63 protein-coding genes (1 of these 63 only partly in view) are annotated in these 55,221 nt (G+C 61.3%); 58 read left to right on the forward strand and 5 right to left on the reverse strand.

Annotated elements, in window-relative coordinates:
• Positions 1-459: 459 nt before the first annotated feature.
• From CVM52_RS06030 to CVM52_RS06060, 7 genes are all read left to right on the forward strand, one after another.
• Positions 460-1,422 (forward strand): ArdC family protein, encoded by a 963-nt coding sequence (locus CVM52_RS06030; protein ID WP_100161609.1) that lies wholly within the window; start codon positions 460-462, stop codon positions 1,420-1,422.
• A complete protein-coding gene (locus tag CVM52_RS06035; RefSeq protein WP_100161610.1) occupies positions 1,419-1,814 on the forward strand; it encodes a DUF2958 domain-containing protein in 396 nt (131 codons plus the stop codon). The genes CVM52_RS06030 and CVM52_RS06035 overlap by 4 nt, the downstream gene beginning before the upstream one ends.
• A 126-nt stretch (positions 1,815-1,940) precedes the next feature.
• Positions 1,941-4,067 (forward strand): ParB/RepB/Spo0J family partition protein, encoded by a 2,127-nt coding sequence (locus CVM52_RS06040; protein ID WP_100161611.1) that lies wholly within the window; start codon positions 1,941-1,943, stop codon positions 4,065-4,067.
• A gap of 96 nt (positions 4,068-4,163) precedes the next feature.
• Complete coding sequence (locus CVM52_RS27430) at positions 4,164-4,517, forward strand: hypothetical protein (RefSeq protein WP_240620875.1); 354 nt, start codon at positions 4,164-4,166, stop codon at positions 4,515-4,517.
• On the forward strand, positions 4,514-4,807 hold the full coding sequence (locus tag CVM52_RS27435) for a hypothetical protein (RefSeq protein ID WP_240620880.1): 294 nt from the start codon (positions 4,514-4,516) through the stop codon (positions 4,805-4,807). The genes CVM52_RS27430 and CVM52_RS27435 overlap by 4 nt, the downstream gene beginning before the upstream one ends.
• Positions 4,807-5,844, forward strand: coding sequence for a DUF7146 domain-containing protein (locus CVM52_RS06055; protein WP_100161612.1), 1,038 nt, complete (start codon positions 4,807-4,809; stop codon positions 5,842-5,844). Before CVM52_RS27435 ends, CVM52_RS06055 begins: the two co-directional genes overlap by 1 nt.
• 317 nt (positions 5,845-6,161) lie before the next feature.
• The gene (locus CVM52_RS06060) at positions 6,162-7,097 is read left to right on the forward strand and encodes a DUF2493 domain-containing protein (protein ID WP_100161613.1); all 936 of its coding nucleotides are present in this window, start codon (positions 6,162-6,164) and stop codon (positions 7,095-7,097) included.
• A gap of 156 nt (positions 7,098-7,253) precedes the next feature.
• Here CVM52_RS06060 and CVM52_RS06065 read toward each other — a convergent pair whose 3' ends face one another.
• A complete protein-coding gene (locus tag CVM52_RS06065; RefSeq protein WP_100161672.1) occupies positions 7,254-8,642 on the reverse strand; it encodes a transposase in 1,389 nt (462 codons plus the stop codon).
• 103 nt (positions 8,643-8,745) lie between these two features.
• Positions 8,746-8,997, reverse strand: coding sequence for a hypothetical protein (locus CVM52_RS06070; RefSeq protein WP_100161614.1), 252 nt, complete (start codon positions 8,995-8,997; stop codon positions 8,746-8,748).
• A 325-nt stretch (positions 8,998-9,322) separates the two neighbouring features.
• On the opposite strand from CVM52_RS06070, the gene CVM52_RS06075 reads away from it, so the two are divergent.
• From CVM52_RS06075 to CVM52_RS06245, 35 genes are all read left to right on the forward strand, one after another.
• Entirely contained in the window at positions 9,323-9,742 is a 420-nt protein-coding gene (locus CVM52_RS06075) for a hypothetical protein (RefSeq protein WP_100161673.1), read from the forward strand.
• Positions 9,743-10,403: 661 nt separating this feature from the next.
• Positions 10,404-10,805, forward strand: a complete 402-nt coding sequence (locus CVM52_RS06080) for a single-stranded DNA-binding protein (protein ID WP_100161615.1) — start codon at positions 10,404-10,406, stop codon at positions 10,803-10,805.
• 232 nt (positions 10,806-11,037) lie between these two features.
• On the forward strand, positions 11,038-11,316 hold the full coding sequence (locus CVM52_RS06085) for a helix-turn-helix domain-containing protein (protein ID WP_100161616.1): 279 nt from the start codon (positions 11,038-11,040) through the stop codon (positions 11,314-11,316).
• A gap of 60 nt (positions 11,317-11,376) precedes the next feature.
• Positions 11,377-11,649, forward strand: a complete 273-nt coding sequence (locus tag CVM52_RS06090; protein WP_100161617.1) for a DNA -binding domain-containing protein — start codon at positions 11,377-11,379, stop codon at positions 11,647-11,649.
• Between the two features lie 112 nt (positions 11,650-11,761).
• Positions 11,762-12,016 (forward strand): transcriptional regulator domain-containing protein, encoded by a 255-nt coding sequence (locus CVM52_RS28080; RefSeq protein WP_100161618.1) that lies wholly within the window; start codon positions 11,762-11,764, stop codon positions 12,014-12,016.
• 103 nt (positions 12,017-12,119) lie between these two features.
• Complete coding sequence (locus CVM52_RS06100) at positions 12,120-12,536, forward strand: DUF2285 domain-containing protein (protein WP_205964898.1); 417 nt, start codon at positions 12,120-12,122, stop codon at positions 12,534-12,536.
• Positions 12,537-12,822: 286 nt separating this feature from the next.
• On the forward strand, positions 12,823-13,695 hold the full coding sequence (locus CVM52_RS06105) for a hypothetical protein (RefSeq protein WP_100161620.1): 873 nt from the start codon (positions 12,823-12,825) through the stop codon (positions 13,693-13,695).
• A gap of 276 nt (positions 13,696-13,971) precedes the next feature.
• Positions 13,972-14,256 carry a helix-turn-helix transcriptional regulator gene (locus CVM52_RS06110; RefSeq protein ID WP_100161674.1) on the forward strand — a complete coding sequence of 95 codons (285 nt, stop codon included), beginning with the start codon at positions 13,972-13,974 and terminating at the stop codon, positions 14,254-14,256.
• Positions 14,257-14,370: 114 nt separating this feature from the next.
• Positions 14,371-15,411, forward strand: coding sequence for a replication initiator protein A (locus CVM52_RS06115; RefSeq protein ID WP_240620876.1), 1,041 nt, complete (start codon positions 14,371-14,373; stop codon positions 15,409-15,411).
• The gene (gene parA / locus CVM52_RS06120; protein WP_100161622.1) at positions 15,408-16,061 is read left to right on the forward strand and encodes a ParA family partition ATPase; all 654 of its coding nucleotides are present in this window, start codon (positions 15,408-15,410) and stop codon (positions 16,059-16,061) included. The genes CVM52_RS06115 and parA overlap by 4 nt, the downstream gene beginning before the upstream one ends.
• The gene (locus CVM52_RS06125) at positions 16,058-16,309 is read left to right on the forward strand and encodes a hypothetical protein (protein ID WP_100161623.1); all 252 of its coding nucleotides are present in this window, start codon (positions 16,058-16,060) and stop codon (positions 16,307-16,309) included. The genes parA and CVM52_RS06125 overlap by 4 nt, the downstream gene beginning before the upstream one ends.
• Complete coding sequence (locus CVM52_RS06130) at positions 16,306-16,824, forward strand: DUF2840 domain-containing protein (protein WP_100161624.1); 519 nt, start codon at positions 16,306-16,308, stop codon at positions 16,822-16,824. Before CVM52_RS06125 ends, CVM52_RS06130 begins: the two co-directional genes overlap by 4 nt.
• Positions 16,821-17,432: a S26 family signal peptidase gene (locus CVM52_RS06135; RefSeq protein WP_100161625.1), complete on the forward strand. Its 612-nt coding sequence runs from the start codon at positions 16,821-16,823 to the stop codon at positions 17,430-17,432. The genes CVM52_RS06130 and CVM52_RS06135 overlap by 4 nt, the downstream gene beginning before the upstream one ends.
• Positions 17,416-17,754, forward strand: a complete 339-nt coding sequence (locus CVM52_RS06140; RefSeq protein ID WP_100161626.1) for a DUF736 domain-containing protein — start codon at positions 17,416-17,418, stop codon at positions 17,752-17,754. Before CVM52_RS06135 ends, CVM52_RS06140 begins: the two co-directional genes overlap by 17 nt.
• A gap of 3 nt (positions 17,755-17,757) precedes the next feature.
• Positions 17,758-18,495 carry a lytic transglycosylase domain-containing protein gene (locus CVM52_RS06145; protein WP_100161627.1) on the forward strand — a complete coding sequence of 246 codons (738 nt, stop codon included), beginning with the start codon at positions 17,758-17,760 and terminating at the stop codon, positions 18,493-18,495.
• Between the two features lie 247 nt (positions 18,496-18,742).
• Complete coding sequence (locus CVM52_RS06150; RefSeq protein WP_100161628.1) at positions 18,743-20,512, forward strand: relaxase/mobilization nuclease domain-containing protein; 1,770 nt, start codon at positions 18,743-18,745, stop codon at positions 20,510-20,512.
• Between the two features lie 506 nt (positions 20,513-21,018).
• A complete protein-coding gene (locus tag CVM52_RS06155; protein WP_100161629.1) occupies positions 21,019-22,503 on the forward strand; it encodes an aromatic/alkene/methane monooxygenase hydroxylase/oxygenase subunit alpha in 1,485 nt (494 codons plus the stop codon).
• Positions 22,504-22,593: 90 nt separating this feature from the next.
• Positions 22,594-22,842, forward strand: coding sequence for a toluene-4-monooxygenase system B family protein (locus CVM52_RS06160; RefSeq protein WP_100161630.1), 249 nt, complete (start codon positions 22,594-22,596; stop codon positions 22,840-22,842).
• Entirely contained in the window at positions 22,832-23,203 is a 372-nt protein-coding gene (locus CVM52_RS06165) for a monooxygenase system ferredoxin subunit (protein ID WP_100161631.1), read from the forward strand. The genes CVM52_RS06160 and CVM52_RS06165 overlap by 11 nt, the downstream gene beginning before the upstream one ends.
• Positions 23,204-23,214: 11 nt before the next feature.
• Positions 23,215-23,511 carry an MmoB/DmpM family protein gene (locus CVM52_RS06170; protein WP_100161632.1) on the forward strand — a complete coding sequence of 99 codons (297 nt, stop codon included), beginning with the start codon at positions 23,215-23,217 and terminating at the stop codon, positions 23,509-23,511.
• A 34-nt stretch (positions 23,512-23,545) separates the two neighbouring features.
• Entirely contained in the window at positions 23,546-24,568 is a 1,023-nt protein-coding gene (locus tag CVM52_RS06175; protein ID WP_100161633.1) for a ferritin family protein, read from the forward strand.
• A gap of 50 nt (positions 24,569-24,618) precedes the next feature.
• Positions 24,619-25,608 carry a 2Fe-2S iron-sulfur cluster binding domain-containing protein gene (locus CVM52_RS06180; RefSeq protein WP_100161634.1) on the forward strand — a complete coding sequence of 330 codons (990 nt, stop codon included), beginning with the start codon at positions 24,619-24,621 and terminating at the stop codon, positions 25,606-25,608.
• Positions 25,609-25,717: 109 nt separating this feature from the next.
• Positions 25,718-26,143, forward strand: coding sequence for a luciferase domain-containing protein (locus tag CVM52_RS06185; protein ID WP_205964894.1), 426 nt, complete (start codon positions 25,718-25,720; stop codon positions 26,141-26,143).
• Positions 26,140-26,613 carry a 2Fe-2S iron-sulfur cluster binding domain-containing protein gene (locus CVM52_RS06190; protein WP_205964895.1) on the forward strand — a complete coding sequence of 158 codons (474 nt, stop codon included), beginning with the start codon at positions 26,140-26,142 and terminating at the stop codon, positions 26,611-26,613. Before CVM52_RS06185 ends, CVM52_RS06190 begins: the two co-directional genes overlap by 4 nt.
• Positions 26,603-27,253 (forward strand): OmpW/AlkL family protein, encoded by a 651-nt coding sequence (locus CVM52_RS06195; protein WP_172720923.1) that lies wholly within the window; start codon positions 26,603-26,605, stop codon positions 27,251-27,253. The genes CVM52_RS06190 and CVM52_RS06195 overlap by 11 nt, the downstream gene beginning before the upstream one ends.
• A 95-nt stretch (positions 27,254-27,348) precedes the next feature.
• Positions 27,349-28,842 carry an AfsR/SARP family transcriptional regulator gene (locus CVM52_RS06200; RefSeq protein WP_100161638.1) on the forward strand — a complete coding sequence of 498 codons (1,494 nt, stop codon included), beginning with the start codon at positions 27,349-27,351 and terminating at the stop codon, positions 28,840-28,842.
• Between the two features lie 429 nt (positions 28,843-29,271).
• A complete protein-coding gene (locus CVM52_RS06205; RefSeq protein WP_100161639.1) occupies positions 29,272-30,504 on the forward strand; it encodes a cytochrome P450 in 1,233 nt (410 codons plus the stop codon).
• A gap of 2 nt (positions 30,505-30,506) precedes the next feature.
• A complete protein-coding gene (locus CVM52_RS06210; protein ID WP_205964896.1) occupies positions 30,507-31,574 on the forward strand; it encodes a PEP/pyruvate-binding domain-containing protein in 1,068 nt (355 codons plus the stop codon).
• Positions 31,575-31,634: 60 nt separating this feature from the next.
• A complete protein-coding gene (locus tag CVM52_RS06215) occupies positions 31,635-33,446 on the forward strand; it encodes a PEP-utilizing enzyme (protein WP_100161641.1) in 1,812 nt (603 codons plus the stop codon).
• Between the two features lie 69 nt (positions 33,447-33,515).
• Positions 33,516-34,121 carry an HD domain-containing protein gene (locus tag CVM52_RS06220; RefSeq protein ID WP_100161642.1) on the forward strand — a complete coding sequence of 202 codons (606 nt, stop codon included), beginning with the start codon at positions 33,516-33,518 and terminating at the stop codon, positions 34,119-34,121.
• 9 nt (positions 34,122-34,130) lie between these two features.
• Positions 34,131-35,570 (forward strand): aldehyde dehydrogenase family protein, encoded by a 1,440-nt coding sequence (locus CVM52_RS06225; RefSeq protein WP_100161643.1) that lies wholly within the window; start codon positions 34,131-34,133, stop codon positions 35,568-35,570.
• Positions 35,567-36,187, forward strand: a complete 621-nt coding sequence (locus CVM52_RS06230) for an HD domain-containing protein (RefSeq protein ID WP_100161644.1) — start codon at positions 35,567-35,569, stop codon at positions 36,185-36,187. The genes CVM52_RS06225 and CVM52_RS06230 overlap by 4 nt, the downstream gene beginning before the upstream one ends.
• Positions 36,180-36,941, forward strand: coding sequence for an SDR family NAD(P)-dependent oxidoreductase (locus CVM52_RS06235; protein WP_100161645.1), 762 nt, complete (start codon positions 36,180-36,182; stop codon positions 36,939-36,941). The genes CVM52_RS06230 and CVM52_RS06235 overlap by 8 nt, the downstream gene beginning before the upstream one ends.
• A gap of 9 nt (positions 36,942-36,950) precedes the next feature.
• Positions 36,951-37,265 carry a 2Fe-2S iron-sulfur cluster-binding protein gene (locus tag CVM52_RS06240; protein ID WP_100161646.1) on the forward strand — a complete coding sequence of 105 codons (315 nt, stop codon included), beginning with the start codon at positions 36,951-36,953 and terminating at the stop codon, positions 37,263-37,265.
• A gap of 3 nt (positions 37,266-37,268) precedes the next feature.
• Complete coding sequence (locus CVM52_RS06245) at positions 37,269-38,489, forward strand: NAD(P)/FAD-dependent oxidoreductase (protein ID WP_100161647.1); 1,221 nt, start codon at positions 37,269-37,271, stop codon at positions 38,487-38,489.
• 10 nt (positions 38,490-38,499) lie between these two features.
• Here CVM52_RS06245 and CVM52_RS06250 read toward each other — a convergent pair whose 3' ends face one another.
• Positions 38,500-39,258, reverse strand: coding sequence for an IclR family transcriptional regulator domain-containing protein (locus tag CVM52_RS06250; protein ID WP_100161648.1), 759 nt, complete (start codon positions 39,256-39,258; stop codon positions 38,500-38,502).
• 105 nt (positions 39,259-39,363) lie between these two features.
• Here CVM52_RS06250 and CVM52_RS06255 point away from each other — a divergent pair, with 105 nt between their 5' ends.
• From CVM52_RS06255 to pcaF, 3 genes are read left to right on the forward strand one after another with little or no spacing between them, the layout of a single operon-like run.
• Entirely contained in the window at positions 39,364-40,083 is a 720-nt protein-coding gene (locus tag CVM52_RS06255) for a 3-oxoacid CoA-transferase subunit A (protein WP_100161649.1), read from the forward strand.
• Between the two features lie 17 nt (positions 40,084-40,100).
• Positions 40,101-40,775, forward strand: a complete 675-nt coding sequence (locus tag CVM52_RS06260) for a 3-oxoacid CoA-transferase subunit B (protein WP_370741383.1) — start codon at positions 40,101-40,103, stop codon at positions 40,773-40,775.
• Complete coding sequence (gene pcaF, locus CVM52_RS06265) at positions 40,775-41,974, forward strand: 3-oxoadipyl-CoA thiolase (RefSeq protein ID WP_100161651.1); 1,200 nt, start codon at positions 40,775-40,777, stop codon at positions 41,972-41,974. Before CVM52_RS06260 ends, pcaF begins: the two co-directional genes overlap by 1 nt.
• Before the next feature lie 5 nt (positions 41,975-41,979).
• Here the strand turns inward: pcaF and CVM52_RS06270 are convergent, their stop codons facing one another.
• Positions 41,980-42,894 carry a LysR substrate-binding domain-containing protein gene (locus tag CVM52_RS06270; RefSeq protein WP_172720924.1) on the reverse strand — a complete coding sequence of 305 codons (915 nt, stop codon included), beginning with the start codon at positions 42,892-42,894 and terminating at the stop codon, positions 41,980-41,982.
• A 13-nt stretch (positions 42,895-42,907) separates the two neighbouring features.
• Between CVM52_RS06270 and pcaD the strand changes: the two genes are divergently transcribed.
• The 5 genes from pcaD (at position 42,908) to CVM52_RS06295 (ending at position 46,583) form a co-directional block, all read left to right on the forward strand.
• On the forward strand, positions 42,908-43,753 hold the full coding sequence (gene pcaD, locus CVM52_RS06275; protein ID WP_240620877.1) for a 3-oxoadipate enol-lactonase: 846 nt from the start codon (positions 42,908-42,910) through the stop codon (positions 43,751-43,753).
• Positions 43,750-44,133: a 4-carboxymuconolactone decarboxylase gene (pcaC, locus tag CVM52_RS06280; protein ID WP_100161654.1), complete on the forward strand. Its 384-nt coding sequence runs from the start codon at positions 43,750-43,752 to the stop codon at positions 44,131-44,133. Before pcaD ends, pcaC begins: the two co-directional genes overlap by 4 nt.
• Entirely contained in the window at positions 44,130-44,858 is a 729-nt protein-coding gene (pcaH, locus tag CVM52_RS06285; RefSeq protein WP_100161655.1) for a protocatechuate 3,4-dioxygenase subunit beta, read from the forward strand. Before pcaC ends, pcaH begins: the two co-directional genes overlap by 4 nt.
• A 2-nt stretch (positions 44,859-44,860) precedes the next feature.
• Positions 44,861-45,460 carry a protocatechuate 3,4-dioxygenase subunit alpha gene (pcaG, locus tag CVM52_RS06290; RefSeq protein WP_100161656.1) on the forward strand — a complete coding sequence of 200 codons (600 nt, stop codon included), beginning with the start codon at positions 44,861-44,863 and terminating at the stop codon, positions 45,458-45,460.
• Between the two features lie 70 nt (positions 45,461-45,530).
• Positions 45,531-46,583 (forward strand): 3-carboxy-cis,cis-muconate cycloisomerase, encoded by a 1,053-nt coding sequence (locus CVM52_RS06295; protein WP_100161657.1) that lies wholly within the window; start codon positions 45,531-45,533, stop codon positions 46,581-46,583.
• On the opposite strand, the gene pobA is transcribed toward CVM52_RS06295, so the two are convergent.
• On the reverse strand, positions 46,580-47,749 hold the full coding sequence (gene pobA / locus CVM52_RS06300; RefSeq protein WP_205964900.1) for a 4-hydroxybenzoate 3-monooxygenase: 1,170 nt from the start codon (positions 47,747-47,749) through the stop codon (positions 46,580-46,582). The two genes, CVM52_RS06295 and pobA, sit on opposite strands and share 4 nt — an antisense overlap.
• A 64-nt stretch (positions 47,750-47,813) precedes the next feature.
• Here pobA and CVM52_RS06305 point away from each other — a divergent pair, with 64 nt between their 5' ends.
• The 8 genes from CVM52_RS06305 to trbE all read left to right on the forward strand — a co-directional run.
• Positions 47,814-48,710, forward strand: coding sequence for a helix-turn-helix domain-containing protein (locus tag CVM52_RS06305; protein WP_100161658.1), 897 nt, complete (start codon positions 47,814-47,816; stop codon positions 48,708-48,710).
• A gap of 141 nt (positions 48,711-48,851) precedes the next feature.
• Positions 48,852-50,840, forward strand: a complete 1,989-nt coding sequence (locus CVM52_RS06310; RefSeq protein WP_100161676.1) for a conjugal transfer protein TraG — start codon at positions 48,852-48,854, stop codon at positions 50,838-50,840.
• A complete protein-coding gene (locus CVM52_RS06315) occupies positions 50,821-51,258 on the forward strand; it encodes a CopG family transcriptional regulator (RefSeq protein ID WP_240620878.1) in 438 nt (145 codons plus the stop codon). Before CVM52_RS06310 ends, CVM52_RS06315 begins: the two co-directional genes overlap by 20 nt.
• A 669-nt stretch (positions 51,259-51,927) precedes the next feature.
• Entirely contained in the window at positions 51,928-52,836 is a 909-nt protein-coding gene (locus tag CVM52_RS06320; RefSeq protein WP_100161660.1) for a LysR family transcriptional regulator, read from the forward strand.
• Between the two features lie 212 nt (positions 52,837-53,048).
• Positions 53,049-53,999, forward strand: a complete 951-nt coding sequence (gene trbB / locus CVM52_RS06325) for a P-type conjugative transfer ATPase TrbB (RefSeq protein ID WP_442439568.1) — start codon at positions 53,049-53,051, stop codon at positions 53,997-53,999.
• Positions 53,996-54,328 (forward strand): TrbC/VirB2 family type IV secretion system protein, encoded by a 333-nt coding sequence (locus CVM52_RS06330; protein WP_100161662.1) that lies wholly within the window; start codon positions 53,996-53,998, stop codon positions 54,326-54,328. Before trbB ends, CVM52_RS06330 begins: the two co-directional genes overlap by 4 nt.
• The gene (locus CVM52_RS06335; protein ID WP_100161663.1) at positions 54,328-54,600 is read left to right on the forward strand and encodes a VirB3 family type IV secretion system protein; all 273 of its coding nucleotides are present in this window, start codon (positions 54,328-54,330) and stop codon (positions 54,598-54,600) included. The genes CVM52_RS06330 and CVM52_RS06335 overlap by 1 nt, the downstream gene beginning before the upstream one ends.
• A 13-nt stretch (positions 54,601-54,613) precedes the next feature.
• Positions 54,614-55,221, forward strand: the 5' end (the start) of a protein-coding gene (gene trbE, locus CVM52_RS06340) for a conjugal transfer protein TrbE (RefSeq protein ID WP_100161664.1). The gene runs 1,903 nt beyond the window's last position; the window shows 608 of its 2,511 coding nt (coding positions 1-608); the start codon lies at positions 54,614-54,616; the stop codon falls past the right edge of the window.

Genomic DNA, 55,221 nt, shown 5'->3' on the forward strand with positions numbered 1-55,221 from the left:
CAAACCGAAACCCATGATTATCAAGATCAAACCCGCAGACTCTCGTTATGAACGAGGGACCGAAGGGGGGCAGGTCACGTTAAGATCGATATCCGTCATCTGGTCCTCATTTATTGTCCGTTGGCTTTGAGCCCGAGTTCACGGGAAGGAAGGCGTCCGGCGCTGGAAAGCAGGCACCGCGATTGCGTGTCAGATAAGCGCAGATATCCTGGGGATTACAACACGTCGGGGATTGGGGCTCGCGAGTGTTGGCTTTTGCCTTTTTACGCCTGGCTCGGCTGAATGCGGGGATTGTCTGGGGGAAAGTCTTCCCCCTGGTCGGCACTGGCGTTGCCGACGCACCCCCATCAGCGGGGAGACCCCGCAACCCCCCCCGAGAGTGAAAGTGCGGGCGGGTTTTCCGTGACGGGTTGAGGGCTGGAGGAGAGGCCTCCGGCGCCCGTCGCGGAGATCATTCCGATGGCCAGAGAGCATCGTGCAGCCCGCCAGAACGGCCCGCGAACGAACCTATATGACGACATCACCGACAAGATCATCGCCGAGCTGGAGGAAGGCCGGCTGCCCTGGGTCCAGCCCTGGGGAACGGCGGCGGTTCAGGCGCCGCTCGCCATGCCGTGCAACGCCAGCACGGGTCGGCAATATTCCGGGATCAATGTCCTGATCCTCTGGGGCGCCGTGATCCAGCAGGGCTATGCAACCCAGCACTGGCTGACGTTCCGCCAGGCGCTGTCGCTCGGCGGCAATGTTCGCAAGGGCGAGCGGGGCACGACCGTCGTCTATGCCGACCGATTCACGCCTGAAGACGAGAAGCGCCGCGCCCGGGAGACAGGGGAAGACGCAAGCAGCATCCCGTTCCTGAAGCGCTTTACCGTGTTCAACGCGGCGCAATGCGAGGGTCTGCCCGAAGACATCGCCATCGAAGCGCCGCCACCCGCGCCCGGGCTGATCGAGCCGCGGGTCGAGGCATTGATCGCCGCGACTGGTATCGACTTCCGGATTGGTGGCAACCGCGCCTGCTATGTTCCCGCGCTCGATTACGTGCAGGTGCCACCTCCGCAGGCCTATTTCGAGCCGATCAACTGGCACCGGACCGCCCTGCACGAGATGGGGCACGCGACCGGACATGCCTCACGGTTGGGGCGGGACTTCTCGGGCGGTTTCGGCACGAAGAAATACGCCTTCGAGGAACTGATCGCCGAGATTTCGAGCGCGTTCTGCTGCGCCTCGCTCGGGATCGTCCCGACGGTGCGCCACGCTGATTACGTGGGCGCGTGGCTGGAGGTGATGCGCGAGGATTCGCGGGCCATCGTGCGTGCCGCCTCGCAGGCCAGCAAGGCGGCCGACTGGCTGCTCGCCCATCTGCCCGACGACAGCACCGATGTTGATCGGCAAACCCCGACGGAAGGGAGGACTGCGGCATGATCCTCCTGACCGACACACAGCGTGACCGTTTGCTGGCGAATGGCCGCGATCGCGATCAGGATCACATCCCCGTCGTGAAATTCTTCAATCCGTTCGGCGCGGGCGTCTGGCTCGCCACCGAAATCGACGAAGACGGCGACATCATGTTTGGCCTGGCCGATATCGGCTACCCCGAACTTGGCTCCTGGAGCCTCAACGAACTGCGCACCGTTCGGCTACCCTTCGGCATGGGCATCGAGCGGGATCTGCTCTTCACCGGAGACCTGCCGATTTCGGTCTGGGCCAACGCGGCGCGGGAGACTGGCAGTATCCGGGAGGCTGAGCGCCTACTTTATGGCTCGGGTCTTCTGTTGACCGGGACACCCTTCGATACGCAAACCCGGCATTCCTGATTGCCGGGCTTGTGGTTCTGTGGGCTCGGCGTCGCTCTCTTTAGAGGAAGAGGGCGGCGCTTCGCTTCGTGACGGGCTTGTAGCCGGAGAGAGAGGCTCCCCGGCGTCCGTCATGGAGACCCTGACATGGCCACTGCCACTCAGAAGATCACCCTGTCGTCCTCAGGCGACATCCCCTTCAACAAGCTGGTGCTGAGCCAGTCCAACGTCCGGCGGGTGAAAGCCGGTATCTCGGTCGAGGAACTAGCCGAGTCCATCGCCCGCCGCGGGCTGATCCAATCGCTGCATGTCCGTCCCGAGCTCGACGCGGAGGGCAAGGAGACCGGCCTCTTCGAGGTGCCCGCCGGCGGGCGGCGCTACCGCGCGCTGGAACTGCTGGTCAAGCAGAAGCGCCTCAACAAGACCGCGCCGGTGCCCTGCGTCGTCTCGGATGCCGGAGACGACATCCTGATCGACGAGGTCTCGCTGGCCGAGAATATCGAGCGTGCGCCGCTGCATCCGCTCGACCAGTTCCGCGCCTTCCAGGTGCTGCGCGAGAAGGGCATGAGCGAGGAGGAAATCGCCGCCGCCTTCTTCGTCGACGCCAGGGTGGTGAAGCAGCGTCTGCGGCTGGTCTCGGTCTCGCCGGCGCTGCTCGAGACCTATGCCGAGGACGGTATGACGCTGGAACAGCTCATGGCCTTCACCGTCTCCGACGACCATGCCCGGCAGGAACAGGTCTGGGAGGCGATCAAGGATGGCTGGCAGAAAGAGCCATATACCATCCGTCGCATGCTGACCGAGACCACGGTGCGGGCCTCCGACAAGCGGGCGCTCTTCGTCGGTATCGAGGCCTATGAGGCGGCGGGCGGCTATGTGCTGCGCGATCTCTTCCAGCAGGACGATGGTGGTTGGCTCCAGGACCCGGTTCTGCTCGACCGGCTGGTGGGCGAGAAACTGAAGGCCGAGGCGGAGACCATCGCCGCCGAGGGCTGGAAGTGGATCGAGGTCGCGACCGATTTCCCCTATGGCCATACCGGCGGCATGCGCCGTCTGGCCGGCACCACCATCGACCTGACCGACGAGGGACGTGCCGAGCGCGAAAAGCTCCGCGACGAGTTCGACGCGTTGGAGGCGGAATATGCCCAGGCCGACGAGTTTCCCGACGAGGTGGATGCGCGCCTCGGCGAGATCGAGGAGGCGCTGGACGCCTTGGAATCCCGGTCGATGCGCTATGACGCGGATCAGATGGCCCGCGCCGGTGTTTTCGTCAGCATCCGCTATGACGGCCAGCTTGCCGTCGAGCGCGGTTTTGTCCGCCCCGAAGACGAGGTGGTGGAAGGCCGGGAGGGCGATGGCGACGATGGTGCATCTGTTGAAGGCGACGAAGACGGCAGCGTCCAGCGTGCCGTCATCACAGTAGGCGGAGCCGCGCCGGAGGCCGACGAGGACGAAGAGGTCGATACCATGCGGCCACTGCCCGACCGCCTCGTCAGCGAGTTGACCGCGCATCGCACCCTGGCGCTCCGGGATGCAGTGGCGTCCAGCCCGCATGTCGCCATGACGGCGCTGCTGCACCGGCTGGTCGCGGATTGCTTTCTGCCACATTCCACCAAGGGGTGCCTCGAGGCCCATGTCCGGGAGGTTTACTTCCCGGCGCAGGCCAAGGATCTGGGTGAAAGCGCCTCCGCGAAGTCCATCCAGGAACGGCATGAACGCTGGGGCGATCATGTCCCGGCCGACGATGCGGCGCTCTGGGACTGGCTCTCCGATCAGGAGGACGACACCCGTATGGAGCTGCTCGCCCATTGCATCAGCTTCGGCGTCAACGCCTTGCACGAGAAGCCCAACCCCTATAGCGGCATGGGCGTCAGCCAGCACGGTCTCGACGTCCGCCTGTCCCAGGCCGAACGGCTGGCGCAGGCGACCGGGCTCGACATGGTGGCGGTGGGCTGGCGCCCGACCGTCGGCAACTATCTCGGCCGCGTGACCAAACCGCGGATCATCGAGGCGGTGCGCGAAGGCGCCGGCGAACGGGCGGCGCAGCTCATCGACCATCTGAAGAAGGGCGACATGGCCAAGGAGGCCGAGCGCCTGCTGGCTGAAACCGGCTGGTTGCCGGAGCCGCTGCGCATGGTCGATCCCGATGCAGATATCGCGTTGGATGCCGGGGTCGACACCGAGGCGGATGATCTGCCTGAATTCCTTGCCGGCGATGGAGAGGATGAAGACGCCACGGAGGACGAAGAGCAGTCGATGGTCGCTGCCGAATGATGATCAGGCGGGGTGGCCTTCGCCGCCCCGTCCACCTTTATTCCGTTTTCACTTCGCCCGGTCCTCGTGACCGGGCTATTTCTTTGGAGACATCCGATGTCCGCACATATCGATATTGACCAGATCTTCCGCGAGGACAGCGCCAACCCGCCTTCGGAGCGCACGCTGCCCTGGGAGGAAACCCGCGATGGCATCACGGTGGTCGTCGAACCGAAGCCGCATTGGGCGGACGACATGCGCGCCTTCCGTCTCGAAGCCCGCGCATATTGCCGCTACGCCGATTGGACCGCGAACGGCGGTCATGCCCGGTTCGACGTTCACATCGACACCAGCGGTGACGACGTGATGATGAGCCGTGTTTATCGTCTCCAGACCGACGAAGGGGAACGCATCATCGGCCGCCGGGTCTCGCCTACCTGGGCTGCCAATCGTCGGCCAGCGGCTCGGTGACGCTTACGCCCAAGCAGGCCCATGCGGCGCTGATCGACGGACGCACGGTTATCGACCTGGCGGAAGGTCTGCAGTTGCGCCGCTCCCGTGTCATGACCATGAACCGGATCGAACTGACCGGCTTCACCGAGGGCATGCGGGACCGCCTCAAGAGCTGGGGGCTGTTTTCCGAGATCATCACCTGGAAGCTGCGCTTCTTTGTGCCCGTCGACAGCGCCGGCCCGGCCATTCTTGGCAAGGTGATCGAGACCTATCCGATCGAGCGTGTCTCCGAGCGGGCGGCGGCCTGATGTCCGGCCATGCTTCCGATCTGGCTGGCCGCTTGGCAAGCGATGCCGAAGCGGTCTGCCGCCATTACCTTCCGGCCGGGCGAAGGTCCGGCCGGTACTGGCTGGTGGGCGATGTTCACGGCACGCCCGGCGGCTCCATGTTTGTTCGCCTCGACGGCCCGCAGAGCGGCAAGGGCGCCGCCGGAAAATGGACCGATGCCGCCACCGGCGAACATGGCGATCTGCTCGACGTTATCCGCAACAGTCTTGGACTGGTCGACTTTGTCGATGTTGCCGATGAGGCCAGGCGCTTTTTGAACATGCCGCGTCCGACACCGATCGTCCGACCGCCCTGTGAGAAACCGCCACCGGCACCATCCGGCTCCGCGGAGGCGGCGCGGCGGCTCTTTGCCATGTCGCAGGTCCTGTCCGGTACGCTGGTGGAGACGTATTTGCGCAACCGTACAATTACGGCTCTGCACGAAACCGCAAGCCTGCGTTTCCATCCAAACTGTTATTGGCGGCCAGATGGCGGCGGCCCGACCCGACAACTGCCCGCGATGGTCGCTGCCGTCACCGATCTCTCTGGCGCGATCACCGGTGCGCATCGCACCTGGCTTTCCCCGGATGGGTCTGCGAAGGCCGCTGTCGATCCGCCGAGGAAGGCAATGGGCGGCTTGCTCGGCCAAGGCGTCTGGTTCGGTTCGGCCGGCGATGTCATGGCGGCGGGCGAAGGGATCGAGACCGTGCTGTCCCTGCGCACGGCACTTCCTGACCTCCCCGTTCAGGCGGCGCTCTCCGCGGCGCATCTCGCAGCCATCCTGCTTCCGGACGGGTTGGGTCGGCTCTACATCCTGCGCGACCGCGATCCCGCCGGCGAAACGGCCCGGGAGACCCTGCGCACCAGAGCGGCCGGGGTTGGGGTGGAGGCGCTGGTTCTGATGCCGCGGCACGGGGACTTCAACGACGATCTGCGCCACGACGGGGTGGATGCCTTGCGGGCGCGCCTGGCGCTTCAGCTTCATCCCGATGATATCGCGCGGTTCCTGCCGGGGTGAGGAGCGTATCCGCGCGGAGCCGGAACCGGCTCTGCCGGTGGTCTTGTCCCGGCCATTCAAGGGCCTCTTCGCGGCGGGTCGCTGCGCCCGGCCTTCTCAGAGGGCAGGCGGCCCATAAACGGGCCGGATGGGCAATGGCCGCGCCTCGGCCAATTTCCGCCGCGCCCCAAAGGGGCGCTTTGCATCGCAAAGCAAATTGACCGGGCTTGGCCATCAAGGCCCTCGCGGGCGCTCGGGCTGCCAGACCGGCCCGCCCATGGGCTGATCGCTGCCACGAAGGCCGCGATGGGCGCGGCTCACTCGAAAAGGAACCCGAAATGGCCTATCAGAACGATCACGCTGGCAACGAACCGATCCATAGCTCCTCACAGACCGATCACGCTCTCACCGAACTCCAGCTCTACGGCTGGCGCCCCTTCGAGGACGAACCCGATCCCCGGCCACTTCCCGACGGCAATCGCGTCGCGAGTGCCGTCGCAGACATCCTCGATGCCCTTATCGCCTCGCTGGAAGAGACGCGTCTCGAACCGGACCTCGACGAACTGCTCTGGGGCACGGTCAACTTGTTCCATCGCGCGACAGCGCGGGTCGAGCGCGAACTGGACGATAACGAACAGGCGCAGAAACGCCTTCAGCGCGAACAGGACGGCTCGGAGGTGAAGTCCGTCGAGCTCGAACGCCTGACGGCCGAAGGCCAGAGCCTGATCGAACGCCGCAATGCGCTCGAACTGTTCCGGGATCTGGCCGCCAATGGCTTCGAATATCATCTCGGCAAACCCTGGTACCCTCGTAGCGGTTCACGCGTCAGTCACCGCAACCTGACTTCCGCGATGATCGACAGCAGGGACTACCTGGCCGCCAAACACGGCAGCGAGGCTGAACTACTCCTGCCCGAAGGCCCGAAGGTCGCCGTGACCGGTGGCGCTGAGTTCAACGACCATCGGCTGATCTGGGCGCGGCTTGATCAGGTTCGCACCAAATATCCCGACATGGTCCTGCTGCATGGCGGCTCGCCACGGGGTGCTGAGCTGATCGCATCCCGCTGGGCCGATCACCGCAAGGTGTCCCAGGTGGCGTTCAAGCCGGACTGGGCAAAACATGCCAAGGCAGCGCCCTTCAAGCGCAACGATGCCATGCTCGATGCGCTGCCTGTCGGGGTACTGGTATTCCCTGGCACCGGGATCCAGGAAAACCTCGCCGACAAAGCCCGCAAGCTCGGTATCCCGGTCATGAAACACGACGGCGGCGCTTAGGCGTCGCTTTCGCGGGTAGCTTGCTTGGAAGACGCCTTATCTTGAATAGACAGTGGCCGACACTGTGGCCAAGGACTGCTTTGAGCCGATTCTGTGGAAAAACACCCGTTCGCAATTGCAGAAATTGGAAGCTTTGGTGATGCGCGGCTGCCTTTCCTATAAGGCTTTTCGCGGTTGCTGCGGTGCGGGAAGGATCTTCGCCAGCTTCCTGAGGTTCTGGGCGGCTGCGGCGAGGAGAAATTCGTCATTTGCGCCACACGGGCCACGTAGTCGGAGGCGTCCGAGGCCAAGGATGCGTTTGAGGTGCGCGAAGAGCATCTCGACCTTCTTCCGGAGCTTCATCGAGACTTCGTATTGCCTGGTTTTCGCGATATCTCGGGCGATCTGTCGGGCGTCTTCGTGTTCCTCGCGGGTGATGGAGCGGAAGTCCATGTTCGGGCAGCAGCGCGGCTTCGAAGGGCAGGCCTGGCAGATGTGCTTTAGGCCGCGGTATTTGGCGGCGCCCTTGCCGGTCAGCCCACGGTTCGGGTCGGAATAGTTCCGGCGGAACTGCTTCAACGTCTGGCCCGCCGGGCAGATGTATTGATTGTTCTCGGCGTCCCACTCGAAGTCGGCTCGGGTCCAGGTGCCATCGTTGCGGCCCGACTTGTCGAAGACCGGGATGTGCGGCGCGATCTTGCGGTCGACCAGCCAGCCCAGCATCGGCCCGGTGCCATAGGCGGTATCTGCGATCAGGCGTTCGGGATGCAAATCGAACTTGGCCTGCACCCGGTCCAGCATGGTGCGCGTCGAGCCGACCTCCGCCTGCCGGATCGACCGCGTCGCCTCGACATCGACGATCACACCATGATCCGTGTCAATCAGGTAGTTGTCTGAATAGCTGAAGAATGCCGGACCCTTGCGCGCTGCCGTCCACTGGCTGGCCGGGTCGGAATGCGAGGTGAACTTGGGCTGGACCTCGCTGGCGGCACCGAAGGCGGCCTCGTCCAGCGTCTCGAGATACTCGCGAACGGCGCGGGGCGCATCCGTCGCGTCGATTTGCAAGGCGTCCCAGTCTTCCTTCGGCGTCGAGTTCTGCTTGTTCGCGTCCGCTTCGATCAGGCTGGCATCGACCGCCATGCGCTGCCCACTCACCAGGCCTTCCTCGATGCAGCGTGCGACCGTCATCTCGAACAGGTGGCGTAGCAGCTCGCTGTCACGAAACCGGCCATGGCGGTTCTTCGAAAAGGTGGAGTGATCCGGCACCCGGTCAGCAAGGTCGAGGCGGCAGAACCAGCGATACGCGAGGTTCAGATGGACCTCTTCGCAGAGCCGCCGCTCAGACCGGATGCCAAAGCAATAGCCGACCAGAAGCATGCGGATCAGCAGTTCGGGATCGACAGACGGACGGCCCGTGTGGCTGTAGAAATCCGCAAGATGGACACGGATGCTGCTCAGGTCGACGAACCGATCGATGGATCGAAGCAGGTGATCTTGCGGAACATGATCCTCCAGCGAGAACTCGTAGAACAGGGCTGGTTGAGCCTCCTGCTTCGGTCCCATCATCGCCAATTCTCCCGCCCGATGTCGGAATTGAATCAGCGCCACGCCCAGCAATCAAGCGTGAGTTTTTCAACGGAATAAGCCCAAAGCTAACTTCTGAGCGAGTCTATTCGATAGATCTCCGCGCCCTCAACAGACTGAGCTTGGCGGTGTTGTAGTCGTGAATGCTTCCGAGCAGCGTCAAAGAACCGTTTGCTCCCCGCTCAAGTCGTAAGTCGATAGTGTAAAGAACACCCTCCGCTTCGCCCCAAACCTCTTCGGAAAGCGAGAGATCTTCGGACAGCGTGCTCGATGCAGCGTCTGCATCAAATTGCTCCATTCGCTGTGTCAGGAGCCGGTATGCCTCTACCCGATCCATTCGGTTTCTCAATTGCTTGCTCGATCACTCTATGCCTCAAACAATGACAACGGCAACGGCAGCTCCGTCCGCTTAGCGGTCAAATCGCGCAGCACTGGTGAACATCACTGGTTGGGTTTGCCGGTGAACATCCGCTAGGGGATAACATTTTAGCTAGGGGATGAGTTTCTCACTAGGCACGGTTTTCGGACTTGACCCAAAACCGTCTTCCGGGCTCGTATACGCCATCCTTGCAGAACCGGCGAAATTGCATAAGTCTAGGCGTCTCCTCCAAATCGGTGGCAATACGCCTCGACTCCATTGCCACCGAACTGTGGAGATCGACATGACCCTCATTCTGCTCGCCATATCGTTGTCGATTGCGCTCTGTGTGATCGCCTTCAACTTCGCCATTTACGCTCTGCCGGTGATGACCGGGATCGCCGCGTTTCAATATGTCCACTTGGACGGGAGAGGCTTCGCCTTCTCAGTTCTTGCGGCACTTGCCGCTGCGGTGCTCTCGATCGGCTTTGTCGTCGCGGTGCTCGGCTTTGCGAAGAACCCCTTCTTGCGTCTCGCGGCTCTCGGTCTTTTCGCTGCGCCAGCCGCGGTTGCCGGGTTCTCTTTGGCGCATGGTGTTGCCAAGAACGCCATGGATCCAGGCCTTGCCCTGAACCTCCTTTGCGGGGTCAGCGGCCTGTTCGTGGCTGTGGCGGCAATGATCAATCTCAACGCCGTGGGCAAGGATGTACTTTCACGCGTTTGATCTCGTCTTGAGAAACCCAACGCCATTCACCGCTGCATCTTGGGTAGATGATGTGAGAAATCGTCGTCGCTATACCGCCAAGTTCCCGCAGTTTGCATGGCACAATCCGGGCCAGTCGACAGGACGATGATCTTACTTGCTAGATCGTCCGGTCCTGCGCCTTGAGACTGGTCCAATGCGGTAGGTGAAACCACGCTTACCTTCATCCCATTCACGCAATGCGGATCCGTCTTTCCTTGTTTTCGGCAGCCAGCGGTGCATTCGTCCGGACGGGCTTTCCGTTTGAGCGCGAACAACCGGGCCTGAAGAGATTCTTCCGCGGTGACAGGTGGGCGGTCAGAGCGGAGCAGGCCCAGGTTGTTGGTTGCCGCCTGTCGGCAACGCTACCAGCGAGAATGTTGTTTTGGTGCTCTGTCTCCGAAGGCGCTCCTCCGAATGGCTCCGTCCCTCCTCCTGACTGATCCCCTAATCCCGTTCGGTTTCGGCCAGCAACCCCCGCGGCGCGGGACCCGTGTTGGCGCGTTTCCGCGCCTGCCCGCACCACGTCCCGACCTTGGGGGTCAGGCGGGTGCCAAGGCCCCCGTGCAGACCGCTCCCGACGGTCTTTTCCGGGCATCATCGGAGGGGCGATCCCTCCGGTAGAAGCAACGGAGACAGTAAAATGCAAAACATCGTAATCCTCGCCGGCAACATCGGTCAGGCCCTGGAAACCCGCACAACCCAGGGCAACACCACAATCACCACTTTCTCCCTGGCGACCTCGCGGCCGCGCTACTCCGAAGGCCGGGTTCTCCGCGACGAAAACGGCTACCGCGTCCAGGATACCGAATGGCACCGCATCACCTGCTTCAATGGTCTCGGCAAGACGATCGAGCAGCATTGCGAGAAAGGCATGAAGGTTCTGGTGCGGGGCCGCATCCACTACACCAAGTGGACCGACGGCGCGGGCGTAGACCGCTACGGCTGCGAGATCATCGCCGAGACGGTCGACTTCCTGAGCCGCGCGAAGCAAACCGAGAACGAGGACGGCAAGTTCATTGACGACGATGACATCCCGTTTTGAGCCCCACGACAAGAGACCCGGCGGCAAAAGCCGCCGGGTTTTTCCTTCGAGGCATTCCGGTCGGCGCTGTCCAGATGCCCGTAAACTGGTTCTAAAAGCGACCGATCTGATTCGTGGAAGCGCACCAGCGTCACTTGAAATCAACATGTTCTGTCTGGTCATGGAGTTCAAGAGCGACTAAAATAGTCGTAGTTCTGGCGTGCACACAGCTTGCAGTGGGAGGTGATCATGCATGATCACCGCCCGACAATCGCGGGCCGCGCGTGCTCTGCTGGGTTGGACACAGGAGACGCTCGCCGAACAGGCCCAGGTATCTCTGACCGCGCTCAAGCGCCTCGAATCCGAAAACGGTCTCGAGGTCCATGAAACGACACGCGATCAGGTTCGCAGGGCTTTGGAAGCTGCCGGAATTGTTTTATTGTCGACGGATAAGGGCCAGGGGGTTCTACTGCTTCATGATCGAATTATGGATAATGTTTCGGGGGAACATGTCCACCGGCTGTTGCCTTGACCGGCTATTCTGTGGCTCCCTGTTCAGCAGGGGCGTGGTCAGTGCGCCCATGGGGGATTGATGGTCGATGCGACACACGCATTTCTGGATGAGCCACCCGGCGATCAGAACCTGACGCCCTATGATCGAGAACATATGATCCTGTACCTCCGCCTGCTAGATGCAGAGCGCGATGGCGCAGATTGGCAGGAGGCCGTCGAGATTCTGTTCGGCCTCGATCCTTCCGAAGAACCTGAACGTTGCCGGAAGGTACATGACAGCCATTTGGCCCGCGCCCGCTGGATGACTGAACAGGGGTATCGGCATCTCGTCCGCGAAAGCCAACGCAACTGATTTTGTGATGCCGCTTTGGCACTCCCCTTTGCCAATTCCCATAGTTCCCGAAAACAATCTAAGCGGGAACGATGAACCTCCTGCCTCTCTGTTTGCGCGTAGGAGGATCACAATGACACCCGATGCATCATCTTGGCGAACAAACGCACGCTATGACTACGTCGAAAACCTTTCCCCATCTGATCTCGCTTGGGAATGGCTACGCCGGAATGACAGCTATGACCGAGATTTTGCGCTCCTTTTGAAGGCTGGTGACCAAAGGTCAACAATGCTGGCAAAGATTCGCCAGCGCTGGGGGTTGCGATTTCCCGGTCGACCCATTGAAGTCCCCGCCCACTGCGCCAGTTTTCTGGATGCCCCAGCATGATACGAGCGTCGTCTTATTAGAAGGTGTACCGCCGGCGTCGGGCGTGGAAAGTACCCGATTTCCGGTTCGCGGCGTTGACCATGTTCGGACCGATCACGATACGATGGCGGTATTGAGGAACCTCGGTGATGGTCAGCGCCTTAGCGTCTTGCAACTTCAAGGCACCGTCGGTTCTTCGACTTTTGCCGCTCTCGTAACTTTAGGCTTGGAGGGGTTTGATCGCCTTGAATCCGTTCACAGACTGCTTGCGTCCCTGCATGAGCGTGCAATCCCACCTGACACAAGATTGACGGTACAGCAGCGCCTTCGGCTTCGGCGTATGTTACAGGCATTTGACGGACGCCGGGATGGCGCAACACAAAAGGAGATAGGGGAGACAATTTTCCGGACCGGACATCTCAGCCGCCATGACTGGCAGGCCCACTCGGCTCGCCATGCGGTTATGGCCCTGCTCAAGGACGCACGTAGCATGGTCGAAGGTGGGTACCTGCAACTGCTTCGGCATAAAAGACGGGAATGAAGGCGCTAAAGGTTTTCGCGTGTCGTCCCTTACGATCCCAAAAATACTGTCGAAGCAGGCTTTCGACCGACTTCCGTCGGGCCTCTCCCATGGCATTCAAGTCGTCTGCAGCAACGGAGACACAGATGAATCGAATTTCTGCATCAGACCTTGCCCGCCGAAAGCCGAAATCAAGCTGCTGCGATTGCGGACGCGAAGCCACGAGTGCGTCAGGTACTTGGACGATATAAGGGGGAACTATCGCTGCCCCTCTTGCTCGCGGAACGAAGGCCTGTATTGATCTGGAATGACTGAAATAACGCAGCAGCAGGCCCTTCGCAACAATATCACTTACGACATGTTCGTCGATTCAGCCGACCAGAACTACGTCGTCGCACGCTGGTGTTTTCAGCAGGGCCTGGCCCTCGACTTCCTCTGGAACGCCACACATTGCCTGGAAAAGCTGATGAAGGCGGTCCTTCTCATGAACGGTCGCTCTACGATCAGTTCCGCCCCGGGGCAGCGTCCTTTCGGCCACGATCTGTCCAGCCTTTACCCCGAGGTTGCAGCGCTGGCAGGTGATCTGCTTCCGGATCTCCTGATTCAACCGACAGAAATCGACATGCACTGGCGCGTCGAAACGACGGGAGAGTTTGTCGGCCGGATTTCCGCGAACGGCGATGCGCATAACCGCTACCAGATCTATGGGCACACCCTCCATCGGGAAGACCTCTACAAGCTCGACCGCGTGGTGTTCGCTATCCGTCGCTTATGCTGTCCGCTTGGCAGCTACCTGTTCGGGAACGTGAGGCTCGGACAACCGCAGATCACATTTCGCGACCAACTCGGTAGGCAGCCGGGCTTCATGCCACATATGGCGGGCTCGCGTTGGCAGAAACTCACGGACCATCGGGCCCCAGAAGAGCTTCGCCATGCCGCGCTCAACCATAACCTGATTTTCGCACCCGACTATGAGCATGGCGAGCTTCGCTGTGGAAGCTCGTCGCTAAATCCCGTTCTTGGCCGTCGTATTCTTCAGGCGGATCGAGGTGGTGTGAGCGGGCAGCACGCAGCTGAGATCGTAGAGCTGGTCGACTGGGTGGTGCAAAATATCTACCTGCCGTCATCCGTCCGGCAGCAGCTTTTCGACGCTCGTGATCGTTTGGCGGCCCGCACATAGGCCGCCTGGCCGGGCATTTCGGCAGGTCCTGCGACGACAGGGCTGAACCCGATTGCGTACACCAATTGATCAGCGCCGTGCGGGTGTAGTGTTTCAACACGGGAAAATGCAGCGCGGCTCGAAGGGCACCCTCGACAATTCGATGCGTATCGTCCCGGTGTGGGAATCCGATACCTCCTGAATTCCCCCTGCATCACGCCGTTTCTCCTTCGCCATCCTGATCTCCGTCAGCCGCCGATGACCGGCGGCCTCACCGAACAGACGGAGGCCCGAACCATGCGACCCGATCTCGCAGCACTCCCACCACGCTACTTGCGCACCAAGGAAGCCGCCGAATTTCTCTCCCTTTCGGCCCGCACCCTGGAAAAACACCGCACCTACGGGACCGGACCGGCCTATCACAAACTCGGCGGCAGGGTAGTCTATTCCATCGAGGATCTGGAGGCTTGGGTTGCACGCGGGGCTGTGACCTCGACCACCGACCCGCGCGGTGGCCGCGTGCTCCCGGCGAAGCGGCAGAGCCCGCCCGACCGTCCGCAACCTGGCCGATATGCACGTTGATCGCGGGCGGTTTCAGTCATGGCAAGATGGCGCAAGGCACGCTCGGAGCGCGGACAGCTCGATCTGTTCCGGGCGCTCCCGGGGGATTTCGCGCCGAGAGATGCACAGGATCTGATGTCCTATCCCTTCTTCTCCCTTTCCAAATCCCATCGTGTCGCACCCATCGACTTCGTCGCCGGTGGCGTCTCGATCCGGGTGGAAGCTGTCCCCGATCACGGTATGGCCACGATCTGGGACGCGGATATCCTGATCTGGGCCGCAAGCCAGATCGTAGAGGCGCGCGACGGGGGCTTGCGTACCTCGCGCCTCATAGCCGCCACACCCTACGAAATCCTGACCTTCATCGGTCGCGGTACCTCCGCCCGTGACTACATGCGCCTGAAGGCCTCCCTAGACCGGCTGCAATCCACCACCGTTATGACTTCGATCCGGCATCCGACCGAGGGCGGGCGCCACCGTTTCTCCTGGATCAACGAATGGCAGGAGCGCACCGACGCGCATGGCCGCCCGGACGGGATTGAGCTGATTGTGCCGGATTGGTTCTATCGCGCGGTTCTGGATGACGCGCTCGTTCTCACGATCGACCGGGCCTATTTCGATCTGACAGGCGGTCTCGACCGCTGGCTCTACCGGCTGGTGCGTAAACACGGTGGCCGTCAGCGGGACGGGTGGCGCTTCGACTTCCGCCACCTCTACCTCAAATCCGGCGTTCTTTCGCCGTTCAAACGCTTCTCCTTTGAACTCCGCGCTATCATCCGCCGCCAGCCGCTGCCCGGTTACCGCCTGTTTCTGGAGGTTGAATCCGGAGGCCGCACATTGCTGGCTTTCGAACCATCGCCAGCCTGTGGACAAGCTGTGAATGGCCTCGTGCCATCAGGAACCCAAGGTGTCGTGCTATCGGGAACCGGGGTATCGTGCTATCGGGAACCCAAACCGGGGTTAATGCCCGGACAAAAAACAGAAAATCGCGCCCTTAACTTAGATTCTAACAAAGACTCTAACTTTTGTTGCACCGCGCTTGCTGGGGAAAATCCCACAGGCCACCCCACTACAGCTGCTGATGACGCGCGCAGTGAAGCTCAATCAAACCCCGTCAACGCGGACATCGCCTCCGACGACGTGCCCCCGAACTCCCGCTCGGAGGGCAAGCGATGATCGTGGCGTTTCTCAATCAGAAGGGTGGTGTTGGCAAGACCACCCTGGCGCTCAATCTTGCCGGAGAATGGGACAGGAGAGGCAGCCGTGTCATCCTGATCGACGCCGACCCGCAAGGCTCTGCTCCCGACTGGTCCGAGCAGCGAGATCGTGAAGGATTGCCAAGGCGTTTTGGTGTGGTCGGGCTGGCGCGCGATACTGTGTATCGTGAAGCGCCCGAGCTGGCGCAACATGTCGATCATGTGGTGATCGATGGCCCACTCCGCGTGCCAGGCCTAATGCGCTCTGCCCTGTTGGCTACCGATCTTGTGCTGATCTCCGTCCAAGCATCGCCCTTCGATGGTTGGGCCTCGGCCGAAATACTCGCGCTTGTCGCCGAGGCGCGGATTTACCGTCCAGGCTTGATCTCCCGCTTCGTCCTGAACCGTTGCGCCACGCGCACGGTCCTTGAACGGGAAACCGCTGAGACGTTCGCAGACCATGATCCGCCGGCCCTTACCACCACGATCGGTCAGCGCATCGCTTTTGCGAGTGCTGCACAAACCGGTCGCCTGGTTGGTGAACTCAAAGCTGCAACGCCCGCAACAGATGAAATCGCCGCCCTTGCATCGGAGATCGACCGCCTCCCCAACGCGAGGGCGTCATCATGACGGATCGACCGACGGTGCGGCGCTTCACCACCCGACCGGTCGATCCCGAGCGATGGATCCGCGATGGCAAAGACAAGACCGGCAAGCCTGCTCGACCGGACTTCACCGCACGTCTCACCATCGACGTTACCCCCGAACGACGTGTCGCGATCAAGATTGCCGCCTTCCGGCGCGGTGTAACCGTCGCCGACATGTTGCGCGACCTGCTCGCTCGCGAATTCCCCCAGGACGAAGGAGAGAGCAAATGACTTCCAATCTGCATCGGCCACGCGCCACACGAGCGTTGCCGGGCGACATTCCCCGCGATCTGACCTTGGTCGAACTGACCTGGCGGGAGGGCGAAATCGAAAACTGGGTGCGGTTCGGCCGACCGGTTTGCGGACGGTATCTCGATCGCCAGACCCGGCTCCTCGGCTTTGCACCCGGCTCGATCTTCGCATTCGTGCGATGGGCCTCCAACGCGTACGGTACCGTGGTTTCGCGTCTCGATATCGTCAGTGCGATTGGTCCTGGTGTCGCATTCCAGACTCTGCCTTTCGTCACGCCTGGCGGTGAGCTGCTCCTGCACATCCATGGGTGGCCCAAGGTCGAACGCGTGCTGCAATGCATCGACGCGGTCGAGGCGCTTGCTATCGATCCCGCGGATGTCTCGCCGGACTATTGGCGGCACCTCCACAACCGTTTGAGCGTCAGCCAGGAACCACATCCCTACACACGTCTTCAGCACAACGCCTGGCTCAAGCGGCGGAAGGTTCTGTCATGACCGCCCGTTCTGCTCTGCTATGGACAACCACGCTGGCCGTGGCTCTTGTCGCTTTGCCACTGCGTTTTTCCTGGTTGCCGCGCGTCATCTGGAACGCGTCCGCGAGCGTACCCATAGGCCTCTATACGATGCGTCCAGTGGGGCATGTCGCGGTCGGTGATCTCGTGGCCGTCGCCCCGCTGGATCCGCTCGCGGTCTTCCTTGCAGAGCGGGGCTATCTGCCCCTCGGGGTTCTCCTCATCAAGCGTGTGCTTGCGCTCCCCGGCACAGAGGTATGCCGGACAGGGCTGGAAATCATCGCGTACGATCTTTCCTACGGCACGGCACTTGCGCAAGACCGCCTTGGCCGGGATTTGCCGAGCTGGCAGGGCTGTCATGTCCTCGCCGAAGGCGAAGTTTTTCTCATGAACTGGGACACGCCCGACAGCCTCGACGGACGGTATTTCGGGCCGCTCCCGCTCTCGACGATCACCGCCCAGCTCTCACCTCTCTGGACCGATGAAGAGGGCAACGGAGATTTCGAATGGCGCGCGGGCGCGCCGTTATCGCCCGCAAACCCAGCAACTGACCTTAGCAGAAAGGAACGACCCCATGCCACAGATCGGTGAATTTACCCGCAACAGCATCGGCTTTTCCGGCCGTATCAGAACCCTCACACTGGACCTTGAAGTGGCCATCACGCCCGCCGAGGAAACGGAAACCGAGAACGCGCCGGACTACCGTCTGCATCACGGCACCGAGGAACACGCGCGCGAGATCGGCGCGGCCTGGAGCCGCACCGGCGAAAAGGCCGGCGAATACCTTTCGGTGCTGATCGACGATCCGATGCTCGCCCATCCGATCCGCGCCAATCTCTTCCAGAACGGTGCACAGAGCAAATCCTGGTCGCTGCAATGGAACCGTCCGCCCAAGCGCGACGGAAAGGACTGAACCATGCTGCGCATCCCGCAACGGCAAAGCCGGTCCGCGGCCGGGCACCCACACGGTGCCCGCCGCATCCTTTCCTTTCTCCTTTCCGGCTTGCTGCTCTGCCTCGTGCTGCCAGAGCCCAGTCTGGCGCAGCACGCCGCGCCTGCCGGGCAGACCGAAACCACACCTTATGCCCGGCAGATCACTGCAGCCTCGCAGCGTTTCGGCATTCCCGAGCACTGGATTCGCGCCGTGATGAGCGTCGAAAGCGCGGGAAATCCGCGTGCGGTCTCCTCCGCCGGTGCCATGGGGTTGATGCAGATCATGCCGGAGACCTGGACGGGCTTGCGTCTGCGTCATCGGCTCGGAACCGATCCGTTCTCGCCGCGTGACAACGTGCTTGCCGGCACCGCCTATCTGCGCGAAATGTTCGACCGCTACGGTAACATCGCCGCGATGCTTGCGGCCTATAATGCCGGCCCCGCACGCTACGATGCCTATCTGGAGAGCGGTCGTCCGTTGCCTGCGGAAACCCGCGCCTATGTTGCGACACTGGTTCCGCTTCTTGGCGAGCGGGCCACGGTCTTGGCGGCCAGTCGGCCCGCGGACTGGCGCGATGCCGGTCTTTTCGTTGGCGGCGCAATTGCAGAAATCGTGCAAGACGATGGTAGTTCCACAGCACCGCCGCCGCGCGCCGCGCATAGCCCAGGCATTCCACGCGAGATATTCGCGCCTCGATCGGGCGGCGAGGACGTGCCATGAGCGTCCCCGTAGCTTGGTGTGGATTGGCGGACCTGCGGATAGCCTCGGCGAAGAGGCGGGCGGGAAAGCGGGTCGCGAAGGAAGGAGGGCAAGATAAAAGCGCCTGCCACGAACGCCGTAAGCCTCTGGTGAGGCTTGGCCTTTCCTGTGCATACGCGGTGGTCGCGGGCAAGTTGCCCGGTTTTTGTCAGCGTTTTCAACGCTTCGATATGCACAGTGGTGAATTACGCCGCCGGAGAGGGGGCTCGTGAGTGATTCCGAACGCGAATTCCGCATCCGCCCCGGTAAGTCTCGTTCTACCCGTGCACCGCGCAGCAAGGGTTTCGTTGGTAAGGTGCTCCGCGCCGCCCAGAAGTCCGGCCACGTAAGGCCGCATCGCAGCACCGCCGGCTCCCCCGGCGGTTCCACCTTCGGTCGCGGCCAAAGCCGCTTCGGGAGATGCAGGCTCTTCTCGCCCGCCCGCCGCGTCACCGTGACGGCCAGGATTGCGCGTCACAAGGGCCGCGCCTATCGCTCCGCACCGCTCGCCAGGCATCTGTCCTATCTCAAACGCGAAGGTGTCAGTCGGGACGGAGAGAAGGGTGTGCCTTTCGGAGCCGAGACCGATCGGGCCGACGATTCTGGGTTCGCCAGGCGGTGCGAAGAGGATCGTCACCATTTCCGCTTCATAGTTTCTCCGGAAGACGCTGCCGAAATGCAGGATCTCAAGGCGTTCACCCGCGATCTCATGCGGCAGATGGAAGCCGATCTCGGTACGAAGCTCGACTGGCTCGCCGTCGATCACTGGAATACGAATAATCCACATGTTCACCTGCTTGTCCGCGGCGTCGACGAGACCGGCGCCGATCTGGTGATCTCGCGCGACTATATCAGTTCGGGTTTGCGCTCGCGGGCCGAGGACCTGGTCTCACTGGAGCTTGGGCCGAAGCCGGAGCATGAAATCCGAAACGCGCTCGAACGGGAAGTCACGGCAGAACGCTGGACGCGGATCGATCGCGAGATCCGCTTTCGCGCCGACGAACTCGGCCTGATCGACCTGCGCCCCGAGGCAAAAGGACTGCGTGATCCCGAACTCCGCCGCCTGATGATCGGTCGCCTCCAGCACCTGCGCAAACTCGGTTTGGCCTTCGAAGGCGGTCCTGGCGAATGGATGGTTGGGCTCGAGGCAGAACGTACGCTACGCGATCTCGGAACGCGGGGCGACATCATCAAGACAATGCACAAGGCGTTCTCAGAACGGGGGCAGGATCGTGGGATCACCGACTTCGCGATCGTAGGCGACGCACCGGATGGACCGATTGTCGGGCGCTTGGTCGAGAAGGGGTTGCACAACGAACTGACGGGCGAAGCCTATGCCGTAGTCGATAGCACCGATGGCCGTGCCCATCATGTTCGGTTCCGGGGCCTCAATGCCTTCGACGATGCCCCTCCCGAAGGTGGCATTGTCGAGCTCCGCCGTTTTGGAGGCGCGGATGACGTGCGCCCGAGCCTGATACTCGCCAACCGGTCCGATCTCGATCTGCAAAGCCAGGTTTCCGCCCCGGGTGCGACCTGGCTTGATCACCGGCTGGTGGAGCGGGAGCGGATGCCACTATCGACCGGCGGGTTTGGGCGCGAGGTCCGCGATGCCTTGGAGGCAAGGGCGGAGCACCTGGTGGGAGAGGGCCTTGCGCATCGGCAGAACCAGCGTCTTGTGCTGCAGCGCAACCTGCTCGCAACACTGCGTCGTCGTGAACTTGATGCGGTGGCGGAAGGTCTCTCCTCCGAGACCGGCCTGCCGCATCGCCCTGCACAGGTTGGGGAGCATGTTGCCGGCACCTATCGGCGGCGGCTCACGCTGTCGTCGGGCCGCTACGCGATGATCGAGGGTATCGGTCCGGATGGTGGCCACGGTTTCCAACTCGTGCCCTGGTCACGCGAGATCGAGCAGAAGCTCGGGCAGCATATCTCGGGCGTGGCAAGAAGCAGCGGTGGCATCGACTGGAGCTTCGGGCGCAAGCTCGGGCTCGGTCTCTAAAGGCTTACTGATGCGCTTTCTCTTCCCAATCAGCCTTCAGGCTGAGACTGGTTGGGCTGGAAGCGAGGGCATCCGAGTCTTGGAATTTCAGCTTGAACAGATCGGAAGCGCCGAGGGCTCCCAACGATCTTGGATTGCTTTCTGCCAATCGCTCCAATCTTGCCATTGCAAGGTTGACACCGGGCAAGCCGGACCGCGACCCCCTTGGGTTCTATGAGAGGCTACTAGATATCGAGCTGAAAATTAGAGGGTTTTTCGTTCAGAAAGAACCAAAGGAAAACCAAAGATTGGCCCACTAACGTGATTCCCAAGCTGCACGGAAAGTGTGGAACTTGACAGAGCGCCTAACGGGAGGAGGGGCGCAATGTTCGGTCTTGGTTGGACGTCAACAGCTATACATTGGCGGCTTACCGGAAAGCAAGCAAATCGGCCTCCCAGAGTTTTTCCCCGACCATCGGACATGGTTGGCACGGGGATCGTCAAGGCACCAACTGGGAGATTTGTCCATGCCGAAGCTGCAACGCCACGATTACTACGACATCGCCAGGGACATGAATTGGGCTTTCACCTATGTGCCCGAGGAAGATGCTTTCCCCGAGGCCCTGTCCAAGAGTTTCGGCATCGAGAACGAAAAGTGGTGGGGTTGGGATGAGCCTTACAAGCTGACCTATCGCGAATACGTTCACAACCAGGCCGGCAAGGACGCGGGCATCTATTCGATCCGCTCGACCATCGCTCGCTCGAACATGTACGACAATCTCGACGAAGGTTGGAAGTCGGCGGTGAAAGCTCACTACGGCGCAATACCGGTGCCGGAGTATCTGGCATCGATTGGCGAGGCGCGGATGGCGCGTTTTGGCCGGGCTGCCGCTTGGCGCAACATGGCAAGCTTCGGCACACTTGACGAATGCCGTCATGGCCAGGCGCAGATCTACTTCCCCTACTGTCTGACTGACAAGGACCCGCAGATGGACTGGGCGCACAAGACCGTCCACACCAACGAGTGGGCCGCGATCGCTGCGCGGAGCCTCTTCGATGATATGTTTACCGCCAACGATGCGGTTTCCACGGCGATCCAGCTGACCTTCACCTTCGAAACCGGCTTCACCAACCTCCAGTTCCTCGGCATGTCGGCCGATGCGCTGCATGTGGGCGACGTCGAGTTCGGGGCGCTGATTTCCTCGATCCAGACCGACGAGGCCCGCCATTCGCAACAGGGCGAGCCGACGCTCAAGATCATGGTCGAGAACGGCCGGAAGGAAGAGGCGCAAAAGCTGGTCGATCAGATGTTCTGGCGGTCGTGGCGCATCTTCGGTCTGCTGACCGGGTTCTCGATGGACTACTACACGCCGCTCGAGAACCGCACCATGAGCTTCAAGGAGTTTATGACCGAGTGGATCGTCCGCCAGTTCGTCGACCAGTTCAAGGATCTCGGCATGGATCTGCCCTGGTACTGGGAGGAGCATTTCCTGCCTGAACTCGACTGGTATCACCATGCCCAGCACCTCGGCGTGTGGTTCTGGCGTCCGACGGTGTGGTGGAACCCCGATGCCGGTGTGTCGCCCGACGAGCGGGATTGGCTGGAAGAGAAATACCCGGGCTGGAATGACAGCTTCGGCAAATACTGGGACGTGATCACCGAGAACGTTCGGGCTGGCAGGATCGAGAAGACCTATCCCGAGACGCTGCCGATGGTGTGCAACGGCTGCCAACTGCCGGTCACCGGCACCCATGCAGGCAAGAAACCGTTCAGCCATGTGCACAACGGTCGCAAGGTGACCTTCTGCAGCGAGATGTGCCAGTGGGTCTGGCAGAGCCAGCCCGAACGCTACGACACGCATCTCAACATCATCGACCGTTTCCTAGCCGGGCATATCCAGCCGCCGAACCTCGAAGGCGCACTGCAATATATGGGGATCACGCCCGATGTCGCGGGCAACGATGCCGACAACTACGCCTGGGCGCAGCAAATGCGTCACGCGGCGGAGTAAACCGCGAAACATAAAGACAGTCCAAGCAGGCACTCGCGTCGCCGAGCGGAGCGGTGTGTCTGCCCGGACCCTGGAGATTTGGAGGAACACATGGCGATGATCCCTTTGATGGCGGCCTTCCGAGGCGATTTTCTGACACAGCTCGTACCTGTGGACGATGGCGACGACATGGCCGCAGTCGCCGCCAAGGTCGCTCATCACGCCGTCGGCCTGCGCGTCAAAGAGCGCGATGCGCCGATTGCCGTCTGGTTCAATGACAAGCAACTGCCCGCCGACATGAGCTTTGCCGAGAGTGGCATCGGCGTGATGGACTACATCGAGGCTGGCTATGTCGAATGACTTGAACTGGGTTCCAGCGACCACGCTCGACGATCTGTGGGAAGGCGACTTCGTCGACGTCGAGATCGAGGGCGAGGTCGTAATCATTCTTCATCGTGAAGGAGGTGAGCTTCGGGCCTTTCAGGGCATGTGTCCGCACCAGGAAATCCTGTTGGCCGACGGTGATATCGACTTTGAGGCCGGAACAATCACCTGCTCTGCACATGAATGGCAGTTCGACATGGATTGCGGCAAGGGCATCAATCCCAGCGGCTGCCGCCTGTTTCAGTACGAAGTGAAACTCGAAGGTGAAAACGTTCTGGTCGGCGTGCCGACCGACGGTCGCCTTCGCCGTCTGCGCCACGAATCTGAGGACGCCTGAGGAGAACCAACATGGCAGAACAACAACCAAAGAAACTTGTAGGGCCGATCATTCGCGGCATTGATGACGACATCATCGATGCGGTGATCGGCGCTGCCGAGCAAGACAATCCGGACCGCGAGATCCTCGTCGAAGATCGCTCCGGCTACGTGCGGGTGCAGGCCGAACAGGCAATGGTTCTGACCGAGAAGAGCTTGATCGAAATGCTGGGTCGCCCATTCCGGCTCTCGGAGCTTGAGCCGAGCCTCGTCTCGTTCGCAGGCAGGCTCAATACCATGGACGACCGCTGGGAATGGGCCCTTCGTTGACAAGACGGCCAAGGGCCAGGGAGGAAATACAGAAATGATCGCAAATTCAAAAACACGCAAACGCAAACAGCCGTGGAGCCTTTGGAACGAGAGGCGGGTGCCCTCGGAATATGAGGCCGTCACCTACAAGTTTCACAACCATTTCCGGAACGAACCGGCTCCCTTCGAACTGTCGGAGGAGTGGGGTATCAACGTCTTCTACAAGACGAACCGTGAGGGCTCCGCATTGGTCGCGGCGGTCGAGGATTGGGAAGGCTACCGCGATACACGCGCCTATACCTACCGCCGCTATGTCGAAGATCAGAAGGACCGCGAGGTCTATTGCGACAACCTGATCGACGAATTCGAGACGCGCAACCACTATGCGAGCCTTGCCCCGGCCTGGCTGGATTTCCTCGGAGAATTTTATCTGCCGGTCCGCTTCGCAGGCCACGCCCAGCAGATGAGTGCCGTCTATATCGGCCAGATGGCCCCCTCGGCCTTCGTCACCAACACATTCTACTTCCAGATGGCCAACGAAATGCGCCGTGTCCAACGCCAGGCCTATCTGGCGCAGGTTCTGGCGATGGATACCGAGCGGCCGGAACTGGCGGACAGCAATCGCACCCGTGCCACATGGACTGGCGGTGCCACCTGGCAGGGCCTGCGGGAACTGATCGAGAAACAGCTTTGCGCCTATGACTTCGGCGAGGCCTTCGCATCGCGCCAACTCGTGCTGCGGCCGATCTTCGATCATCTGTTCAACACGGAGTTTGCCCGCATTGCCGAAGCCAACGACGATCGTCTTCTGACAATGCTTCACGACGATTTCCGTACCTATGACGAGGCATATGCCGTCGCAAACACTCAAGGCTTTGTCCAATATGCGGTCGAATGTGGCGATGGGAATGCGGAGCTGCTGCGTTCGCTCGCTTCACGTTGGCAGCCATTGGGCGAGAAAGCCGCGCGTGGGATTGCTGAAGGGTTCGCGCAAGCGCAAGGAGCGGATAGCGCCGACGCAATCGTGGAGCGGACACTGGCGGCGCAGAGCGAACTGATCTCCTCCTGCGGGCTTTGAGCCGCTGGGCCGGCGGCATCGCCGCCGGCCGTCAAATTCAGGACACTCCGATGAGCTACACCGTCACCATCGTGCCGGATGGGCCGAGCTTTGACGCCCAACCGGAAGAAACGCTCCTTGAAGCCGCACGGCGCGCCGGGGTCGCATTCCCGCACGAATGTGGTTGGGGTAGCTGCGGCACCTGCAAGGTTACGCTGGTCTCGGGCGATACCGAACTGTTGTTTCCGGATGCTCCGGCGATCAACCCTCGGGATGTGCGGACCGGGCGTATCGTAGCATGCCAATCCATGGCCCGAAGCGATCTCACCATTCGCCTCTCGCCGGCGGCCCCTCCGCAGCTTCCCGTTCCAGACCGCTTATTCGAAACTGAATTGGTGTCGGTAGAAGACCTAGCACCAGAGATTCGGCGCTTCACATTTCGTGCGGAAGAAGACATCGACTTTCTGCCAGGCCAATACGCGATCCTTCACCTCGGGCCGGGTCTCAGGCGGGCCTACTCGATGTGCAACCTCCCGGGCGAGGGAGTGTTGCAGGTCATTTCCAAGCGCTATTCTGGTGGCTCCGGATCAGAGGCACTTGCTGCCATGGCCACGGGTGACCGGCTGACGCTGGAGGCGCCATTTGGCACCTGCACACTGAATCGGAGTCCGGGGCGTAAGGTGTTCATAGCCGGGGGCACCGGAATTTCACCGATCCTTGCTCTGGTGCGTCAGGTGGCGCGGGAAGGCGTCGACTTCGCTGCCCCCGTGGATGTTATTTACTGCGCTCGCCGCCCGGAGGATCTCGCGGCAAGTGCTGAGTTATCTGATGCTGTCGATCGTGTGGCTGGAGCGAGTTGCCGACTCTACGCCGAGGACTGCACAGGCCAACCGGCAGTGTCTTCCGGCCGGGCGACCGAGGCCATTGCCGAAACGCGCCACGACCCGGCCGAAACCGAATTCTACGTGGCCGGGCCACCGGTAATGGTCAATGCGGTCAAGGCTCATCTAAAGGAGGCCGGTGTACCGATTACCCGGGTTCGCTATGACAGTTTCGGCTAGACAGCGAACCAACGCGGGTTCCGGTGTGCCTTTCCCGCCAGGTCTAAAACGACTTGTGCGCCGCACAGATGCAAGGCCACGCATCGAGCCCAGATGGCCATGCCAGCAATTGGAGCAAACCTCTGACCAGTCTCTACGCGATGCCCTTGAGCTAGCTGTTCTCGAATTTTCCGGCGTGTCAGCCTGTGCTAGCCCATTCGACGCGCCCGGTATCGGCTTTGCCCTGAACGACGATCTTGCTCGTGGACAGCCCGAAGCCTTCATCACTGGCAATTGCTGGCTATCGCTTCAGCCGACGGGTGCGATGCACCTGAGCCTGCGCCCGGAATGGGCGCAAAAGATCGTAAACCACGGCTGGGCCACGGTTCATCCCTTTGCCCGATATATGGCCGGAGCTGTGCCTCCGCAGAGCCTTGTCGTCTATGCGCCGCGCGATCCCGCGGAGCTTGCCGTTGTCTGCCGTATCGCAAGCGCCGCTCATGCCTACGCAATGGGAAGGATCGGGGATGTAATTCTCCCCGATACCCGTTGGTGACGAACGCGATGGGCAAACCTGAACCTCAGTATTTTCGGGTGACCTTGAAGCGGCCCGAGGGCGTGTTTTCCTTGGACGCGCCTTCGGACGAGTACCTGCTCTACGCAATGCAGGATGCGGGTATTGAGAGTCCGTTCATTTGCGAGCAGGGCTGGTGTTTGGCTTGCGCCGCACTGTTGGTCGACGGTCAGGTCGACCGCTCTGCCGCGCTCACGAATTACCCGGAAGATGCCGCGGCTGGCTTCGTCCTGCTCTGCTCTTCACGGCCTCTTTCCGATCTCGTCTTGACGCAGGACGTCCACGAAACGCGCCGTGCCATGACGCAACACCGCATAGCCCATAACCAGCTTGCCCGGGCGTATCCACCGGGATCGAGAGCGGGCTTTCGACGTGGCCGCGCAGCGTCGACCGCACCAACACCTTGCTGCAATTCCAATAATTTAGGGAGGAATGAAAGTGATGAAACTTAGAACATTGGCACTTACCTTGTCGGCGCTGGCGATCGCGCCCCCGGCTGTCGCAGATGACAGTAAGATCGGATGGTATCTTCAGCTTGGACCCGCCGGCGTCGCCTTCTCAGAGGGTGCCAGTATTTCCGCCGGAGGCAGTACGATCCCGGGTGCCAGTACAACATTGTCCGACAATGTCACGCTCGGTTTTGGTCTCGGATATCGTTTCACCGAGGATTTTTCAGTCATCGCAATTGGCGGCATTCCCCCAACCACAACGATCAAAGGCACCGGACCGTTGAACGGAGTAACGGTCGGAAAGGTCACCTATGGCCCATTGATCGTGGCAGCCAACTACCACATACCGACGAAAGGAAAATTCCAACCCTTCATCGGGGCGGGCATCAACTACACTATGGTGTTCGATACCAAGGACAGCGGGATCTCCAACTTAAAGGCTGACAGTGCCTTCGGAGGCGTTCTGCGGCTCGGCTTCGATTACATGGTAGACGATAGCAATGGCTTTTTCTTTTCGGCCAACAAGGTCTTCGTGAACACGAAGGCTACGGGCAACGCGGTTGCTCTCGGTGGTGCGCCGGTCGATGCGAAGATCGATCTGGACCCGCTCATTCTCCATGCGGGTTGGGTTCATCGCTTTTGACTGCCATGGGCCCAGTCGCCCAGGCTGGGCCCATGTCTCTGTATCGAAGAAGATGCCATGCTTGTCTTAAGCGAGCTCGATTGATTTGATACTGTATGGCAGCCGCAAAACAAATACATGCAACGGCAAAGAGCTTCGCCTTCTTCGGTGCGAAGCAGAACGCGCTTTTGCGAAGCACCGTTCGGCTGGCCAAAACCCATCTTCACATAACTGGCGTTCTTCACGTCGGGCCCGTGCCCCTGACACGAACTGGACGGATTGCGAAGATTGACGGTTTCCGGCCGGAGCAGGTTTTGGCCGGAGAACTCGGCTTTGACCGGGTTCCCGTTTCTTTCTCGATGATCGAGAAAGAACTCGGCAAGAGATTGCTTGAAACGCCCGGGGGAACGGCATTGACCGTCGATATGGAATGGGGGCTTCAGACAGCGTCTGCTACGGCGAATTTCGAAGGCTGGATGGCGGTCGCACAGACGCTGGCTGAGAGGTTCGATCGCCCGATCATCTCACTCTACAACCGAAGTTTGTTGATCGACGAGCACCTTTTGGCGGCGCTGCGCGGCCATCCGGCAGTGCTTGCGCCAGAGGGGATCGTGCCCAATCCTCACTGGCTGCCGCCGCCGCTCTACGCAAAGGGGACGCTGCGCGAGCAGGTCAACTTCTGGCTTGGCGGCATCGCGCCCAGCCTCATTCGAGACAACCCAAATGCCGACCGACACGCGGCCGAAGGAGCCGATCCGATGTGGCTTCTCAACCGAGGGGCGGACGAACCGGCGATTCCGGGCGAAGACCTTCGTGAGCGTTGGAAGATCCGCTGTTTTGGGCGACTACGGATATACCGCGCGAATGGCAGCCAGGTCGAATGGGCCATTCCCGGCGGAGCCACAATGAAAACCAAAACGCTATTCGCATATCTTCTGCAGCAGGGGGGCAAAGGCGCACGCACGGACGATCTTGCCGACCTTCTTTGGCCCGAAGCAGAAAGTGCCGAGGCAGCGCGTAACCGACTGTATCATACGGTTCGCGGGCTTCGCCAGGCGTTGCAGGGGCCTGAGGGGAACAAGAGTACGAGCTACGTGCTTCGCGACGGTACCAGCTATGTGCTTTCACCTCCGGATCGAAGCTGGCTGGATATTTCGGCGTTCGAACAGCTGTGTCGGCAATCGCAAAGCCATCTAAAGGCGCGGGATTTCGATGAAGCTCTGGTTTGCTTGCGGGCAGCGGACCGCCTCTATACCGGCGATCTCTTCGAAGACATTCCGTCAGAATATGTCGACGATCAGGAACGCGACTGGTGTTGGACGCGCCGTTACTGGCTGCGCGACATGTATCTCAAGGTCCAGCGCGACGCAGCACGCATATACCGTGAACGAGCTGAATACTCGGCAGCCTTAAGCCATTGCCAGAAAGCGCTGAAGGTTGATCCACTCGCAGAATTTGCGCATGAGGAGGCAATGTTGGCTTTCGCGGCGCAGGGACGCCGCGAAGCCATTGAGCGACAATATGCGCTCTACTCCGAGTCACTTTCGCGGTTCGATGATCGTCCACGCAGCGCGGAACTGACTAAGATATTTCATTCATTGGTAAAATAGCAGGTAGGTGCTGCGTTCTGCCGTGCTCGACATCATTAGTCGCCTCTATCAGCATCCCGTTGCTCAGTCCTGGTTCCACTCGCAGCAAATGTGCTGCCCTGAAGTCCTATCTGACCACGATGTTCCCCAAGAATTGGTAGGTCGTGCCATCGGTACACTCCAAGCGTGGCAGCTGTCCTTGAACCATCCGGCCGGGCATCGATTCGGCGTTGTCCATGCCTCCGGCTTTTAGAAAGGCGGGTTTCCGAAATGCGGCGGAGACGTTCGAGACTGTGCGAGAATCTCCGCCCATCCTACCTTCAGGTCTTTGGAAAATGTATGAATTTCAGTAAATTGAGCGCCAACGAGATAACCAAAGAAAAACCAAAGCTCGACTGCTATTCTGCACGTTGAAAGCACATCATAGCGCACATCATGGGAGGACTTGCGATGAGCGTTGCGGAAATCGCCCGCAGAGACGACGGATTCGATCCGTTCGATCTGAACGCCCCATTCGACACATGGGAACAGCTGCGCGAAGAGCAGCCCGTCTTTTTCCACGAACCCACCGGCTACTTTGTCGTGACCCGTCATGCGGACGTGAAAGCGGTGTTCGACGACTGGGAGACTTTTTCCTCGGAAAATGCCCAGGCGCCGATGCGCCCGATGTGCGAAGAGGGCAAGCGCATCATGAAAGAGGGCGGCTTTACTGCTTATTCCGGGCTTTCGGCCCGCGTGCCCCCCGATCACACACGTATTCGCAAGATCGTGCAGGGTTGTTTCGGTCCGCGCCGGTTCAAGTCGATCGAGCCGAAGATCGAGGCGATCATCGACCGCCAACTGAACAAGGTCGCGCCGCAGGGTGGCTGCGATTTCTTCCGCGAAGTCGCCTATGAGGTGCCTGCGCTGGTGCTCTTTACCTTGATGGGCATCCCCGATGCGGATGTGCCGAAGGTTAAGGACTGGGCGGTGAGCCGCGCACTCCTGACATGGGGCAACCTCACCGACGAGGAACAAATCCCGCATGCGCACAAGATGGTTGAATACTGGGCCTATTGCCGGGCCTTGGTCGCAGCGCGCAAGGAAGTGCCGGGTGACGACCTTCCATCGGACCTGGTTCGGCTTCAGGCCGAGGGCGCTGAGATTACTGACGAGGAAATCGCTGGCGTGATGTATTCCGTGCTCTTTGCTGGGCACGAGACGACTACGACCCTGATGGCAAACGCCGTAATTTCCCTGATGAACAATCGCGATCAATGGGATGCGATCTGTGCTGATCCATCCCTGATCCCCTCTGCGACTGAAGAGGTGCTGCGCTATTCGCCCTCTATCGTCGCCTGGCGTCGTAGGGCGAAAAAGGACACCGAAATCGGTGGTGTGGCCGTGCCGAAAGGCTCCGACATCCTGCTGATCATGGGCTCGGCCAACCGCGACGAGGCTGTGTTCGAGAACGGGTGCCAGTTCGATGTGACACGCAAGAACGCACGTACTCACCTCAGTTTCGGTTTCGGTATTCACTTTTGCATCGGCTCCCAACTCGCAAAGCTCGAGTTCGGCATCATGCTGCGTGAGCTGACAAGGCGCTTCCCGGAGATGCGCCTCAAGGAAGGGCAGGAGATCACCTTCCTCCACAACATCTCGTTCCGAGTGCCGGCACGGGTCGATGTCCAATGGGGAGCGTGAGCATGACAGATATGAAGTTCATCCTGCCTTTCGACCGGATCACGGCAGCGGATCATGGGCGTGTGGGCGGCAAATGCGCCTCGCTGGGCGATATGACCCAAGCGGGGGTGGCGGTGCCGCCGGGTTACGCGGTCACGACGGAGGCCTATGAGGCGATGTTGAACGAGACCGGATTGCGCGCTGAAATCGAAGCCCAACTGGCCCGGCTCGATTTCGACGATGTCACCGATCAGGAACGCGCCGCACAGGCGATCCAGATCCGCTTCCGTTCGCATCCGCTGCCTCCCGCGGTCGAAGCCGCGATCCGGTCTGAATATGCCACATTGGGGGAGGATATGCCGGTCGCGGTACGTTCGTCAGCCACCGCCGAGGACTTGCCGGATGCGAGTTTCGCCGGACAGCAGGACACTTACCTCTGGGTCACCGGCGCCGATGCCGTGGTCGAGAAGGTCCGCGATTGCTGGGCTTCTCTGTTCACCGCCCGGGCCATGGCTTATCGGCACAAACACGAGCTCGGTCAGATCGAGGTGCTGATGAGCGTTGCCGTGCAGAAGATGGTGAACGCCCGCGCCGCCGGTGTGGCAATGACGCTTGATCCGGTCAATGGCGATCGTACGCGGATCGTGATCGACGCATCCTATGGGTTGGGCGAAATGGTGGTGTCCGGGATCGTGACGCCGGACAATTACTCGGTCGAAAAGGTGCTGATGGAAATCGTGGATCGCAAGATCTCTGACAAGCATCTCGAACTCTTGCCCGATCCCGCCGCCCGCACCACTGTTGAGCGCGAGATTGAGGGCCCGCGCCGCACCGCGCAATGCCTGTCCGATGCCGAGATCATCGCGGTGGCCAAGCTTGCCAAGGATCTGGAGCGCATCAAAGGCTGCCCGCAGGATGTGGAATGGGCTATCGACGCCGATCTGCCGGAAGGCGAGAACCTTCTGGCCTTGCAGGCGCGGCCCGAAACTGTCTGGTCGCGCAAACCCGCCGAAAAACCGAAAGCAAGCTATGCCACCGGCATGATGGGTATCGTCGGTGCTTTGAACAACCCAATTGGCTCCGGCAGTTGATCGCCGGGCCCAATACAGCACCAACAAAAACACTCGGTATTCTAGGGAGGAGTAACCTGAATGGACCAACAAACCCCGCTGTTTCCCAGCGCCTATGACGTCAAGGCTCCGCAAGGCGCTGAGGGTTGGGAAGAACTGTATCCGTATTATCTGACGTTCCAGCCCAACCTGCGCGAAAAGGAAGACGCGAAATTCTGGTTCTGCGACAGCCAGCACTGGCCGAACCCGTTCAAACCCTTCGATGCGGTGACGGTGGAGTATGCGGTTCGCTGCCTCGGGCAGTATAATACCCGCCACTATCTTGTGCCGCCGGCAAACGGTGTCGATTACCGCATTCACAACGGCTATTGTTACATGTCGCCGATCGCGGTGGCGCCCGAACTGATCGAGGGCCGTATTCCGCAGTTCCTCGAACGTGCGGGCCACTATTTCCAGAACTGGGACAGCCTGCTCGAGAATTGGCACAAGAAGGTCAAGGCGAACATCGCCGACATGGAAGCGCTGAATTTCGAGAAGCTGCCCGAGACGGTGCATATCGACTGGATCACCGAAGGGCGCGGTGCCGATCCGCATCTCGATATGATGGCCAGCTACGATGCCGCCATCCAGCTGCTCTACAAGACCTGGCAGTACCATTTCGAGTTCCTCAATCTCGGCTATGCCGCCTATCTCGACTTCTTCGGCTTCATGAAGGGCCAGTTCCCGACCATTCCCGATCAGGCCATCGCCAAGATGGTGCAGGGGGTCGATAGCGATCTGTTCCGTCCCGACGACGAGCTGAAGAAGCTCGCGCGTCTGGCCATCGAACTGGGCGTTGCCGATGCACTGAAGTCTGGCACGGTCGACGAGGCTCTTGCGGCGGTGGCCAAAGCCGCCAAAGGTCAGCTCTGGCTCGATGCCTGGGAGGCCGCGAAAGACCCGTGGTTCAACTTTACTTCCGGCAACGGGTTCTATTCGACCGACAAGTACTGGATCGAACATCTCGATATCCCCATGGGCTATCTGCGCGACTACATCATCCGCGCCGAGGCCGGCGAGACCATCGAGCGGCCGACCGAAAAGCTGGTGGCTGAACGCGACCGGATCACCGGCGAATACGAGGCGATGATGGACGAGGAAGCTCGCGGCGTTTTTGCCGAGAAGCTTGGACTTGCCCGCGTCGTCTTCCCCTATGTGGAGAACCACAATTTCTACATCGAACACTGGTCGATGTGCGTGTTCTGGAAAAAGATGCGTGCGTTGAGCAAACTCCTGATGGAAGAGGGCTTCTGGCCGACCGAGGACGGCATGTTCTATCTGAGCCGTCAGGAAGTGCGCGATGTTCTGTTCGACTATGGCAATGCCTGGGCCACGGGCGGCGAATGGATCGGGCCGAGTTATTGGCCGCAGGAAATCGAACGCCGCCGTGGCATCATCGATGCGCTCTCGACCCAGCCGCCGCAGCCGGCGCTGAACAACCCGCCGGAGGTCATCACCGAACCCTTCACCATCATGCTTTGGGGCATCACGTCGGAATCGATCCAGAACTGGGTCGGTGGTGGCGATGCCGAAGACGGGTTGAAGGGCATGGCGGCCAGCCCTGGTGCGGTCGAGGGCATCGCCCGCGTGGTGCGCAGCCCCGATCAGCTTGATGAAATCCAGGAGGGCGAAATCCTCGTGACGCCGGTTACGGCTCCAAGCTGGGCGCCGGTCTTCGGCAAGATCAAGGCTACGGTCACCGATATCGGCGGGATGATGAGCCATGCGGCCATCGTCTGCCGCGAATACGGGCTTCCGGCCGTGACCGGGACAGGCAACGGGTCGTCCGTGATCAAGACCGGGCAGAAGCTTCGGGTCGATGGCAACACCGGCAAAGTGACGCTTTTGGACTGAACGATTTCGGGGGCCAGGAGAACTATTAACTTCGCTGGCCCCCGAACCCGAACTGACACCGAGGTTCCGATGCTCGATAAACCCACCGACCTGAGCCGGTACGATGCCGTTTGGCGAGCGGCAGAACGCTATATGCGAGCCCGAAAAAACGACGTTCATATCCCTCTTTCTTTCGCCTGGGCGCAAAAGCTGCTTGCCGAATATCCCGAGGCGGATCGCGATGTCTGTTCGCTCGCGATCCTGCTCCACGACATCGGCTGGTATGCGATCGATATGGAAGACATCATCGAAAAGGGTTTTTCCGGCCCCAACATGCTCCAGTCAGATGTACGCTATCTGCACGAAGCCGAAGGGGTTCGGATGGCAACCGAGGTGCTGGAAGACACCGGCTGGGAGGCGGCGGTCATCGCCCAGGTTTGCGAGATCATCGACGGGCACGATACCCGGCCTGACCCGCGCCATCTCAATGACCGGATCGTCCGTGACGCTGACAAACTGTGGCGCTTTTCCGTGACAGGGGTCTCGGTCGCCTGCGACTGGTTCAAGACGACGCCACATGGTTACGCCGACCGGTTGGAGAAACAGAAGACGCAGCTAGAGACCGAGGCCGGGGTGCGCATGGCGACGGAAACCCTGGCTGAAACGCGCAAGGCGCTCATGCTGCATGTGATCTGAGGGCAAACCATGGAAATGTTCATTGATGGGGCGTGGCGCGCGGCCACGAGCGGAGAGCGATTGAATGTCATCGCGCCAGCCACGGGGCAGGTGATCGATACGGTCCCGCATGGCAACGCTTCCGATGCCGATCTGGCCATTCGCGCCGCGGAACGCGCAATGGCGGAGTGGAAGCGACGCCCGATGGCCGACCGCGTGGCGATCCAGAAGACCTGCGCCCAGGCAATGCGAGATCACGCCGAGACCGTTGGGAACGCGCTTCACGCTGAACTGGGCCGGCCCTTGCCCGCCTGCATCGCTGAGATCACCCGCTCTGCCGACCTGCTCGATGTCTATGCCGAAGAGGGACTGCGCCTGTCGGCCAGCATGTCGCTCGGGGCGGCGCCGGGCGAGCGGACGGTGGTGACGCGTGAGCCGGTCGGGGTGGTAATCGCGATCACTCCCTTCAACTATCCCATCACCCTTTTGATGTTCAAACTCGGGGCTGCTCTGATTGCGGGCTGTACCGTGGTTGCCAAGCCTGCAGAAGACACGCCGATATCGACGCTGATGCTGGCGGAGATTTTCCATAGCGCCGGTCTTCCGGCGGGCGTGTTCAATGTCGTGACCGGCAAAGGCCGCGAGATCGGCACGGCGATGATCGAACACCCCATCCCCCGAAAGATCGCCTTCACGGGTGGCACGGCGGCGGGCAAGGCCATCGCCGCAGCAGCCACAGGAACGATGAAGCGGGTGACACTGGAACTTGGGGGGCAAAGCGCAGCCATCGTCTGCGCGGATGCGGATCTCGACAAGGCAACCACAGCTATCGCGCGCCACGGCTTCGCGAATTCCGGTCAGTTCTGTTACCGCGTAAACCGCGTGTTCGTTGAGCGACCGGTCTACGAGGAGGTGCTTAGGCGTCTTGCGGAGAAAGCGGGCAAGCTGACCCTGCAGCCGGTCGGGGGCGAGGGCGATCTCGGCCCGCTGGTAAACGAGAAGATCTATTCCAACAGTGCGCTGCAATCCGATGACGCCCGTGAGAAAGGTGCGCGCATCCTTCTGGGGGGAACGCGGCAGACCGGCCCCGGCTTTGACGATGGTTTCTATTTCCCGCCAACGTTGATCGCCGACGCAACGCAGGACATGCTGATCATGCGCGAAGAAACCTTTGGCCCGGTGCTCGGCATCGCGCCGGTGGACAGCGCGCAGGAAGCGCTGGACCTGGCCAACCGAAGCCGCTACGGGCTTGCCGGCTTCGTCTTCTGCCGCGATTTGGCGAAGGGCTTGACGCTATGCGAAGGGCTTGAGGCAGGCTCGGTCTGGCTCAATGATATTCACCGCTCTTCGCATTATGTTCCCTTCGGCGGTATGAAGGAGAGCGGGCTGGGGCGTGAGAAGGGCCGCTACGGGGTCGAAAGCTACCTCGAATACAAGACCATGTATCTCAGCTACGAGGTGCCGATATGACGCCCTCGACGCTCATGCCCCGCGATCTGCCGCTTTGGGAGGAGGCTCGCGGCTTTCTCGATGTGCGCTCGAACGATGTGCATACGCTGATCTCATACGGCATCGCGAAGGCGCTGCTGGTGGAACATCCGGGGGTGGTGGAAAGCATCGTTTTGCCTGCGATCCTGCTGCATGACGTGGGTTGGAAGCGGATCGACCCCGCGCTCATGGCGGATGCGATCGGGCCGAACCCGACGCGCAAGGAGCTGGTGCGCGAACACGAGATCTATGGCGTCGAGATCGCCGGAGACATCCTGCGCCGTCATCGCCCCGAGGGCGTCGATATCGACGCGGTGCTGGCGATCATCGACCAGCACGACACTCTGAAAGAGGCCAGCTCGCCCGAGGATGCGCTGGTCAAAGATGCCGACAAGGGCTGGCGCTTTTCTCCGCATGGGGTTGAGACCATCTGCGGCTGGTTCGGAACGCCCGCCGCCGAGACGCTCGACATGCTGGAGGATTTCGTGCTGCCGCAATTTCTGACTGATACCGGGCGGATCATGGCCCGAGCCTATCTGGCAGCTGGGCGTGCCACGTTCGAAGCCCCGGCCTATCTCAAGGAGAGCGCCAATGTCTGATCTCGATCTGCAAGGCAAGCGAGCCGTCATCACCGGCGCAGCGGGCGGTTTGGGCCGGGCCTTTGCCGAAGGCTTCGCCAAGGCCGGGGCGGAGGTGCTGGTCGCCGACATCAACGCCGAAGGGTGCGCCGAAACCGTGGCCTTGATTGAGGCAGCAGGCGGCAAGGCCCATGCCACGAGCGTGGATGTCACGGACCGCGAAAGCTGCATCGCGCTGGCTCGCACCGCCGAAACCACGCTGGGCGGCGCGGATGTGCTGGTGAACAATGCTGCGATCTATGCGGGGCTGGAACGCCGGTCGCTCGAAGACATCGACGAGGCGATCTGGGACAAGGTGATGGCGGTCAACGTCAAGGGCGTCTGGCAGGTCAGCCGTGCCCTTACCCCCGTCATGCGCAAGGGTGGTGGCGGGGCCATCGTCAATGTCTCGTCGGCGACTGTTTTTTCCGGCTCGCCGCAATGGCTTCACTACGTCGCTTCGAAAGGCGCGGTGATCGCCATGTCGCGGGCCATGGCCCGCGAGCTGGGCGATGACAACATCCGGGTCAACGTGCTGGCGCCGGGCTTCACCCTGACCGAAGCAAGCCTCGGGCTGATGGACGACGCGGCTTCCTACGGGGTCACGCGCGGAGCGCTCAAACGTGCGGCGGGGGCCGAGGACATGGTTGGCGGCGCACTCTATCTTGCATCGCCGCTGGCTGGTTTCGTGACCGGACAGACCCTGATTGTCGATGGCGGACGCCAATTCAACTGAGGAACAATAATGGTCAAACTGATATTCATCGAGCCGTCGGGCAACCGCAGGGAAATTGAGGCCGAGCCGGGCCAGAGCGTGATGGTCGCCGCCACTTCGGCAGGCGTGGGCGGAATCGTGGCAGAATGCGGCGGCTCGTGCGTTTGCGCGACCTGCCATTGCCGGGTCGTCGAACACGGCGACGCCCTGCCCACGATGGAGGATGCCGAGCGGGACACGTTGGAATTCACCTCGGATGCGATGGGCGAAACCAGCCGTCTAACCTGTCAGATCGAAGTGACGTCGGCTCTCGAAGGTGTCGTCTTCGAAGTCGTCGGGCACTGAGTGATGGCGGGGATCGTCATCATCGGCGCGGGGCATGGTGGCACACAACTGGCCATATCCCTGCGCGAGGAAGGCTATACGGCGCCGATCAACCTAATCTCGGCGGATCCGGACCATCCCTACCACAAGCCACCGCTATCCAAATCCTTCATGAAGGCCCCCGATGTCGCGCTGCAGCCTCTGCGTGCGCCGCAAGTCTTCGCGGATCAAGACATCAACCTGGGGCTTGGTGTGTCGGTCGAAATGGTGGATCGGCCCGGCCAGACGGTGCGCCTGTCTGGCGGGGAAACCTGCGCTTACGACAAGCTTGTCTTCGCGACCGGCACAGTGGCGCGCAAGCTGGCCGTGCCGGGCCACGACCTGAACGGGGTATTCACCTTGCGTACCGCAGAGGATGCACGTGCCCTGCGGACTGCTCTGCCGGATGCCGCGCGCGTCGTGGTGATCGGTGGCGGGTTCATTGGGCTCGAAGCCGCGGCAATGCTCTCGGCGCGCGGACTTGCGGTCAGTGTCGTCGAACTCGCGCCACGTCTCCTCGGCCGTGCGGCCAGCGCCACATTGGCTTCGGTCGTCGAGGGCACCTTGATCGAAACGGGTGTCGAGGTTCTGACGGTGGCGAAGATTGAAGGGATCGAAGGGACGGCGGGGCAGGTCGATGCTGTCCGGCTCGAAGATAGGACGCTGCCTGCTGATCTTGTCATCGTCGGTGTCGGTGCGCTTCCGGTGGTCGGTTTGGCCGAAGAGGCGGGCCTGACCATCGACAATGGCATTGTGGCGGACGCATACCTTGCGACCTCTGATCCGGATATCTACGCGCTGGGCGATTGTGCCTCGTTTCCGATGGGGGGATCGAGGCTGCGGCTGGAGTCCGTCCAGAACGCAACCGATCAGGCGCGAACGCTCGCGAAGACACTGGCTGGGATGCCGACTGAATATTCCGCCGTCCCGTGGTTCTGGTCGGATATCGGCGCCATGAAGTTGCAGATCGCGGGCCTTTCGGCGGGCGCGGATGCCGAGGTCACGAGCGTTACGGCGGAAGGGCGTCTGAAGTCGATCTATCATCTGCGCGGCGGGCGTTTGATCGCGGTCGAAACCATAAACAGTACTGGCGAACACATGCTGGCCCGGCAGATGCTGGCGGCGGGCTTCACGCCGCCCGAGGATCTGATGCGGCAGGGCGACCCGCGTGCGCTCAAGGCGGCTTTTCAGGGTTTGACCGCCTGACAGAAGCCCCTCAGAGCAGACGCCGCAAACCGGCCTGTACCTTCAAGAGTTTCGGCAGATAGATCTCGGCCAGTTGCCCGGCATTTTCCTGCGTCGCGGCCATACCGGTGTTCAGCGCGGCGATAACCCGGCCCCGCGCATCGAAGAGCGGCACGGCTATGGAGCGTAAACCGATCTCGACCTCCTGGTCGATGATCGCGTAGCCCTGCGCCCGGGCACCGTCGATTTGATCCATGATTTCGTCGGGATCGGCGAGGGAATGGCTCGTGCGCGGCGAAAGATCCGATGCCTCAACGAGCGCGAACGCCCGCTCGCGCGGCAGCGCGGCGAGAAGCACGCGTCCCATCGAGGTGGTGCAGGCGGGAAGCCGGGACCCGGGCATCAGTCCGATCGACATCACCCGCTTTTGCGCGGCCCGGGCGATGTAGACGATCTCGGTCTCATCCAGAAGTGCCACGGAACAGCTCTGTCCGATCTGCTCGGACAGTTGGTCGAGCCAGGGTTGCACGATCTGGGGCAGGGGCAGCGAGGCAATCGCGGCGACCCCGAGCCGCAGGACGCGCGGCGTGAGGGTAAAGAACTTGCCGTCGTAGTCGGCATAGCCCTCCCGGTGCAGGGTCAGGAGGACGCGCCGCGCGGTGGCACGGTCCAGCCCGCTGTTTTCGGCGGCCTCGGTGATTGACAGCCGCGGCGTTTCGGAACTGAAAGCCTCGATGACCTTCAGGCCCTTCACCAGAGAGGCGACGTAATCGGTGGATTTGTTCAACATGCGCACTTGTTTCTACATATTTTGAACAAAGATCAACATATGAACAAATGACTCGCTCCAGCCTCCGATCCGGCGCTATGGCAGGGACATCAAGCGGAGGAGCATATGAGCAAGGTTGCAGCATCCCTGGCCGAGGCAGTCGCGGAGATCCCGGACGGGGCACAGGTCATGATCGGCGGTTTCGGGGGATCCGGCGCGCCGATCGAACTGATTCACGCACTGATCGACCGGTACCGTGCCACCGGCAGTCCGAAGAGCCTGACGGTCATCAACAACAACGCCGGCAACGGGGCAATCGGCATCGCCGCGATGATCAAGGCGGGCATGGTTGCCAAGATGATCTGCTCGTTCCCGCGCTCGTCGAATGCCGAGGCGTTCAACGAGAAATACCTGGCAGACGAAATCGCGCTGGAACTCGTCCCGCAAGGCACGCTGGCCGAGCGGATCCGCGCGGCCGGAGCGGGCATTCCCGCCTTTTACACACCGTCGAGCTATGGAACCGAGCTGGCAGCAGGCAAGCCGGTCGAGGAATTCGACGGCAAGATGTATGTGTGCGAGCGCTGGCTGAAGGCCGACTATGCGCTCATCAAGGGCCAGAACGGCGACCAAGCGGGCAACCTGACCTATCGGCTGGCGGGGCGGAACTTCAATCCGTTGATGGCGATGGCGGCGGCGAGAACCATCGCTCAGGTCGCCGATCTCGGCGCGCCAGGCTCCATCGACGCCGAACAGGTCGTCACCCCCGGTATCTTCGTCGACGTGGTCGTCGCGGTGCCGGACCCGCAGCAGGAAGAAGTGCTCGTTCGCAGGGGGGTGGTCTACTGATGTCCGGTTTCAATGTGATGGAAGACAAGCTGTCGAACGCGCAGATCGCATGGCGCGCAGCGCAGGATATCGAAGACGGGTCCTATGTGAACCTCGGCATCGGTTTCCCCGAGATGATCGCCACCTTCCAGCCCGAGGGTCGCGAGGTGACCTATCATACCGAGAACGGCGTCCTTGGCTTCGGCGAGGCACCGGCCAAGGGCGAAGAGGACTGGGACCTCATCAACGCGGGCAAGAAAGCGATCACGCTGAAGCCGGGCGCGGCCTTCTTCCACCATGCCGACAGCTTCGCCATGGTGCGCGGCGGGCATCTGGATCTGGCTGTCCTCGGCGCCTATCAGGTCGCGCAGAACGGCGACCTTGCCAACTGGCGCGTGGGGTCCAAAGGTGTCCCGGCGGTCGGCGGCGCGATGGACCTTGTCCACGGCGCGAAACGCGTCGCGGTCGTGACCGACCACGTCACCAAGGAGGGCGGGCCGAAACTGGTCGAGACCTGCACCTTCCCGCTGACCGGCGTCGGCTGCGTTACCCGAGTCTATACCTCGCTTGCGGTGGTGGACATCGAGGGCAGCAGATTCGTGCTGCGCGAAAAGCTGCCCGTGATTTCCATGGAAGAGCTACAGGCGGTGACCGGCGCGCTGCTGCATATCGACGGGCCGGTCGGCGATCTCATCGTGCCGGAGGGGATTTGATGACCGAGGTTTTCATCTGCGACTACATCCGTACCCCGATCGGCCGTTATGGCGGCGCGCTCTCGGCGATCCGGACCGACGATCTGGGCGCGATCCCGCTGCGGGCGCTGGCGGAGCGAAACCCCGGGATGGACCTTGCGGCGATCGACGAGGTGATCTTCGGTTGCGCCAATCAGGCTGGCGAGGACAACCGCAACGTCGCGCGGATGTCGCTCCTGCTCGCGGGCTACCCGGAGACGGTACCGGGCACCACGATGAACCGGCTCTGCGGTTCGGGGATGGATGCGGTCATCACCGCCGCCCGTGCGATCAAGGCGGCCGAGGCGGAACTGATCGTTGCGGGCGGGGTCGAGTCGATGTCGCGTGCACCCTTCGTCATGCCGAAGGCCACCACCGCCTTTTCCCGTGCGAACGAGGTGCATGACACCACCATCGGCTGGCGCTTAGTCAATCCGCTGATGAAGGCGCAATACGGCGTCGATTCCATGCCCGAGACGGCCGAGAACGTCGCCGAGGATTTCGGGATCAGCCGCGCCGATCAGGATGCCTTTGCAATCCGCTCGCAACAGAAGGCGGGTGCCGCGATGGTAAGCGGCCGGCTCGCGCAGGAGATCGTGCCGGTCCAGATCCCGCAGCGCAGGGGCGCGCCGGTGATCGTGGCCGAAGACGAACATCCGCGACCCGCGACGACAATGGCGGATCTTGAGAAACTGAAAACCTTCGTGAAGGCGGACGGCACCGTGACGGCGGGCAATTCCTCCGGCGTGAACGACGGGGCGGCGGCTCTCATCCTTGCGACCAAGACGGCGGCACTGAAGCACGGCCTGACGCCCATCGCCAAGGTGCTCGGCGGCGCGACGGCTGGTGTGGCCCCCCGCATCATGGGGTTCGGCCCGGCGCCCGCGTCGAAGAAGCTGATGGCGCGGCTCGGGCTTGCGCCTGACGACTTTGCGGTGATCGAGCTGAATGAGGCCTTCGCCTCGCAAGGGCTGGCGACGCTTCGTGACCTCGGCATCGCCGACGACGATCCGCGGGTGAACCCGAACGGCGGCGCCATCGCGCTTGGCCATCCCCTCGGCATGTCTGGCGCGCGCATCACCGGCACCGCGATGCTCGGGCTGGAGCCGGGCGAGAGGTCGCTCTCGACCATGTGTATCGGTGTCGGCCAGGGCATCGCCATCGCGCTGGAAGCGGTCTGAGGCGGTCAGTTCGTTGGGTCTTCCTCCGCCTGCCGGTGCAGCAGCCTTGCCAGAAGATCGGCCGGGCTGTTTTCGCCGAAGGTAAATTTCCGCGTCAGCCCCACCGCGCCGGCCATGTAGTCCGATTTCAGCGGCAGCGAGGCGAGCGTGCCGGCGCGCAGTTCGCGTTCGACCACCCCGCGAGAGATGAACCAGAGCATGTCGGACTGTTCCAGAAGCGCAAGTGCGACGGGCAGCGCCACTGTCTCGAAGGCGGGGACGACGCCCGAAAGGCCCATCGCGGACAGATAGCGGTCGACGCTATCGCGGATGATCGCACCGGGATTAGGCAGGATCAGCGGGAAGGCCGAAAGCGCCTCGCGCGACCGCAGCGACAGGGCAGGGTGGCCCGCGCGGGCGACCAACAGGATGGACTCGTCATAGAGATACTCGAAGGCGAGACCCGGCATGTCCCGGGCCGAGGGCATCCGTCCAACCATCAGGTCGATCTTTCCGCCGCGCAGCATCTCGATCAGATAGCGGTTGGGGCCGGTGATGATGCCGATGCGCACTTCGGGGCGGTTTTGCGCTAGGGCGAGCGCGACCGAAGGGAAGAACCCGCCTGCCACGGTCGGCAGCACGCCGACCTTGACGAGATCCGCCGCCGACCGGCCGGAAAGGTTGCGCACCCCCGCCTCAAGGCTCTGCACCGCCGCGAGCGCATGGGCGCGGAACCCTTCACCCGCCGGTGTCAGGATGGCGCGGCGACCGGCACGGTCGAAGAGGGTCGTGCCGAGCAGTGCCTCAAGCTCCGTAATCGTTTTCGACAGTGCGGGCTGGGACACGTTCCGTGCCCGTGCGGCTGCGGAAATGTTCCCGTTTTGCGAGACCGCGAGAAACGCCTCGAGATGACGCAGCTTCATGCCGTTTGGTATATTCATTTGGTTATGCTTTTTGCATGAATTCGTATTTTTGTTAATAGGGGGATTATGCCACTTTGGCGACAGGAGGATCCCCATGCAGGCTCTGGAACGCGACTGGGGCACGATGCATCTGAACCTTTCCGGAGGGGATGGCACGGCACTGGTTTTTATCAATTCGCTCGGCACCGATCTGCGGATGTGGGACGCGGTCACGTCGCGCCTGCCGGCGAGTTTGCGCGCGCTGCGCATGGACAAGCGTGGGCATGGCTTGTCCGGGACCGGATCCCAAGGCTACAGGATTTCTGACCTGGCTGAAGATGTGATCGCGGCTATGGATCACGTCGGAATTGCGCGCGCGGTGATTGTCGGCTGTTCCATCGGCGGGCTGATCGCGCAGCATATCGCGCTGATGACGCCGGGCCGGGTCATCGGTCTTGTCCTGTCGAACACCGCATCGAAGCTGGGCGCGGCGGAAGGCTGGCTGGAGCGCATCGAGGCGGTGCGCGTGAATGGCATGGCGGCGATGGCGGACAATATCCTGCGACGCTGGTTCGGGCAGGCGATGCTGGACCGGCCCGAGGCGGCGCTTTGGCGTCAAATGCTCGCGCGGACGGATGCCGAGGGCTATATCGCCACCTGCGCCGCCATCGCGGGCGCTGACATCACGGACCGGCTGGGTGAGATCGCGCACCCCGCGCTGGTCCTCGGCGGCCAGCACGACCTGGCGACCCCGCCCGAGGTGGTCGCCAATCTTGCTCAGGCCCTGCCGCGCGCCGACTTTTTGATGTTCGAGACGACCGGCCACCTGCCGGCCGTCGAGGCGCCGGAGGCTTTTGCCGATGCGCTGATAAAATTCGTGGAGAGGATCACCGGATGAGCGAAACATTCGATCGCGGGATGGCAGTACGACGCGAAGTCCTGGGCAATGCCCATGTGGACCGGGCCGAGGCTGCCAAGACCGAATTCGACCTGCCGTTCCAGACGCTCATCACCGAAAGCGCCTGGGGCACGGTCTGGGCTTCAGACCGCCTGACCCGGCGGGAAAGGTCGATGCTGACCGTCGCGCTTCTGGCGGCGACCGGCAATTTCGAGGAGATCCCGATGCATATCCGTGCCACCACGCGCACCGGCGCAACGAAAGCCGATATCGCGGAGGCGTTGCAGCATGTGGCGATCTATTCCGGCGTGCCGAGGGCGAACCATGCCTTGAAACTTGCCAAGCAGACCTATGCGGAAATGGAGGAGAGCGAGGAATGACTGACCTTGGACCGCTGATCCCGCGCAACCGCGCGATCCACCCGGCCCCCTACGATCCGGGTTACAAGACGAGCGTCGCACGCTCGCCCAACCTGCCGCTTCTGTCGATGGAAAGCTCTCCGTCGGAAGAGACTGGCCCAACGTTCGGCCACGGTCAACTCGGTGCGCTTGATAACAACCTGATCTTGAACTGGACCAAAGGCGCGGCTCCTGCCGTTGGCGAACGCATCCTGATGCACGGCCGTGTCCTCGACGAGATGGGCCGCCCGGTGCCTCAGACGCTGATCGAGATCTGGCAGGCTAATGCCGGCGGGCGCTACCGCCACAAGAAGGACACCTATTTCGCCCCGCTCGACCCCAATTTCGGCGGCTGTGGCCGCACCATCACCGATGAGACCGGCTATTATGAATTCCTGACGGTCCGGCCCGGGGCCTATCCTTGGCCAAACCGGGGTAACGACTGGCGACCGATGCATATCCACATCTCGGTCTATGGTCACAGCTTCGGTCAGCGCCTGATCACCCAGATGTATTTCGAGGGCGACCCGCTGATCGGCCATTGTCCGATTGCCGCGACGATCAAGGACCGCAGCCAGCTCGACCGGCTGGTCGCGCCGCTCGACTTCTCGAAGTCGCGCCCGCTCGATTTTCTCGCCTACAAATTCGACATTGTCCTGCGCGGTCGCCGCCAGACCATGTTCGAGAACAAGTTGGAGGGCATGTAATCATGGTCCAGAAACTCGACACGCTGATCGAAACCGCGTCCCAGACCGCAGGGCCCTATGTCCATATCGGGCTGATGCCGACCTATGCGGGCAACGCCGGGTACTACCAGTTGGAGATCGGCACCTCGCCGATTGCTGGCGACGTAACCGGCGAGGTCATCGAGATCGTCGGCTCGGTTTTCGACGGTACCGGCTGGGCGATGCGGGATGCGCTGATCGAAAGCTGGCAATGCGACGCGAGTGGTCTTTTCCCCGGCCAGGAGGGCGCCGACCCGAACTTCACCGGTCATTGCCGTTTCGCGGCTGATGCCGAAACGGGCGAGTTCACTTTGCGCACGGTCAAGCCAGGGTCCTACAAGGGACGCGGCGGGGCGGAATCCGCGCCACATATCTCGCTCTGGATCGTCGCGCGCGGGATCAACATCGGCCTCAATACACGGGTCTATTTCGACGATGAGGACAACTCCGAGGATCCGCTCCTCGGCCGCATCGAACAACGCCCGCGGGTCGACACGCTGATCGCCAAGAAGATCGGAGAGAGGAAGTACCGGTTCGATATCCGGTTGCAGGGACAAGGTGAAACGGTGTTTCTCGATCTCTGACCGGCTCGGCACGAGAACGGAAGGGGCGGCAAAGACTGCCCCTTTTTGCCATGAGGAAAGGGCACCTACGATGAGCGTTTCCGTCTTCGACCATCCCTGGCTCTCGGGCCACTTCGGCGACGCGGAGATGGCGGCGATCCTCGCTCCCGAGCGGCAGATGGCCCATATGCTCGCGTTCGAGGCGGTGTGGTCGCGGGCCTGCGGGCGCGCGGGCCTGTTCGATGCGGCGGCGGCCGAGGCGGCCACACGCGCGATCGAGACGGTGCGGATCGACCTTGCGGACATCGCCACCGGAATGGCGCAGGACGGCGTGCCCATCCCGCGCCTCGTCAAGCAGCTGAAGGCGGTCGCGGGATCGGAGGCGGTGCACAAGGGCACGACTTCTCAGGACGTCATGGACACGGCTCTGGCTTTGACCCTGCAAGAGGCGTCGGACCTCCTCGCCGCGCGTCTCGAGGTTCTTGCCGGCTGTCTCGACGGGCTCAACACCCGATTCGGCGATGCCCCGCTGATGGGGCGCACGCGGATGCAGGCGGCGGAGCCGATCACCGTGCGTGACCGGGTGGCGACGTGGCGGCTCCCTTTGGGCGATCACCTTGAACGGCTCGCGGTCGTGCGCAAGCGTGTCGAGAAGGTGCAGATAGGCGGTGCCGCGGGCGACCGCAAGGCGCTGGGGCCGAAGGCCGATCAGGTCGTCGCCGATGTCGCGGCGGCGCTCGGCCTTGCCCCCACCGCCAGGGCGTGGCACGCGATACGGGACGGGGTGGCGGATTATGCGTCCTTCCTGTCGCTCGTCACCGGCACGCTCGGCAAGTTAGGGCAGGACGTTGTGCTGATGGCGCAGCAGGGCATAGACGAGATCGCGATGTCTGGCGGCGGTGGCTCCTCTGCCATGCCGCATAAGCAGAACCCTGTCGCGGCCGAACTTCTCCTGACGCTCGCGCGGTTCAACGCGGTGCAGGTTTCGGCCATGCACCTTGCGATGATCCATGAACAGGAACGCTCGGGGGCGGCATGGACCCTTGAATGGATGGTGCTGCCGCAAATGCTGATGACGACAGCACGCGCGCTTGCCGTCGCCATCGAGATTTCGCAGAGGATCACGCGGATCGGCCGCCCCTAGAAGGGCAGCCCGATATAGTTTTCCGCCAGGTCCCGCCGCGCGGTTTCAGAGTGCGCCAGATGGCTCAGCGTGGCTTTCCGCATCTGTTCGGCAAAGGCATCTTCGCCGTCGAAACGGTGCAGCATCGTCGTCATCTGCCAGCTGAAACGCATGGCTTTCCAGATCCGGGCCAGCGCTCGGGCAGAGTATTCGTCGATACCGGTCGTGCTCTTTCCATTCAGCGCGTCAATCAGCGTGGTATAGAGGTAGTATACGTCCGAGGCGGCAAGGTTCAGGCCCTTCGCGCCAGTCGGCGGCACAATATGGGCGGCATCGCCCACCAAGAACAGATTCCCCCAACGCAGCGGTTCAGAAACGAAGCTGCGCAGCGGAGCGATACTTTTCTCAATGGACGGCCCGGTTACAAGGCGCCTGGCGGCTTCTGACGGAATGCGACGCGAAAACTCGTCCCAGAAGCGCTGATCCGACCAATCCTCAACCGTATCGCTGAGCGGCACCTGCACATAGTAGCGCACGAGATTTTCGTTGCGCATCGACGCCAGCGCAAAACCGTGACTGGAATTGGAATAGATAAGCTCATCATTCACTGGCGGAGTTTCCGACAAGATACCGAGCCAACCAAAAGGATAGACCCGCTCAAACTCACGGCGTATTTCATCGGGAATAGTCCTGCGGGAAACGCCGTGGAAGCCGTCGCATCCTGCCACGTAAAAACAATTGAGGCGCTTGCGTGTGCCCTCATGGGTAAACTCGATATGGGATTTCGCCTGGTCGAGGTCGTGGATTTCCACTTCGGACACGTCGTGCAGGATCGTCGTGCCCATCGCGTCCTGCGCCGCATAGAGATCGGTTGTCACCTCGGTCTGGCCATAGACCATAACGCGCTTGCCGGTGAGCTCCTTAAAGTCGATATGGATCATCGTCGAGTCATCAGACAGATAGCACCCGTCGTGTGGGATGCCTTCTGCATCCATTCGCGCCCCGACACCGGCTTCGTGCAGCAACTCAACCGTGCCCCACTCAAGGATCCCGGCACGAATCCGCGCCAGAACATGCGCACGGCTCGACCGTTCCAGTATAACGGTTCCGATCCCCGCACGGTTGAGCAACTGGGACAGCAGCAACCCTGAAGGTCCACCGCCGATGATGGCGACCTGTGTGTCCATGGTGATCAATGCCGTTTCCTCCCGTATCTTTGCTGAACCGTAGCTCGGCATACGCCGCCAACGAATGGACTGTATCGTCATTGACTGGTACTATTCAGGCATGACCGACGCGCATTCGATCCCGCTCTTCAATCTCTTCGGCGAGACGACGGTTTTCCCTGACGTCGTGCATTGCGAACGTGTTCTGGATCGCGCCGGCCTGCATGATTGGGTCATTGCACCGCACCGGCACAGCCAGATGTCGCAAGTCTTCTTCATTGAGCATGGTTCCGCACATGTAGTGCTGGACGGCGCCGAAGAGAGGCTGGCTAGTGGCCGGTATCTTTACGTCCCGCCACAAATCGTACATGGGTTTGAATTCACCCGCGGTACCGAGGGGACTGTTCTTTCGTTCCCCTCACCGGTCGTTTCCCGGCTGGGCCCGAAGGCCGCTGCATTAACATCCTGGCTGGCGACCCCTCAGCGGGGAGTCGTAACGGCGGACGTTGCGCAACTCATCGCGGCACTTGCTGCAACATATACTTCTACTGGCACATTTCGTGCACAGAGGTTGGTCGCGCTCGCCCATGTTCTTCTCGCAACGCTGGCCGAAGACGACCTCGCCGATGCCGCATTCGAGGATCCGCAGGCCGGACGGCAGATTCAACGGCTTGACGCGCTCATCGCCAAGCATCTGACCGACGGTTGGGCCGGGCGGGATTATGCGGCGGCTCTTCACGTCACGACCGGTCATCTTAACCGTATCGTTCGGATGGCGACCGGGCGCAGCCTGACGGCACATCTCGAGACCGCAACGATGACCGAAGCGTGCCGGCTGATCGCTTTCACCCGCCTGCCACTGGCCGAGGTGGGTTACCGGCTTGGATACTCCGACCCTTCCTATTTCTCGCGCCGCTTTCGCTCCCGAATGGGTGAAGCTCCGTCGGCGTATCGTAAGAGGGTGGTTGGGTCAGAGCTCTGATTGCCTATGTTGTAGTGCAACGGCAATTTATCAGTAAGGTACGATTGCAGCATTTTCCTATTCGTACTCTACGGCCGCCGGACCTGCGACATGCGCAAACCCGGCCTTGAATGCGCAGACTGCGTGCTGACCATGGGCGCCATGACAGCAACAAGGATCCTCTGGGGCCAAATTCTGGTCGTTTTCCTGATCGTGCTCACCACGACCTGGGGCGCGACCCAATGGGTTGCCTGGCGGTTGGGGTTTCAGGCCCAACTGGGAAGCCCGTGGTTCGACTTGTTTGGCACGCCGGTCTACCCGCCGCCTGCGGTTTTCTGGTGGTGGTATTTCTACGATGCCTATGCACGCAGCGTATTCTGGGAAGGTGGCGCCATCGCCGCCTCGGGTGGTTTCCTTTCCATCGCCGTCGCCATCACGCTGTCGGTGCTGCGCGCACGCGAAGCGGCCGATGTCGATACCTATGGTTCCGCAAGATGGGCCGAGGGCAAGGAGGTCGAGGCGACCGGACTTCTCGGCCCCGACGGAGTGGTGCTTGGCAAACTGGACAAGGATTACCTGCGCCATGACGGGCCGGAGCATGTACTTTGTTTTGCGCCGACCCGCTCGGGCAAGGGTGTCGGTCTGGTCGTTCCATCCCTCTTGACCTGGCCTGGCTCAGCCATCGTCCACGATATCAAGGGCGAGAACTGGGAACTGACCGCCGGGTTTCGCGGACAACATGGGCGTGTCCTGCGCTTTGACCCCACCAACGCCACATCAAGCTCCTATAATCCCCTCCTTGAAGTCCGTCGTGGTGAATGGGAGGTGCGCGACGTCCAGAATGTTGCGGACGTGCTCGTCGATCCCGAAGGTTCGCTTGAAAAGCGCAATCATTGGGAAAAAACGTCCCACTCCCTTTTGGTGGGGACGATCCTCCATGTCCTTTATGCGGAAAATGACAAGACGCTTGCCGGTGTAGCTTCTTTTCTGTCCGATCCGCGCCGACCGATCGAGGCTACGCTGAAAGCGATGATGACGACCCGGCACCTCGGTGAAGACGGTCCGCATCCGGTTATCGCTTCGACCGCCCGGGAGCTTTTGAACAAGTCCGATAACGAAAGGTCCGGCGTGCTCTCTACAGCCATGTCGTTCTTGGGCCTCTATCGCGATCCGGTTGTCGCCCATGTCACCCGGCGATGCGACTGGCGGATCGCTGATCTTATCGCCGATCCAACACCCGCCACACTTTATCTCGTTGTACCACCGTCGGATATTTCCCGTACCAAACCGCTCATCCGCCTGGTCTTGAATCAGATCGGTCGCCGGTTGACTGAAGACCTCCACGCAAAGCACCGCAAGCACCGAGTTCTGATGATGCTCGACGAATTCCCCGCGCTCGGTCGCCTCGACTTCTTCGAGAGCGCGCTAGCGTTCATGGCTGGCTACGGCATCAAGAGTTTCCTGATCGCCCAGTCTCTCAATCAAATCGAGAAGTCCTATGGTCAGAATAACTCGATCCTGGACAACTGCCATGTTCGGGTGAGCTTTGCCACCAATGACGAACGCACCGCAAAACGTGTGTCCGATGCGCTGGGCACCGCGACGGAGATGCGCGCGATGCGCAACTATGCGGGCCATCGACTGGCGCCTTGGCTTGGCCACCTGATGGTATCCCGATCCGAAACGGCGCGCCAACTCCTGACTCCCGGTGAAATCATGCAACTTCCCCCAGATGACGAGATCGTCATGGTGGCTGGCTCTCCTCCGATCCGCGCGAAAAAGGCTCGGTACTATACCGATCAGCGCTTTCTTGATCGCATATTCCCCCCGCCTGAATCCGCGAAGAAGGAGAAAGCGGCAAAGGTTGATGAATGGTCGAACCTCGATCCTTTGCAGCCGGATGCAACCTTGCTGGCCGAAACTACAGGAATTGGGGAGGACGAAGCGAATGCCGGTTTGCGGCGCGAGCCAGAGCTTCCGCAGCATGTTTCGATCGCCCGCAAAGCCTCCAAAGAACCTGCTAGGGAATTCGAGGGAATGCTGGATGACGAGCCCGAAGACATCGTGCGCCAGCGACAGGCTTTGCGGCAAAGCATGGGGCAGGTGGCTCGGCAAGTAACTCTGGATTTGGATGACGGCATGGAATTTTGAGGCAGAGAAAATGCGAGACAGAATGAACCTCTCCCTACCTGTAGAAATGATCGGTCGTATTCGCGATTTGGCTGATCGCAAACGCCTTACGCGCTCTGCAGTGGTCGAGGCGGCCGTCGAAAGTTTCCTCTCACCTGATCACGCCGACATGCAGGAGGCGGCGCTGACCCGCAGGTTGGATCGTCTCTCGCGGCAAGTCGCTCGCCTGGAACGCGACCAGCACATCACCGTCGAAACCCTTGCGCTCTTTGTGCGCTTCTGGCTTACGATCACGCCCCCTTTGCCGGAAGAAGATCAGAGCGCCGTTCAGGCCAAGGGTCGCGAACGGTTCGATGGGTTCGTCGAGACACTCGGGCGGAGGCTCCAAAAGGCAAATAGCTTTGTCGACGAGCTAGCAGAAGAAAGCCCAGCCCCTTGAAGTCCTGTGGGAGAGGGAGAGTCCGCCCGGAAGAGCAGCACTGCCACGTGCAAGTATTGAGTATCGTGAAATCGTTGCAACGACTGCATGGCTTGCTTGCTTCATCATGGCATGCAGGACGCAGGTCTCTGTCACTGCCTTTGCGAGGACTTCTAGGTTCATCGAACCCATGAGCGTCAGGCAGCGGATTTTTGCTCCTGCAACAACTTGGAAGCCAAAGCATTGGAAATAGTTGACGCTGTAGGATAGCTTACGCTTCACTTCTAGAAAAAAGATATCACAAAGCGAAAAGGTCTTGGCAGTCTACGGTGAAATAAATCGCAGACATGGTATTGGAAATTCAGGATTTCCAGTTCATTGGCTCTGATGTTCCGGTGTCGATTATGCAGCGCGCGGGACCAAATGAAAATTCCGCCCAGTAGGATTTCGCCTATAGAAAGATGATCCTGCCAAGTCGCGGGGGGGGTGCGTGTCTAGATAAGCATCAACGTTCCTGCGACCTCAAATCTATTACGTATGTCATAGGTGTAAAGTGGAGCCTGCATTTCTCTCCCGGCTACTTATTAAGGCGTGAGATTTTGCAGCAATTTCAGCCATTAAGTTAGTTGCACGATTATATTAGTGGCTGTGGTGTCGAATGTTTGCATGGACCTCAGAAAAGTTAGTCAAATGAGTAAACTCCCACGTAGATTCGGGTTGCATCACCTTCACTATTTTGTTGTTAGCGCCGAGAACGGGAGCTTTCGGCAAGCCGCGAGGGAGCTTGAAATTCAGGAGTCCGCTGTAAGTCGTAGAGTTCGCGACTTGGAGGATCAAGTTGGTGCTTCTCTTTTTCATCGCCATAGCGCGGGTGTAACCCTCACTTTTGCGGGAGAAACCTTCCTTAAAGCCGCTCGAAATATTCTGGGTAATGTTGAAGAGACGATTACGGATATTTGCGCGGCTGGGCGGGGAGAAAAGGGCCGATTGACAATCGGCATATTTTCATCCCTTGCGTCTGGCTTTTTGAACAATCTCATTGTGAGCTTTGGAAGGAGTTTCCCCGAGATTGAAATTGAGTTGGTGAATGGAAATCCAACCGATCACTTCGGTGCGATACGTAGTCTAAGGCTTGATATCGCCTTTGTCTCCGAAAGTAAGAGCTGGCCAGATTGTGATAACGAGGAGCTGTGGAAAGAACGGGTCTTCTTGGTTTGCCCCGAGCACCATGAACTTGCTGCTGGTCGAATGTCTACTTGGGACGAAATTGCGGACGAGACATTCTTGGTAAGTGAAGTAGCGCCGGGGCAAGAGATGCGTGATTATCTTGTTCGGCGTCTTGCAAGTGTCAGTCGTGCTCCAAGAATTCAGACACATGCTGTCGGCCGAGACAACCTTCATGCACTCGTGGCTATGGGGCGTGGGCTGGCGGTTACCAGAGAAGCAAGTACTGCAACCCAATTTCCCGGCGTCATATACCTCCCAATCGAAGGGGAAACCTTGACCTATAGTGCTGTCTGGTTGCCCCACAATGACAACCCAGCCCTACGCCGCTTGCTCAGCATGGCGCGTGATCTTGCGGGTAACAATCGAGGCTGAAACCGGGGAGGGGAGAGGTTCCTCCCCGCCTGTGTCTATCCAGCCCTACGCCAGGTTACTACGCCTCTTAAGTTGCTGTTGAGCCAAGGCCGGATCCGGCTTTCTTAATCGACCCCGATCCAGGGCCGTCCGTTGGAGGCGCCCAAAACAGGAACGGGGACGACATGGTTCAGACCAGCCAACAACCAGAGGCAATCCGGAGAGGCGCGCGGATGCTCCGCACCGCGCTCGGGCCCGCGATCGCGCGGTTTCTGGAAGATCCCATGACCGTCGAGGTGATGCTCAACCCCGATGGGCGGCTCTGGATCGACCGCCTGTCCGAAGGCCTCTCCGATACCGGCGAAACGCTGCCCCCGGCCGACGGGGAACGTATCGTTCGGCTCGTGGCACATCATGTCGGTGCTGAGGTCCATGTCTCATCCCCGCGCGTCTCCGCTGAACTGCCCGAGACGGGAGAGCGATTCGAGGGACTGCTGCCCCCCGTAGTCACGGCCCCGGCCTTCGCCATTCGCAAACCGGCTGTCGCGGTCTTCATGCTGGACGACTATGTCGATGCGGGAATCATGACCCGCCTCCAGGCGGAAGCGCTACGCCTGGGCGTTGCCACGCGCGCCAATATTCTCGTGGCCGGCGGCACCTCCACCGGCAAAACCACGCTAACCAATGCGCTGCTTGCAGAGGTCGCGGAAACCCAGGACCGCGTTGTCATCATCGAAGACACCCGCGAGTTGCAATGCGCGGCGCCGAACCTGGTTGCGATGCGGACCAAGGACGGCGTGGCGTCGCTTTCCGATCTCGTGCGCTCCTCGCTGCGCCTGCGTCCCGACCGGATCCCGGTTGGAGAGGTCCGTGGCGCCGAGGCCCTCGATCTCCTGAAGGCTTGGGGAACAGGCCATCCCGGCGGGATCGGCACCATCCATGCAGGCTCCGCGCTTGGGGCGCTCCGTCGGATGGAGCAACTCATCCAGGAGGTGGTGATCACCGTCCCCCGCGCCCTGATCGCAGAAACTATCGATCTCGTTGCCGTTCTTTCCGGCCGTGGGTCCGCGCGCCGTTTGACCGAGCTCGCCCGCGTCAAAGGGCTCGGCCCGGACGGCGACTACCTGGTCTCGACCACCGAATTTCCATCGATCCCCACTCACGAAACAGGAGATGCTTCATGATCCGCCAAGCCTTGCGCGTCCGCCAGAACGTCGCAACCGTCGCAACCGTTGCCTGGGTGAGCCTTCTGTTCGCACAGCCCGCCCATGCCTCGGGTTCCTCGATGCCTTGGGAAGCGCCATTGCAGGCGATCCTTCAATCCATCGAGGGGCCCGTCGCCAAGATCGTGGCGGTGATCATCATCATCGTCACTGGGCTCGCACTGGCCTTCGGCGATACTTCGGGTGGCTTTCGTCGCCTCATCCAGATCGTGTTCGGCATCTCCATCGCCTTTGCGGCCAGTTCCTTCTTCCTGAGCTTCTTCAGCTTCGGTGGTGGGGCGCTGATCTGATGCTGGAGCAGCTCTCAGGCGTGCCGGGTTATTCCGTCCCGGTGCACCGCGCTTTGACCGAACCAATCCTACTCGGTGGTGCGCCGCGGGCATTCGCCATCCTCAACGGCACTCTCGCCGGGGCCATCGGTCTCGGTCTTCAGCTCTGGGTCGCCGGGATCGTGATCGGCATTCTCGGCCACGTGTTCGCGGTCTGGGCCGCCCGTCGCGATCCGCTTTTCGTGGAGGTCGGACGCCGACATCTGCGGCTGCCCGGACATCTTCAGGTCTGAGGAGAGTATCAAGATGATGAACCTCGCCGAGTATCGTCGGGGCAGCGCCCAGCTTGCCGATTACCTGCCCTGGGCCGCGCTGGTTGCCGAGGGTGTGGTCCTGAACAAGGACGGCAGTTTCCAGCGCACGGCGCGGTTTCGCGGGCCGGACCTCGACAGTGCCGTCGCGGCCGAACTGGTCGCGGTGGCCGGTCGTCTCAACAATGCTTTCCGCCGGCTCGGCTCCGGTTGGGCCATTTTCGTCGAAGCGCAACGCATGGAGGCCGCCACCTATCCCGAGAGCAGATTCCCGGATCCGGCCTCCGCCTTGCTTGATGCCGAGCGCAAGGCCGGCTTCGAGGAGGAGGGCGTGCATTTCATCTCCGGCTACTTCCTGACCTTGCTCTACCTTCCGCCAGCCGAGGACAGTGCGCGCGCCGAGACCTGGCTCTACGAGGGGCGTGAAAACTCCGGCGTCGATGCCCGGGAAATCCTGCGAAGCTTCATCGACCGCGCCGATCGCGTATTGGCGCTTCTCGACGGCTTCATGCCCGAATGTCGCTGGCTCGATGATGGCGAGACGTTGACCTACCTGCATTCGACCATCTCCACCAATCGCCAGCGGGTGCGGGTGCCGGAAGT

The sequence above is a fragment of the Pseudooceanicola lipolyticus genome (assembly GCF_002786325.1).
In the GTDB taxonomy this organism is placed as follows: domain Bacteria; phylum Pseudomonadota; class Alphaproteobacteria; order Rhodobacterales; family Rhodobacteraceae; genus Pseudooceanicola_C; species Pseudooceanicola_C lipolyticus.

Excerpts from the sequence above, each read along its gene's own strand:
- CVM52_RS06165 (WP_100161631.1), top strand. The coding sequence starts at position 22,832 with ATGTCGAATGACTTGAACTGGGTTCCAGCGACCACGCTCGACGATCTG.
- CVM52_RS06170 (WP_100161632.1), top strand. The coding sequence starts at position 23,215 with ATGGCAGAACAACAACCAAAGAAACTTGTAGGGCCGATCATTCGCGGC.
- CVM52_RS06040 (WP_100161611.1), top strand. The coding sequence starts at position 1,941 with ATGGCCACTGCCACTCAGAAGATCACCCTGTCGTCCTCAGGCGACATC.
- CVM52_RS06310 (WP_100161676.1), top strand. The coding sequence starts at position 48,852 with ATGACAGCAACAAGGATCCTCTGGGGCCAAATTCTGGTCGTTTTCCTG.
- CVM52_RS06105 (WP_100161620.1), top strand. The coding sequence starts at position 12,823 with ATGACTGAAATAACGCAGCAGCAGGCCCTTCGCAACAATATCACTTAC.
- CVM52_RS27430 (WP_240620875.1), top strand. The coding sequence starts at position 4,164 with ATGTCCGCACATATCGATATTGACCAGATCTTCCGCGAGGACAGCGCC.
- CVM52_RS06130 (WP_100161624.1), top strand. The coding sequence starts at position 16,306 with ATGACTTCCAATCTGCATCGGCCACGCGCCACACGAGCGTTGCCGGGC.
- CVM52_RS06235 (WP_100161645.1), top strand. The coding sequence starts at position 36,180 with ATGTCTGATCTCGATCTGCAAGGCAAGCGAGCCGTCATCACCGGCGCA.
- CVM52_RS06125 (WP_100161623.1), top strand. The coding sequence starts at position 16,058 with ATGACGGATCGACCGACGGTGCGGCGCTTCACCACCCGACCGGTCGAT.
- CVM52_RS06320 (WP_100161660.1), top strand. The coding sequence starts at position 51,928 with ATGAGTAAACTCCCACGTAGATTCGGGTTGCATCACCTTCACTATTTT.
- CVM52_RS06035 (WP_100161610.1), top strand. The coding sequence starts at position 1,419 with ATGATCCTCCTGACCGACACACAGCGTGACCGTTTGCTGGCGAATGGC.
- CVM52_RS06210 (WP_205964896.1), top strand. The coding sequence starts at position 30,507 with ATGACAGATATGAAGTTCATCCTGCCTTTCGACCGGATCACGGCAGCG.
- pobA (WP_205964900.1), bottom strand. The coding sequence starts at position 47,749 with ATGGACACACAGGTCGCCATCATCGGCGGTGGACCTTCAGGGTTGCTG.
- CVM52_RS06070 (WP_100161614.1), bottom strand. The coding sequence starts at position 8,997 with ATGGATCGGGTAGAGGCATACCGGCTCCTGACACAGCGAATGGAGCAA.
- CVM52_RS06090 (WP_100161617.1), top strand. The coding sequence starts at position 11,377 with ATGGTCGATGCGACACACGCATTTCTGGATGAGCCACCCGGCGATCAG.
- CVM52_RS06205 (WP_100161639.1), top strand. The coding sequence starts at position 29,272 with ATGAGCGTTGCGGAAATCGCCCGCAGAGACGACGGATTCGATCCGTTC.
- CVM52_RS06180 (WP_100161634.1), top strand. The coding sequence starts at position 24,619 with ATGAGCTACACCGTCACCATCGTGCCGGATGGGCCGAGCTTTGACGCC.
- CVM52_RS06270 (WP_172720924.1), bottom strand. The coding sequence starts at position 42,894 with ATGAATATACCAAACGGCATGAAGCTGCGTCATCTCGAGGCGTTTCTC.
- CVM52_RS06220 (WP_100161642.1), top strand. The coding sequence starts at position 33,516 with ATGCTCGATAAACCCACCGACCTGAGCCGGTACGATGCCGTTTGGCGA.
- CVM52_RS06145 (WP_100161627.1), top strand. The coding sequence starts at position 17,758 with ATGCTGCGCATCCCGCAACGGCAAAGCCGGTCCGCGGCCGGGCACCCA.
- CVM52_RS06080 (WP_100161615.1), top strand. The coding sequence starts at position 10,404 with ATGCAAAACATCGTAATCCTCGCCGGCAACATCGGTCAGGCCCTGGAA.
- CVM52_RS06260 (WP_370741383.1), top strand. The coding sequence starts at position 40,101 with ATGGAAGACAAGCTGTCGAACGCGCAGATCGCATGGCGCGCAGCGCAG.
- CVM52_RS06230 (WP_100161644.1), top strand. The coding sequence starts at position 35,567 with ATGACGCCCTCGACGCTCATGCCCCGCGATCTGCCGCTTTGGGAGGAG.
- CVM52_RS06335 (WP_100161663.1), top strand. The coding sequence starts at position 54,328 with ATGCTGGAGCAGCTCTCAGGCGTGCCGGGTTATTCCGTCCCGGTGCAC.
- pcaF (WP_100161651.1), top strand. The coding sequence starts at position 40,775 with ATGACCGAGGTTTTCATCTGCGACTACATCCGTACCCCGATCGGCCGT.
- CVM52_RS06140 (WP_100161626.1), top strand. The coding sequence starts at position 17,416 with ATGCCACAGATCGGTGAATTTACCCGCAACAGCATCGGCTTTTCCGGC.
- CVM52_RS06160 (WP_100161630.1), top strand. The coding sequence starts at position 22,594 with ATGGCGATGATCCCTTTGATGGCGGCCTTCCGAGGCGATTTTCTGACA.
- CVM52_RS06200 (WP_100161638.1), top strand. The coding sequence starts at position 27,349 with ATGGCAGCCGCAAAACAAATACATGCAACGGCAAAGAGCTTCGCCTTC.
- CVM52_RS06065 (WP_100161672.1), bottom strand. The coding sequence starts at position 8,642 with ATGATGGGACCGAAGCAGGAGGCTCAACCAGCCCTGTTCTACGAGTTC.
- CVM52_RS06100 (WP_205964898.1), top strand. The coding sequence starts at position 12,120 with ATGGCGGTATTGAGGAACCTCGGTGATGGTCAGCGCCTTAGCGTCTTG.
- trbB (WP_442439568.1), top strand. The coding sequence starts at position 53,049 with ATGCTCCGCACCGCGCTCGGGCCCGCGATCGCGCGGTTTCTGGAAGAT.
- CVM52_RS06315 (WP_240620878.1), top strand. The coding sequence starts at position 50,821 with ATGACGGCATGGAATTTTGAGGCAGAGAAAATGCGAGACAGAATGAAC.
- pcaH (WP_100161655.1), top strand. The coding sequence starts at position 44,130 with ATGACTGACCTTGGACCGCTGATCCCGCGCAACCGCGCGATCCACCCG.
- CVM52_RS06240 (WP_100161646.1), top strand. The coding sequence starts at position 36,951 with ATGGTCAAACTGATATTCATCGAGCCGTCGGGCAACCGCAGGGAAATT.
- CVM52_RS06305 (WP_100161658.1), top strand. The coding sequence starts at position 47,814 with ATGGACTGTATCGTCATTGACTGGTACTATTCAGGCATGACCGACGCG.
- parA (WP_100161622.1), top strand. The coding sequence starts at position 15,408 with ATGATCGTGGCGTTTCTCAATCAGAAGGGTGGTGTTGGCAAGACCACC.
- CVM52_RS06175 (WP_100161633.1), top strand. The coding sequence starts at position 23,546 with ATGATCGCAAATTCAAAAACACGCAAACGCAAACAGCCGTGGAGCCTT.
- CVM52_RS06075 (WP_100161673.1), top strand. The coding sequence starts at position 9,323 with ATGACCCTCATTCTGCTCGCCATATCGTTGTCGATTGCGCTCTGTGTG.
- CVM52_RS06245 (WP_100161647.1), top strand. The coding sequence starts at position 37,269 with ATGGCGGGGATCGTCATCATCGGCGCGGGGCATGGTGGCACACAACTG.
- CVM52_RS06155 (WP_100161629.1), top strand. The coding sequence starts at position 21,019 with ATGCCGAAGCTGCAACGCCACGATTACTACGACATCGCCAGGGACATG.
- pcaG (WP_100161656.1), top strand. The coding sequence starts at position 44,861 with ATGGTCCAGAAACTCGACACGCTGATCGAAACCGCGTCCCAGACCGCA.
- pcaC (WP_100161654.1), top strand. The coding sequence starts at position 43,750 with ATGAGCGAAACATTCGATCGCGGGATGGCAGTACGACGCGAAGTCCTG.
- CVM52_RS06250 (WP_100161648.1), bottom strand. The coding sequence starts at position 39,258 with ATGTTGAACAAATCCACCGATTACGTCGCCTCTCTGGTGAAGGGCCTG.
- CVM52_RS06295 (WP_100161657.1), top strand. The coding sequence starts at position 45,531 with ATGAGCGTTTCCGTCTTCGACCATCCCTGGCTCTCGGGCCACTTCGGC.
- CVM52_RS06055 (WP_100161612.1), top strand. The coding sequence starts at position 4,807 with ATGTCCGGCCATGCTTCCGATCTGGCTGGCCGCTTGGCAAGCGATGCC.
- CVM52_RS06255 (WP_100161649.1), top strand. The coding sequence starts at position 39,364 with ATGAGCAAGGTTGCAGCATCCCTGGCCGAGGCAGTCGCGGAGATCCCG.
- CVM52_RS06085 (WP_100161616.1), top strand. The coding sequence starts at position 11,038 with ATGATCACCGCCCGACAATCGCGGGCCGCGCGTGCTCTGCTGGGTTGG.
- CVM52_RS06195 (WP_172720923.1), top strand. The coding sequence starts at position 26,603 with ATGAAACTTAGAACATTGGCACTTACCTTGTCGGCGCTGGCGATCGCG.
- CVM52_RS06135 (WP_100161625.1), top strand. The coding sequence starts at position 16,821 with ATGACCGCCCGTTCTGCTCTGCTATGGACAACCACGCTGGCCGTGGCT.
- CVM52_RS06030 (WP_100161609.1), top strand. The coding sequence starts at position 460 with ATGGCCAGAGAGCATCGTGCAGCCCGCCAGAACGGCCCGCGAACGAAC.
- CVM52_RS06115 (WP_240620876.1), top strand. The coding sequence starts at position 14,371 with ATGTCCTATCCCTTCTTCTCCCTTTCCAAATCCCATCGTGTCGCACCC.
- CVM52_RS06060 (WP_100161613.1), top strand. The coding sequence starts at position 6,162 with ATGGCCTATCAGAACGATCACGCTGGCAACGAACCGATCCATAGCTCC.
- CVM52_RS06330 (WP_100161662.1), top strand. The coding sequence starts at position 53,996 with ATGATCCGCCAAGCCTTGCGCGTCCGCCAGAACGTCGCAACCGTCGCA.
- CVM52_RS06225 (WP_100161643.1), top strand. The coding sequence starts at position 34,131 with ATGGAAATGTTCATTGATGGGGCGTGGCGCGCGGCCACGAGCGGAGAG.
- CVM52_RS28080 (WP_100161618.1), top strand. The coding sequence starts at position 11,762 with ATGACACCCGATGCATCATCTTGGCGAACAAACGCACGCTATGACTAC.
- CVM52_RS06215 (WP_100161641.1), top strand. The coding sequence starts at position 31,635 with ATGGACCAACAAACCCCGCTGTTTCCCAGCGCCTATGACGTCAAGGCT.
- CVM52_RS06110 (WP_100161674.1), top strand. The coding sequence starts at position 13,972 with ATGCGACCCGATCTCGCAGCACTCCCACCACGCTACTTGCGCACCAAG.